The sequence below is a fragment of the Bacillus sp. CGMCC 1.16607 genome (assembly GCF_042683745.1).
GTDB lineage: Bacteria > Bacillota > Bacilli > Bacillales > Cytobacillaceae > Pseudoneobacillus.
The window spans coordinates 1-57671 of the sequence record NZ_JBHUJX010000012.1; the positions used below are offsets into that span (position 1 = coordinate 1).

Here is a 57671-nt window from a genome sequence, read left to right on the forward strand (position 1 = left end):
CCTTTAATATCTTCAATTTTTCCTCTACAGGATAAGCCCTTTTAGACAAAATAAATACTCCCCTTGAGTAAACAGATTTTTATTTTTTAATCTGTCTACTTAAAGGGGAGCATATCATCGGAGCGGAGGGTGTTTTTTAATGCATTGCCACTTTTTAAGATATCATAGGTATTTTTGTACCTTACTCTTAATACAAATAGTATGAATAAATGAATAACAGGGGAGGCTTTGGCATGAATGGGAATGAACACATACACCCTGATACTGGAGTTACATCTGGTTTGTTTATAACTCGCTCATTAAATGAAATTCGTTTCTGGTCAAGGATCATGAAAGAACATTCTTTATTTCTTCGTTTAGGCTTTAGGGCGGAGGATACGAAATTAATCGAAGAAGCTAATCAATTTTATCGGTTATTTGAACACATCGAACAGCGTGCTCATGCATTTAATGATCAAACAGATCCTGAAGTGATAAGAAGATTTAATTCTGAAGTACAGCAAGCTGCTACGAATATCTTTGCATTTAAACGTAAAGTGTTAGGTTTAATCCTCACTTGTAAATTGCCAGGTGCCAATAATTTTCCGTTGCTAGTAGATCATACGAGTAGGGAAGCTAATTACTTTAGAAAACGCTTAATCGAATTAAATGAAGGGAAATTGAAACCACTTCCAGATGCAATTATTAAAGAAAATGTCTTTTTCTTAAGGATTATGGCTGACCACGCGAAATTTATTGGCCATCTTTTAGATCCTTCGGAAAGAAAGTTAGTAGATATGGCGCAAAATTTTAGTCATGATTTTGATCAATTAATGTACCAAGCAATCGATTTAGAATCAATGAAGCCACAATCTCAAACTGTTCCATTATTAGACCAATTCCTTGATCAAAATCGTGTGTCGGTCGTTTCCTTAAGGGACTTTAAGAAAACAGCACGCGATTTAATCGAACAATGTAAAATTAAGAGCATTATTCATCCTTTATTGGCGGACCATGTTTTCCGTGAAGCTGATCGTTTTCTTGAAATCATTGATATGTTTGATGCTCATCTCACAAGCGTTACCCCTCAAACAAGAATGTAAATAGTAAAAGAATGCCATCTGATTGGAAATAATTTTTCCGGAAGGTGGTATTTTTTTATTTGTAAAGGCTGATTTCGTATACTTTGTTGCTCTTGAACAGGTAGAGTGGTTGATTTCCACTCCAGGATGCTCGCTTTCCGCGGGGCGGGCGGTGAGCCTCCTCGGCGCTTTTCGCGCCTGTGGGGTCTCACCTGTCCCGCTGCTCCCGCAGGAGTCTCGCACCTTCCGTTCCAATCAACCTCTTTATTATTTGTTTGCTTTTTCCAAAAACAACATCCTTTTAGAAAGCTTTTTTTTATTAAGTAAGTTGCATTTAAAGTATTATATATTTTTAATAATCTGAGTTGATTGTAGCGGAGGGCACTTGACTCCTGCGGGAAAAAGAGGGAAGTGGGAGACCCCACAGGCGGTACGCCGAGGAGGCTCCCATCCCTGCCCGCAGCGGAAATTAACGGACTAACTTTTTCGTCTATAAACAACAATCTATGCGAAAAGAGCCTTTGTAAATGAAATGGATGACAAACTTTCATAAGAAAATAGCAGGATTTATTGTTATCGAGAGAGAAATAACAAGATAATCGTAAGTAGAGCGGAACTCTGATATATTTTCAGATAGAAAAGGAGATAGAATGTTAAATCTACGATATAAATGGAAACCGTTTTTGAAGTATGGTCAAATTTTTGATGTAGAAAAAAACAAAGTCATATATCGCCAAGGAGAAACAGGTCGTGGAATTTACTATTTAAGTAAAGGGGAGATAAAGATTAATCTTCTTTCAGATAAAGGAGATGAAAGAATTATCAATGTTGTGCCACCAGGCATGCTATTTGGCGAGCATGGAATCGGGCAGGAACCTTATTTGACTGGAGCAGTCAGTACTCGCCCTTCTGTCATTTATCGCTTCTCTGATGAAGATATCTCACAAATATGCAAAGAACATCCAGAAGCAGCTACGATTTATACTAATTCTCTTATTTATAAATTTAGAACGCTTGCTGAAATTATCTCTTTAATCGATAGTCCTGTTGAGCAACAAATGGCGTATTATTTACTTAAACTTTATCATGAAAATGGGAATGTTCCAATGAATCAAACATCTCTCGCTAAATACATTGGAACATCACGAATAACGGTGAATAAAGTGATTCAAAAGTGGAAGCAGGAGTCCTTTATCGAGCTAAGTAATCGGCAAATTATCATTAAAGACATGGAGAAGATCAAGACACTTGCAAATTATTTATAAGAATTATAAATTAGTTCACGTCCAGCTCCAGCGCCTAGCCCCGACGTACAGGAAGTAATAGTGTCGACAATGCGACAGGACGTCGCGCTTTTGTCGACCTCGAGGTCAAATGGCGCCCCAAAGATGAGGTTAAAAAGCAAACCTCCTCTTCGGGTCGGCATTTGCTTGTCGGGGCTGAACAAGGCACTTCCGCTTTTGTTCATCCAATCAGATTTCTTAAGAAATCTGGTTTTTTTATGTAATATTTTCGATTATCAATTTCAATAATACCAAAATCTTGCCACTTCTTTAATATTTTGTAGATGGTAATTCTTGTCAGACCAGTACAGCTTGCCAAGTCTTGTTGATTTAGAGGGACTTCGTAATTTTTAAATTCATTACAAACATTGTGTAGGAGTAAAGCGATTTTTTGCTCAGATGTAAGCGTATCCAAATTGATCCGATCTAAAAGAATCCGCATTTTGTGTATAACGGTTCGTGAAAATAATCTGAATAGTTCTGGATGAAGGGTAATGAGCTGGTTAAATTCCTCACAGGAGAAGTGGTAAAGGACGGAATCCTTTACAGCAATAGCGGTAGTAAAATGTGTATTTTGATCCAATGCTTGTACGCCTAGAAGTTGGTTTGGTACGACAATATTTAAAATTCTTTCTTTTCCAATAGCAGTAGAAGTAACAATTCTAACTAAACCTTTATGAAGAAAATAAAACTCATTTCCTTTCATACCTTGCGAGTAGATCGTTTCCTTTCCTTTGAAAAATTTCCTCTTTCCATATTTTAAATAATTCTCCCAATTGTAAGCACTTTCATACACAGTAACCAAACGAGTACCTCCTAATGAATTAATTGGATGTATTTGCTTAGGTTGTAAATGTTTGAATATGTATTACCACTATTAGCATAGTTTAAACCTAATTAAAATACCACTACATAATTTGATTATTTAGACTTTTGTGAATTTTATTGTAATTTACGTTAATTACCTTACAGTTTTGTAAAGAATTCAGTATTACAATTCAGTTAGAATTTTCAAATACTTATTCTGTGGGAGGGATTGTATGGGAATCCGAACAGGAGCTCAATACATGGAAGCAGTTAAATTACGTAAGCCTGAGGTATGGTTGTCTGGTAGAAAAGTGACTAATTTATACGACGAGATGGTATTTCAGCAGCCTATACATGAAATAGCAAAGCTATATGATATGCAGCATGATCCAAAATACCAAGAGAAGATTACTCATGTTTGTGAAGAAACAGGAGAAAGAGTAAACAATGCGTTCTTAGTTCCTCGCAGTTATGATGATTTACAACGACGAAGAGCTGTGTTTGAAGCATTTGCTGAGGCGACATTTGGATTAATGGGTCGAACACCTGATTTTTTAAATGTTGTTGTCACCTCTATGTACTATAATTCATGGTTTTTTGAAAAATACAATAAGGATTGGGCAGTAAATATCCGAAATTATTATAAGTATCTCCGTGACAATGATTTATTTTTAACTCATGCCATTATTAATCCCCAAAATGACCGTAGCAAGACGTCACATGAGCAGAATGATACTTATACGCATTTAGGGGCAGTGAAAGAGACACCAGAAGGATTAGTGGTAAGAGGAGCTAAAATGCTAGCAACCTTGGCTCCAATTACTGATGAGGTCATTATTTATTCCTTCCCGGGGTTTGCTCCTGGTGATGAAAAGTATGCATTAGCCTTTGCGATTCCAATTGAAACGCCAGGTCTTCGTATTATTTGTCGCGAACCGATGCAGGATGGTACCCGTTCTTTATTTGATCATCCACTTGCTTCAAGGTTTGAAGAAATGGATGCTTTGTTAGTTTTTGACGATGTGGTTGTTCCTTGGGATCGGATTTTCTTATACAACAACGTAGAGGCGGCAAATAAGCTATACCCAATGACTGGAGCAGGGCAGCAACCAGCCCATCAGTCAGGTGTAAGAGGATTAGTAAAGCTACAGTTTGCGACTGAAGTGGCGATGAAACTCGCTGATACGATTGGAGTAGATGGGTTTTTAAATGTTCAAAATGATTTAGGTGAATTAATACAGTCAGTTGAATCAATAAGAGCGTTGCTACGTGTAGCGGAATATGAGCATACGATGACGGAATACGGTGAGGCAATGCCAGATTATGTCGCACTTGAAACGATTCGAGGATTACTTCCGAAAATGTATCCGAGGGCAATCGAAGTGATGCAAATTGTTGGAGCAGGTGGTTTATTAATGTCACCAACAGGTGCAGATTTCAGGCATGAAGAATTAAGAGAAGAAATAGATAAGTATTATGTAGGTAGAGCTGGGGTTACATCTTTAGAACGAGTGAGTATTTTTAAGCTTGCATGGGATTTATGTGGTGAAGCTTTTGGACAAAGATTATTACAATATGAGCGCTATTATACTGGGGATCCAATCCGGAAGAGGGCTATCTTCTTCAATAACTATAAACGTGAACGATCACTAGACTTAGTAAATGATGCTTTAAAAGTAAGTGTTTTAGATAATGCAGTAATGAATAAATAGGTTGCTATTTTGGAAGATGTAAAAATATTTAAGGTTAGGAGGAAGTTGAAATGAAACTTTTAGGGATATCAGGTACGATTATTGGCTATAAAACTGGAATCGTCGTAAAAAAAGTACTAGATGAAGTGAAGAGAAAGAACCCAGATATCGAGGTAGAGTATTTAGATATGATGGATTACGACGTTCAATTTTGTGATGGCCGTGACCCTTTAACGTATTCAGATGACACAAGGAAGGTAATCGAAATCGTTTCATCGGCTGATTTCTATATTATTGGGACACCGATTTTTCAAGGGTCAATAACGGGGGTCTTGAAAAATTTATTTGATTTAATTCACCCAAATAATTTCAGAAATAAAGTGATGGGATTTGTCGCAAACGGCGGTACATTCCAACATTATTTAGTTATTGAAAACCAATTAAAACCGATTGCAGGCTTTTTCAGAGCGTATGTTGCACCTGGTTATGTATACGCACAAACGAGTCATTTTAATCAAGAAAATGAATTGGTAGATCCAGAAGTGCTTGATCGAATTACGAATCTAGCAGATGAAGTGGTTCATATGCAAAAAGCATTAAAAAAAAATCATGTTAATGTTTTAGATTAAAAGATTTTCAAAATTGAAGGGAGTTATTGAAGCGATGAAAACACAATTCTTACCTATCAATCTAATGAAATTTATTGAAGAGAACAAGGATCAGTTAAAACCACCTGTAAATAACAAACTTGTTTGGAAGGATGCAGAATTAATGGTGATGCTCCTAGGTGGTCCAAATAAAAGACGTGATTTCCATGTAGACCCATCAGAAGAAATATTTTATCAAGTGAAGGGAAGCTGTTATGTTGAAGTGATTAATAGCGAAGGAAAACGTGAAGTAGTGGAAGTAAAAGAGGGAGAGATGTTCTTACTTCCAGCTAATGTACCCCATTCCCCACACAGGGTAGCAGATACGATTGGCTTAGTGATTGAACGTAATCGGGCGGAGGGAGAATTGGAGGACTTCGTTTGGTTTTGCGATGCTTGTGATCATGAAATGCACAAAGTTACCATTCAATTAACGAATATTGAAGTTCAGGTTAAGGAAGCAATTGCTGGATTTAATGGTAGTTTAGAACTTAGAACGTGTAAACATTGTGGAAATGTTATGCCTGAAGAAGCGAGTGAATGGCAATGCGAGTAGATTTTCACACTCATATTATTCCCGAAGATTTTACAGAACTGACGAAGCACTTAAAAGGGGAAAGATGGCCTACCCTCGAGAGAACTTGCGCCTGCGGGGCTAATATTATGGTCGCTGGTAAGGTGTTTCGAGAGGTGACTGATCAGGTGTGGAGCCCAGAAAAGCGGATTCATGATATGGAAAGGGAACGTGTCGATATTCAAGTTTTGTCGCCTATTCCTGTTACGTTCTCTTATTGGGCGCCTGCTGAAGAAGCAGAAATACTAGCAAGGATACAAAATGATTTTATTGCTGAGACAGTTATGCATGATCCTACAAAATTCATTGGATTAGGTACAGTACCCTTACAAAATGTAAATGTTGCTATTCGGGAAATGGACCGTTGTATCAATGAATTAGGGTTAAAAGGTATCGAAATCGGAACAAATGTAAACGGTGTCAATTTGGATGACCCAACCTTTATCGAATTTTTTGAGATGGCCGTGAAATGGGATGTTCCTCTTTTTATCCACCCATGGGAAACATTAGGGAAAGAACGAATGCCAAGACATAATTTAATGTATACAGTCGGCATGCCTAGTGAAACGGCTTTGGCGGGTGCAAGCTTAATTCTAGGTGGGGTAATGGATAAATTCCCTAATTTAAAAATATGTTTTGCACATGGTGGAGGGGCTTTACCTTACTTACTTCCCCGACTTGATCAAGGGTGGAAGGTTTGGCCACATTTACGATTATTAGAACAGCCACCGAGTTATTATGCAAAGAAATTTTATTATGATTCTTTAGTCAATGAGCCTATTAATCTTCAATATTTAATTCAAAATTTTGGACATGAGAAAATTATCATGGGTTCAGACTATCCATTCTTGTTAAGAGAAGTTCCACCAGGAAAAGTAATTGATGACACACTTGGACTTTCAATTCAGCAAACAGAAGCGATGCTTGGATTAAATGCGCTACGTTTCTTAAACATACCGATCAAAGAAGGGGTGAAAGGATGAGGAATGATACTCTTACTCCTGAAGAAAGGTTAGTAGAACTGGGTTTAAATTTACCATCTCTACGAACAGCAGCCGGCAATTATGTCAGTTGTGTTCGGACGGGTAACCTCATTTTTACTGCAGGTCAAGGAACGGATGAATACCGAGGAAGATTAGGTGAAGATGTAACAATTGAAGTGGGTTATGAAGCCGCCAAACAATGCACGTTAAATTTATTAACTGTTGTAAAACAAGAAATTGGGGAACTAAGTAAAGTCAAACGAATTGTTAAAATACTTGGCTTTGTCAATAGTACAGCTGATTTCACCGACCAGCCTAAAGTAATGAATGGTGCTTCCGATTTACTCGTACAAGTTTTTGGAGAAAGAGGCAAGCATGGAAGATCCGCGGTTGGAATGGCTCAGCTACCAAATAATAATGCGGTTGAGGTGGAAATGGTTCTAGAGGTAGAGGAGTAGGAGGGAAACCAGTGTATGAGTCAGATGCAACAACAAATGATTAAGGATTCAAAGCTTTTTATTAATGGTGAATATAAAGATTCCGTTACTGGAGAAACTTTTGACACAATAGATCCCTCGACGAATCGTAAGCTTGCTTCTGTAGCAAAAGCAAATGAAGAGGACACGAAACTTGCGATTGAGGTTGCCCATCGTACATTCGAAAGCGGAATATGGAGCGAAATGCCCGTTGCTGAGAGGTCCCGAATCCTTTGCAAAATGTCAGATCTCGTTTTGGAACGAGTGGATAAACTTTCATTAGTAGAGACATTGGATGTGGGTAAACCGATAAAAGAAAGTCGGGGATTTGATATCCCAAGAGCTGCTGCAAATTTAAGATTCTTTGCAGAAATGGCTAATTATATCCATCATGAACATTATGATCATTCGAAATATATGTCATATTCGAAATATTCACCAGCAGGTGTAACAAGCTTAATCATCCCATGGAATCTGCCTTTTATGCAAATGACTTGGAAGGTTTCAGCCGCATTGGCTGCCGGAAATACGGTAGTTGTAAAGCCAGCATCCTATACTCCACTTAGTGCTGTGATGCTTGGAGAAATTGCAAATGAAGCAGGACTTCCACCAGGTGCTTTAAATATAATTTCTGGACCTGGGGGAACGGTCGGTACAACGATGTGTACGGACTCTCGTGTGCGCAGAATCTCATTTGTTGGAGATAGTTCAACAGGAAAAACGGTGATGAGGAATGCTGCTTCACAATTAATCCCGGTTTCACTTGAATTAGGAGGTAAATCAGCCAATATTGTCTTTGAAGATGCTGATTTAGATGAAGCAGTTGCTGGTTCCATTGAAGCCATTTTTCGAAATCAAGGAGAAATTTGTTTAGCAGGCTCCCGATTATTGGTGCAATCGAGTATCTATGATGCATTCCTTGAAAAATTTGTTACAGCAGTGAAAAAAATCAAGGTTGGAGATCCATTAAATGAAGAAACAGATATGGGTGCACTTGTTACTAAAGATCATTTAGAAACGGTGGATCAGTATGTTCAAATTGGGTTGTCAGAAGGGGCGAAGCTTGCTGTCGGTGGGAAGAAAGTGCAGGAGCTTAGCGGAGGAAACTTCTATGAGCCAACTGTTTTATATGATGTAGACAATAAATGGAGAGTCGCACAGGAAGAAATCTTTGGTCCAGTATTGGTCGTTATTCCATTTAAAACGGAAGAAGAAGCGATTAAATTAGCGAATGATTCCATGTATGGACTTGCCGGAGTTGTCTGGACGAATGATCTCCGTCGTGCCCATCGAGTCGCTTCACGGATTAACTCTGGACTATTTTGGATTAATTGCTGGTACTTCAGGGATTTAAGAACTCCATTTGGAGGTTCAAAAGATAGTGGAATTGGGCGTGAAGGTGGTCGTCATAGCTTTGAATTTTATACAGAATCGAAGACGATCACTATGAAGTTATAAAGAGTGCTTAGTCACTCTTTATTTGCTTAAAACGAGTGCAAAGGAGCGGAGGCTATGAGTCTATTAAAGGAAATTGCGGACGAACTTTTAGAAGCGGAAATAAGCAAAAAAGCAATTGCGCCACTAACTCAGAAATATTCTGAATTAAATGTGTCAGATGCTTATCAGATTCAGCTAGAAGTGACGAAAAAAAAGCTCGATGATGGACGGTCGATTATAGGAAAAAAAGTCGGATTAACGAGCATGGCGATGCAACAAATGTTGGGAGTTAATGAACCTGATTATGGTCATCTCCTAGATGATATGCAGGTTCCAGATGGGGGAAGTGTAAAAATTAGTGATATGTTAAGCCCGAAAATCGAAGCGGAAATCGGCTTTATTCTTGGAAAGGATTTAAAAGGCCCAAATGTGACCTTTTTAGATGTATTAATGGCTACACAGTACATTGTTCCTGCGCTTGAAATTATTGATAGTCGTATTGAAGATTGGAAAATTAAATTAGTAGATACGGTAGCTGACAATGGTTCATCAGCAAAAGTAGTAGTAGGGAATAAATTATGTACGATTGATGGAGTGGATTTGCGTAGTATCGGGATGGTTCTATACAACAATGGTGAAATGGTCTCTACAGGATCTGGCGCCGCTGCATTAGGACATCCTGCACATGCAATTGCTTGGTTAGCCAATAAATTGCACGAGTTTGACATCACTCTTAAAGCAGGAGAGCTCATACTTCCTGGTTCCCTTTCAGCAGCCTTTACCGTGAAGGAAGGCGATTGCATTTCTGCTCACTTCGGCCAATTAGGCTCTGTTTCAGTATCTTTTGAGTAAAGAGGTGTATTCATATGAGTAAAATAAAAGCTGCTATTATAGGTTCGGGAAATATTGGCACTGATTTGATGTATAAGCTTGAACGAAGTGAATTAATAGAGTTAACAGCAATGATAGGTATCGATCCCAAATCAGATGGATTAAAAAGAGCCTATGAAATGGGCTATTTATCATTTTCGAATGGGATCAAAGCATTGATTGATCATCCGGAAATGGCAGACATTGTTTTTGATGCCACTTCAGCAAATACGCATGTAAAACATGCTGAAATTCTTGAAGGATTAGGGAAAACAATTATAGATTTAACACCGGCTGCAATCGGGCCATTTGTATGCCCAGCCGTTTCCTTAACGTCCCATTTAATACATTCAAATGTGAATTTAATTACATGTGGCGGTCAAGCAACAATCCCGATTGTTCATGCTGTCAATAAAGTAGCAGACGTTACATACGCCGAGATCGTCGCAACGATTTCTAGTAAAAGTGCTGGACCAGGGACAAGGGCGAATATTGATGAATTTACAATAACAACAAAAAGAGGGATTGAAGAAGTTGGCGGTGCTGATGAAGGTAAAGCGATCATCATTCTTAATCCAGCAGAACCACCGATACTTATGCGCGACACGATATATTGTGAAGTGAAGAATTTGAATAAAGAAGCGATTGTGAAGTCGATTGAGGAAATGGTTAATACTGTAAAGCAATATGTTCCTGGTTATCGACTAAAACAAGAGCCTTTATTCGAAGAAAATCGTGTGACGGTCTTTTTAGAGGTAGAAGGTGCAGGTGATTATTTTCCTGTTTACGCTGGGAATTTAGACATCATGACCGCAGCAGCACTTCGTGTGGCTGAGGATTTTGCTCGGGCAATGCTTGTTAAGAAAAATGTTAATCCTGTTAGTTAGAAGGGCAAGGTGTATACAAATGGATCGTAAGAATGACAAGTCAATAAAAATAACGGAAGTTTGTTTGCGTGATGGGAGTCATGTCCTTGCTCATCAATATACAGAAGCTCAAATTCGTGAAATTGTACGGGCATTAGATGACGCAGGAATGCATTATATTGAAGTAAGTCATGGGGATGGACTAGGAGGCTCAACTCTTCAATATGGAAAATCATTAGTTAATGAAATGAAGCTTATCGAAGCAGCTGTAAATGAAAGTAAACAATCAAAAATTGCTGTTTTACTTCTTCCCGGAATTGGGACGGTTCATGAATTAAAACAAGCTCATCAGCTAGGTGCAAAATTAGTGCGGGTAGCAACCCATGTGACGGAAGCAGATGTATCCGCGCAACATATAAACAAAGCACGTGAATTAGGAATGGAAACAATTGGCTTTCTCATGATGGCCCATATGGTTCCAACAGAAAAATTAGTAGAACAAGCTAAACTAATGGAAAGCTATGGTGCTGAAGCGGTATATGTAACAGATTCTGCTGGTGCACTATTACCATATCAAGTTCGTGAAAGAATTTCTGCACTAAGAAATTCTTTACAAATTGAAGTTGGCTTCCATGCACATAATAATTTATCACTTGCCGTTGCGAATACACTAATCGCAATTGAAGAAGGGGCAACTAGAATAGATGGGAGTGTAAGATGTCTTGGCGCAGGAGCAGGAAATGCGCAGACAGAGGTTCTACTTTCTGTATTGGATCGAATGGGAATAAATTTAGGTATTGATATTTATCAAATGATGGATCTTGCCGAAAATATCGTTGGCCCACTCCTTCCACGCCCACAGGAAATAAATAAAGGAAGTCTTGTTCTTGGTTATGCTGGTGTTTATTCTAGCTTTCTTCTTCATGCAGAACGGGCAAGTAAGCGCTTTGGAGTAGACCCAAGAGATATATTAATAGAATTAGGGAAAATGAGGGTCATCGGTGGACAAGAAGATATGATTCTTGATGTAGCAGCTAAATTGGCGAAAACTCACGATGTGGGGGTGTAAAGAATGACGTTAACACAGGGTAGGGACTTAGAAATAGTCGATTACTTGTATTTCGCAGAAAAAGAACAACGTGAAGTTGTAAAGGTCACGGATCAATATCCAGATTTAAGCTTTCACGAAGCCTATTTGATTCAAGAAAAACTGATTCAACGAAGGGAAAAAGATGGAGCAAGACGCATCGGTTTGAAGCTTGGTCTAACAAGTAAGGCAAAGCAGCAAATGATGGGTGTCCATGAAGCGATTTATGGATACTTAACAGATGATATGCTTGCCCTCGAATGGGAACCGATTAAATTTAGTCAGCTTATCCATCCAAAGGCTGAACCAGAAATTGCCTTTTTTATGAAAGAAGATTTACAAGGGACAAATATTACCGCTCAGGATGTGATTCAAGCAACTCATTACGTTGCCCCAGCTATTGAAATCATCGATAGCCGCTATTTAAATTTTAAATTCACTTTGGCAGATGTTATTGCCGATAATTGTTCTTCTGCCAAGTTTGTGATTGGTAGTAAATGGATATCGCCAGATGATTTAGATTTAGCTCAACTCGGTATGGTGATGTCGAAAAATGGAACGGTATCCCAAGTTGGAGCCAGTGCAGCCGTTTTAGGACACCCTGCAACGTCAGTAGCCTGGGCAGTGAATAAGTTAGGTGAGATTGGTAAAGGGATTAAAAAAGGGGATCTCATCTTAAGTGGAGCGATCTCAGAAGCAATTAGCTTCGAGCCAAATGATACGATTCAAGTGCAATTCCAAGAATTAGGTAGTGTTTCTTTTACATGTAAATAAAAAGTGAAGTGTTTCAATCTGAAATGAAGATGATTTTTGTCGTGTAGACACTAAATTGATAGTTTTTGAATATTCAAAATAGAGTGATAAAAGTCACGATAAATGTTAACTGCTTAACACATATTGTCCAATATAGGGATTATAATCCGAGTAAGAGATAACAAAAAGGAGGTATGGCTTTATTTATTGGTAACGCTTTCATAGTAAAAAGGATTTCTAAACTAGTGAATAAGGGGTGTTAAAAAATTGAAAAAGATTAAAAAATGGGGTATTGCCTTTTTAACAACGGCTCTTCTTCTTGCAACTGCTGCTTGTAATCAAAACACTTCCTCAGAATCCTCTGACTCGAAAGATCCAAAAGTAGAAGCGGGAAAGTCGTATCAATTTAAGTTAGCTCATATTACACCTACGGACCATATGTGGCATAAAGCTGCTGAAAAGTTTAAAGAGGAATTAAATACTCGTTCTGATGGACGGATGAAATTAGAAATTTATCCTGCTAGTCAACTAGGTACGGAAGCTGATATGGTTCAACAAATCTCGGCGGGATCTGTTGACTTTGGTTTTATTACAGCAGCCTATTTAAGTTCAAGAGCACCAGCATTCACTGCATGGTTTGCACCATATGCTTTTCCTGATTTAGAAAGCGCTAATGCCGCGCGTGATACAGAAGTTGCTAAAAAAATTCTAGGTACTTTAGATGATCAAGGGATTCATGGGTTAGATTACCTTTTCGCTGGAAATCGTGTCATGTTATTTAAAGATCGTGAGGTATTGAAACCAGAAGATATGAAGGGTTTAAGATTCCGTGTAACACCGAGCCCTCCATTACAAGATTTCTATAAGTCACTTGGAGCTTCACCTGAATCACTTCCGCTTCCAGAGGTGTATGCAGCAATACAAACCGGTGTCATCGATGGAATGGATATGGATTTAGATGCAACGATTACAAATAAATATTCCGAAGTAGCTAAATACGGTGCGGTAACTAATCATATGGTTTGGCCAGCTGTTGCAATGATGAACAAGGACGCTTATGAAAAAATGTCCGAGGAAGATCAGCAAATCATTGATGAATCGATTAAAGCAGCTGCAGAGTTTGCTGTAACAACACGTTCCGCACAAGAAGAAGAATTTAAGAAGACACTTAGTGATGAAGGTATGAAAATATATGAAATTGATAAATCGTTATTTGATCCTTACATTAAACAATTTGATGAAAAATATGGGCCAACAGACCCGTTAATCCAGGAGTTTATGGATACATTCCGTAAATAATCTGTTTGGGGGTTAAATATGAAGTATGTTAGTGATATCATAGCCAGTTTCGAAAAGAAACTGGTTATGGTCCTCATGTTTGCAATGGCAATTGTCGTCGCGTTGGGAGTTTTTTTTCGCTATGTATTAAATAACCCATTATTTTGGGCAGGAGAAGTTTCTATTTTTCTATTAATTTATATCACATTTCTAGGAGGTAGCTTAGGACTTAAGTATAAGATGCAAGCTTCGGTCACGATTTTTACAGATTACTTACCTGGAAATTGGAAAAAAATAATTGATGTTGTTGGACATCTATTCATGTTAGTGTTTATGGCTATTATTCTTTTCTATTGTTTTAAATGGATTAGTTCACCAAATGTTGCCTTTCAAAAGTCCAGTGCACTTCTTTTACCTATGTGGATTCCATATTCGATTATTCCAATTGGATTTTCATTTGCGACGATTCATATTACAAATAATCTCCTAAACATTTTTTGGGGAGGAGAGACAAAATGATGATTTTAGTAGTACTAGCTTTTATCGTGTTTTTACTATTGGGGATTCCCATTTCATTAGTTCTCGGTATGACGACAATTGTATATTTCTTAACAACAGGAAATACAATATTACTTGATTCAACACCACAAAGACTTTACTCAGGGATGGAGAATTACGGTTTACTAGCTATTCCTTTGTTTATGTTAACAGGTGAATTAATGAATAGTGGTGGGATTACGAATCGTTTAGTTAAATTTACTAGAGTACTAGTTGGGCATGTTCGTGGTGGTCTTGCCTATGTAACGGTCATTGCCAATATGTTCCTAGCTTCGATATTAGGATCTGCCAATGCGCAAGCAGCGATGATGAGTAAAGTAATGGTTCCGGAAATGGAGAAGGAAGGGTATACGAGAGATTTTGCTTCGGCGTTAACACTCGCTTCGTCTATCGTCGCACCCATCATACCTCCAAGTATGATCTTTATCATTTATGGTACTCTGTCGGGGACATCTATTGGTGCGATGTTCATGGCTGGTATTATCCCAGGGATTATTTTCGGAATGGGTTTCATTGGTTTAATTGCTTATATGGGTTATAAAAATAATTTTCCGAAAAGTGAGAAATCGAATTTAGACCAAATCTGGAAATCGTTTATTGGGGTACTGCCAGCTCTATTAGTACCAGTTATTATTACGGTTGGGATTTTAAGTGGTGCTTTTACAGCAACTGAGTCAGCAGGAATTGCAAGCGTAGTTGCTTTTGTAGTAGGGATGTTTTTTTATAAAGAATTAAAGTGGAAAAAGCTGCCGTCTATTTTAGTAAACACAGTAACTGGAACAGCAACGGTAACTTTTTTAATAGCTATGGCGAATCTGTTTGGTTGGATGATTGCTTTTGAACAAATTCCGCAGTTGATTGCCAATTCAATGCTTTCTATTTCAGATAATCCATTTGTTTTCTTATTGCTTGTCAATCTTTTCTTACTTTTAATTGGGACGCTTATTGATGGAATCGCAGCACTTATTATTTTAGTCCCCGTGTTCATGCCGTTAGTAACAGCTTTTCAAATTGATCCGATCCATTTCGGAGTCATCATTTGTATTAATCTAACCATTGGCTTGTTAACGCCACCAGTTGGAACGGGGTTATTCATTGTATCTTCAATTGCCGAAATTAGATTTGAACGACTAGTAAAGGCGATTTTGCCAATGCTTCTACTTGGAATTGCCATCTTGTTCATTATTACTTATTGGGAAAAATCTACTTTATTTATTCCTAATTTGTTAGGGTACTAAAATTGGGTTTGGAGGAGTTAGATGCCGATTATACAAGTTCAAATCCTCGAAGGTAGAACGGATGAGCAAGTTCAAGAGCTGATTAGAAATTTGACAGAGTCGACGGTAAAGAGTTTGCAGGTCAGCAAAGAACAGGTACGGGTCATCGTGACTGTCGTTCCCAAAAAGTATTGGGGTGTAGGTGGTATTACGAAAGGATGATATCGCTAGCTTTTAAGTTATAAAAGTAGAGGAGGATGGAAATGAAGCAAAATGGGGGCTTTCAACAAATTGTGGACCGTGAACAGGGTCTTAACAAAGGGTTAAGCACAGGGCAAATTTCGATGATTGCCATAGGTGGAGCCATTGGAACAGGTTTATTTTTAGGAAGTGGATTTGCCATTGGTCAGGCTGGGCCAAGTGTCATTATCAGTTATGCTATTGGTGCATTTATTGCTTTATTACTAATGGGATGTCTAGCTGAAATGACGATTGCTCATCCTACCTCTGGATCCTTTGGTGCTTTTGCTGAACATTATATAAATCCATGGGCAGGTTATGTTGTTCGCTATTCTTATTGGGCATGTATTGTTGCGGCAGTCGGGGTAGAGGTAACTGCGGTTGCTGTGTATATGTCCTATTGGTTCCCGGCTGTACCAGGTACGATTTGGATTCTCGTATTTTCTGCGATTTTAATATACGTAAATGCAACGAGTGTCAATTTATTTGGTTCCGTTGAATATTGGTTTTCGATGATAAAAATCGTGGCCATCGTTGGGTTTATTTTACTAGGGAGCTATGTGGTCTTTGGTGGAAGCAATTCTGAAATTGGCTTCCAAAACTATACGAACAATGGCGGATTTTTACCAAATGGTTGGTCAGGGATGTGGGTTGCGGTCGTTATCGCCTTATTCAGTTATTTAAGCATCGAAATGATCGCTGTTACAGCTGGAGAAGCAAAAGACCCGCAAACTGCCGTACCGAAAGCATTGAAATCAACTGTATTTCGTTTAATTATTTTCTACCTTCTAACCTTAACTCTTATGCTTGCCATCGTCCCTTGGGCAGGTGCTGGTGTTGAAAAAAGCCCATTCGTTAAAGTAATTGAATTAATCAACATCCCAGGTGCAGCTGGAATTATGAATTTCGTCGTCCTAGTTGCCGCATTATCAGCGATGAATAGTCAGTTGTATATAACGACACGAATGATGTTCTCTTTATCAAGGGCTGGTTATGCTCCGGCACGCTTCGGTAAACTGAATAAGAAAAATGTTCCTGTGTACTCATTAATTCTTTCGACCATTGGTATTGCCATTGCAGCTGTTATTCATGCGATTGTACCCGATCAGGCTTACTTATTAATGATGGGAATATCCATGTTCGGTGCAATGTTTACTTGGTTCATGATTTTTGTCACTCATTACTTCTTCCGTAATAAATACAGTGGTGAGCCAATTCCAATAAAGATGTGGGGCTATCCATATTTAACATTACTTGGGGCACTGCTCATGCTTAGCTTGCTATTTACGACATGGTTTGTTTCATTCTTTAAAATGACACTACTTGTAGGAATCCCGTGGTTGATTTTACTATCACTCGCTTATTACCTACATCAAAAGAAAAATAAACCAGTGGAAAGTGGGATAAATACGAAGTCGGTTTAGAGTGGGAAATCTGGAATACTCTCGTGTAGGAGTAAAGCACTATTTGATAAGTGCGAAATATTCCCGTAAGAAGCAGTTTACTTGCGGATAAGTGCGAAATACTTGCGCAAGAGAGTAGTTTACTTGCGGATAGGTGCGAAATACTTGCGCAAGAGAGCAGTTTACTTGCGGATAAGTGCGAAATACTTGCGCAAGAGAGTAGTTTACTTGCGGATAGGTGCGAAATACTTGCGCAAGAGAGCAGTATACTTGCGGATAGGTGCGAAATACTTGCGTAAGAAGCAGTTTACTTGCAGATAAGTGCGAAATACTTGCGCAAGAGAGTAGTTTACTTGCGGATAGGTGCGAAATACTTGCGCAAGAATGAAGTTTACTTGCGGATATTTACAGAATACTTGCAGTTTGGCCCTACTTACTTGCAAATATCATTTCTATAGAATGTAGAGTTGAAGATTAAACAGTAAAATACACCTTCTCACTGGGCTTTCTTTTTCCAGTCAGAAGGTGTATTTAGTTGTATATAAAAATATTATGTAAACTAATCAATTGTTTCAAACTAAATCACTTCCTATTGACACATAATCAAGTTTTTGATATTTAAATTATATCAAATATTAGCACTCGAACTAAGAGAGTGCTAATATATAAGCATAAGTTCTAATAAGTAAGGAGAGATTAAATTGACAAAACAACAGTTTAAAGCGGAATCAAAAAGGCTACTAGAGATGATGATTAACTCGATTTATTCGAAGCATGAGGTATTTTTAAGAGAGTTAATTTCGAATGCTAGTGATGCAATTGATAAAATTTATTATAAAGCCTTAACCGACGATTCGTTAAACTTTAACAGTGACAATTACTTTATTCGAGTGGAAGCTGACAAGGAAAGCAGAACGCTCAGAATCATCGATACTGGGATTGGAATGACAAAGGAAGAGCTAGAAACAAACCTAGGTACTATTGCAAAGAGTGGTTCTTTAGCATTTAAAAAAGAAAATGAATTGAAAGATGGCTACGATATCATCGGTCAGTTTGGAGTTGGATTCTATGCAGCATTTATGGTTGCGGACGTAGTTACTGTTATTAGTAAAGCATTAGGTAGTGATCAGGCATATAAATGGGAATCCGAAGGTGCTGATGGATATACAATCGAAACAATTGATAAAGATTCAGTTGGCACAGAAATTATTTTAAAAATAAAAGAAAACACAGAAGAAGAAAATTACGATGAATATTTGGAAGAATACCAATTAAAATCCATTATTAAAAAATACTCTGATTTCATTCGCTACCCAATTAAAATGAATGTGACTAACAGAAGGCTGAAAGAGGGCAGTGAAAGTGAATGGGAAGATTATCAAGCAGAACAAATTATTAATAGCATGGTTCCAATCTGGAGAAAGAACAAAAATGAATTAACAACAGAAGACTATGAAAAATTTTATGCAGAAAAGCGCTATGGATTTGATAAGCCACTCAAACATGTTCATATTAGTGTCGATGGAACTGTAAGATATAATTCGATTTTATATATTCCAGAAAAAATGCCTTTTGACTACTATTCTAAGGAATTCGAAAAGGGATTAGAACTTTATTCAAATGGCGTCTTAATTATGAATAAATGTGCCGACTTACTTCCTGACCATTTTAGCTTTGTTAAAGGGATGGTTGATTCGGAGGATTTATCACTAAATATTTCACGTGAGATCTTACAGCATGATCGTCAATTGAAGCTAATTGCCAAAAACATTGGCAAGAAAATTAAGAGTGAATTACTAAGCTTAATGAAAAATGAAAGAGAAAAGTATGAAGAGTTTTACAACTCTTTTGGTAGACAGTTGAAGTATGGAGTATATAGTGATTTTGGAACACATAAAGAAGAATTACAGGACTTATTAATGTTCTATTCTTCAAAAGAGAAGAAAATGGTAACATTAGATGAGTATGTTTCAAGAATGCCAGAGAATCAAAAGTATATATATTATGCTTCAGGAGAGTCGAATGAAAGAATCGAAAGACTGCCACAAACAGAGTTAGTATCTGAAAAAGGCTTTGAGATATTGTATTTCACTGATGATATCGATGAATTTGCGATTCGAATGTTAATGACCTATAAAGAAAAAGAATTTAAATCAGTATCTAGTGGCGACTTAGGTATTGAATCAGAGGAAAATCAATCAGAAACAGATTCTGTTGAAAATGAATATAAAGATCTTTTCGATCAAATGAAGGATATATTATCTGGGAAAGTAAAGGATGTACGTGTTTCCAAACGTTTAAAAACTCACCCAGTCTGCCTAAGCTCAGATGGAGACTTAACGATTGAAATGGAAAAGATCTTAAGTCAAATGCCTGATAACCAGAATATTAAAGCTGACAAAGTATTAGAAATCAATCCAAACCACGAAGTGTTTAAATCTTTAACAAAAGCATTTGAAAATGACAAAGAAAAAGTAAATCTTTACACTCAATTATTATACAACCAAGCTCTACTAATCGAAGGACTACCAATCCAAGATCCAGTCGAATTCACAAATAATATCTGTAAAATAATGGTATAACAAAATAAAGCTTTAACACATTAACGCACTGGGGGTCTGACCCCCAGTGCGTTAATGTGTTAAAGAGTTAGTAATTAGGGAATTCGATTTGTTCAACAAGTTTAGGAAGGTCGATGAATGGGTTCCTATTTCCTTGTATTTGGTATATGGCTTGATTTCGATGCTTTTCACTGAGTGAGACTGGGAACTCTTGGTGCCAGCGAATGAGTAATGGGATATCTATTTGAATTCGAAAGGATTTTTTTATTGATCTTGGATAGCGAATTAGGAAATACAACATCGCTCTAGCGACTATTCCTTTACCGTATTCAGGCTCAAATCTACCTCCAACAGCAATTCCGCAATGATTTTGAATTGGCTCATCAGGTGACTCTGGTTTATAAAAAGTAAAATCAGTATATGGAAAATTGGAACGGGAAATATTACATTTTGGGTTACAAGTAAAAAGATGATGTAAATCACCTTTCATCGGTTCTAATCCCCCAAACCAAGATTGCGGGACAATGTGTTCCGTATTAAGCTTTAATTTCACCTCAAAATCCTTAAGTTGTCTAAATGTCTCAAATTCTTTTTTCTTTATTTTTTGTAGAAACAGTTGGAAGTCATCGTATTTTTGACTTATGATCTCAAAATCGTTCATGATCAAAGATTGTGGATTCCTTTCCTCACCTGAATAAATACTCTTTATCGTACCATCAGGCTGCAAGTCCACCCATGTGTATAAATATAGATCCTTGCTAATAAAATAGGGAATACGGTTTTTATGAGTTTTATTTAGCAGTTCTTTAAATTTGTAAAATAGTTGAATTCTGCTAAGATCAAGGTCAGCGATAGGCTGGTAGTACTGTTTAATATCGAGTTGATTTTGATAATCATTATAATAAAGCTCCTCGTCTTTATGTATTTTTCGTTTGTTTTGTTTTAATAAAGTTATTTGTTTATTTATATTAATGATATTCGAGGACTTTTCCCAAAGATTGTTTTTGTTTTTCAGCTTCTTTGACATATTCATTCTCCTCAGTTATTTCATAAATATGAATCTATTATATCAGTAATCTTTTAAAGGAAAAATAATCTTGAAATATGGAGAGCCAATATAAGGTTTGTACTTTTACGCACTTTATTTTGTAAGGTAAACTTATTCAGTAAGTTCGAAAGTTAAATTAAAAATCATTTTGAAAGTAGGTAGCGAGAATGCAAAGGGAAGCCTATGTTTTATCCGCTTTTACGAAAGATGGAGCTGGGGGAAACCCGGCTGGAGTGGTGCTTGATACGAATGGACTCACAGAAGTAGATATGAGAAATATCGCACGGCAATTAGGGTATTCAGAGACTGCCTTTGTGCTCCCATCCACTCTGGTAGATTATCGAGTCAGATATTTTACCCCTAACGAAGAAGTGGATATTTGTGGACATGCAACGATTGCGACTTTTTCATTATTGCTGCAAAGAAACCTCATTAGTAAATCTACTTATTTGATTGAGACGAGAGCTGGCATCATGAAAGTGATGATCAACGAAAATCAAACTGTTTCTTTACAGCAAAATCGCCCCGAATTTGGACCAGTACTACCTTCAGAAGAAATATTGAATACGTTAGGAATCAACGAAGAGCAGTTGTTGCCATATTTGCCTATTCAATGCGTCTCAACAGGATTGCGAGATATAATTGTTCCAGTAAAAAGTCTATCAATATTAAACGAATTAAAACCGAAATATAAAGCAATTAAAGAAATTTCTAAAAAGTATGATGCAGTTGGATACCATGTTTTTACACTTGAAACAATCAACAGTTCCTCAGCCCATTGTCGAAATTTTGCTCCACTTTATGATATTGACGAGGAAAGTGCAACAGGAACAGCTAGTGCAGCATTAGCTTGTTATTTAGCCAAAAATTTGAAACCACAGACGTATTATCGTTTTGAGCAAGGATATTTGATGGGGCGACCATCAGAAATATTCGTAAATCTATCTTTTTACCAAGAGGAAATCAAGGATATTCAAATAGGTGGTAAGTCTTCTCAATATGAAAAATTTTTGTTTAAAGATGGGTTACTGACTAATCAAAATGAAACTTTCACATTCCCAAAACGTACTAATATATAAAACAGATGATGGGTGATGACATGAAAAATTTGGGAGTTTTATTAATGTTAGCTGGTATTGGTGGCATAGGGTTTGCCATGTTTGATTTTTTCACATTAGATACATGGGAACAACCAAAATATTTTTGGATGTTCTTTGTCGGTGCTCCACTCATTTTTATTGGATTTGTTTTAAATATGGGACGTATTCAAAGAGTTATGCTAGATCAGCAGAAAGATACACTTAAAGAAACAATGAAAGTGATGGGGGAAGGATTTCAAGAAGGATTAAATTCGGTCGAAAAAATAGATGGAAAGTTTTGTTCAAATTGTGGAAAGGGTGTCCGAAAAGGTGATAAATTCTGTTCACATTGTGGGACATCTTTAAATGATTAGAACAAGTGTGTTATATATTACCAACTTTTCCTACAATATGTTATAATAAATGCATTATATATGATAGGGGGGTAAAGTATGTTGGATGTATTAAAAATAAAAGAATTGATAAAACATCGCTACCCATTTCTATTGGTAGATCGAATACTAGAGTTAGAGGAAGGAAAAAGAGCGGTAGGGATAAAAAATGTATCAGTCAATGAACCGTTCTTTAATGGACACTTTCCAGATTATCCAGTTATGCCAGGGGTTCTTATTGTCGAGGCTTTAGCTCAAGTAAGTGCAGTAGTGATGTTATCGATAGAAGGAAATGAAGGGCGATTAGGAGTTTTAGCGGGGATTGATGAATGTCGCTTTAAACACCAAGTAAAACCAGGGGACCAACTACGTTTGGAAGTTGAAATCACAAGATTAAAAGGACCAATCGGTAAAAGTAAGTGTATGGCTTCGGTTGATGGGAAATTAGTTTGCGAGGCAGAAATCATTTTTGCCTTTGGAGATTAAGAACTTTTTGAAAAATCACTTTATGAAGTACTTATATTGGAGGATTCCAAATGAATATAATTGAAAAAATTGCATTAAGTCAAAGCAAGAAAGATTTTTCAGGTACCGCCTTTGTAAAGTCGGAAGATGAGATTTTGGCAGAAGTAAGTTATGGGTATGCAAATCGATCTGAACAAATAAAAAATCAAGTGAACACTCGGTTTGGAATTGCTTCAGGATGTAAACTATTTACTTCCATAGCCATTTGTCAGCTAGTTGAGGAGGGAAAACTTTCATTTGAGTCAACATTAAAAGAAAGCCTTCCTATTACGTTCCCTCATTTTGACGATAAAGTTACCATTCATCATTTGTTAACCCACACTGCTGGTATACCAGATTATTTTGATGAAGATGTGATGGATGACTTTGAGGACTTATGGATCAAAAATCCAATGTATCACATTAGAAATTTAAAAGATTTCTTGCCATTATTTCAGAACGAGCAAATGAAATCACCTGTAGGAGATCGTTTTCACTATAATAACGCCGGTTTTATCTTACTTGGTTTGATTGTTGAACATGTTAGTGGTTTAGTTTTCACTGACTATGTTGAAGAGTATATTTTTAAAAAAGCTGGGATGTTCGATTCGGGATATTTTGCACTTGATGCGCTTCCAGAAAGAACCGCTCTAGGTTATATAGATCATTCAGACGGTACATGGAAAACGAATATTTATTCCATACCAGCAAAAGGTGGTTCAGACGGGGGAGCATTTGTAACTGCTCCAGATATGGTAAGGCTTTGGGAGGCTTTAATGAACAATCAGTTATTAAGCGAAGATCTTACCAATCAGTTACTTACAGCTCATACAAAAGTCAAAGAGGGTAGCTTCTACGGGTATGGTATTTGGATTAAAAAGGATGACAATAGTGTTATCAAATATCATATTATGGGCTATGATCCCGGAGTAAGCTTTCATTCTGCTTTTTTCCCTCATTCATCGTATAAAGTAGTTGTATGTTCAAACAAGTCTACGGGAGCGTTTGATATCATGAGTGGAATTGAAGAAGAGCTAACAAAAGTCCAAACAATTTAAGAGGCAAATCATGATAAAAGCCATTTTTTTCGATTTGGATGATACGCTCATTTGGGATCAAAAGAGTGTAAAAGAAGCAATGGAAGCTACTTGCAAAATAGCTGAAGCCCGTTATGGAATAGATGCTGTCAGGTTGGAGGATGCTGTCCGTGTTGTGGCAAGAAATCTTTATACCTCCTATGAAACGTTTGAGTTCACGCGAATGATTGGAATTAATCCTTTTGAAGGGTTATGGGGCAATTTTTTAGAAGAAACGGTAAACTTTAGGAAACTGAAAAATATTATTCCAACCTATCGAAAAGATGTCTGGAGTTTGGCATTAATGGAAATGGGTGTAGATGATCCCGAATTTGGACTCAAGTTAGGAGAACAATTTCCCGATGAGCGCAAAAAAAGACCTTATGTGTTTGAAGATACATATAAGACGTTAGACAAACTAAAAGACGATTATCAGTTACTTTTAATGACAAACGGTTCACCAGACTTACAACATACGAAACTAGAATTGTCGCCGGAGCTGGCGCCATTTTTTGAGCATATTGTGATATCAGGTGATTATGGAAAAGGAAAACCTGATCCATCAATTTTCGAACATGCGATGTCACTATTGTCGCTTAGAAAGGATGAGGTCTTGATGGTAGGGGATAATTTATTGACCGATATTCTAGGTGCGAACCGGTCGGGGATAAAATCAGTATGGATTAACCGCAGCAATAAAGTTCGAAATGAGATCATTCCAACATATGAAATCCATCATTTAGATGAACTTATTCCAATTTTATATCGTTAGACATTAAGAGAGTTCCCAGAGGGTATGGGGCTCTTTTTTTATAGATTAGTATAACATTTTCGGACTTCGAAAATTGTCTAGCGCAAGCGTCCTAGCCCCGAAGTACAGGATGTACTAGTGTCGACAATGCGACAGGACGTCGCGTTTTTGTCGACCTCGAGGTCAAATGTTCGACATCCAAAAAGTCAAAGAACGACTTTCCGGATGTCGAAGCATTTGCTTGTCGGGGCTGATCAAGGCGCTTGTGCTTTTCTTATGTACGCTCTGCGATTGTAAATTTACTCATTTATTTGTGTTTCCCACTCTGAATAAAGTCCACTCCCATTGCAACCAACACAATCAAATGTATTAGCATTATAAGTAAAATCAGTCGTTGGATAAATAAAGTAGCCTTGGCCTGAACAGTCAGGACATTTGTTCTCTTCCTTCATTTGAGTTACATGATTTTCGTATCTTGAAGCTCTCCAATCATTAAACGCGCTAAGTAGTCCCATCATCCATCACCTTTATTTTTTTCATAGTTTTAATTAAATGTGGATAAATTATTCATGTTTACCAATTATTCATGTGAGAGGTATGATATTTTATCCTACCAATACCTCATACAAAATTAGGTTATGGGCAATATAGGGACTACGAGGTGATTATGCATCTGTGAATATTAAATATCAGTTCGCGATCGCATTTTTCATAAGTGTGATTGCTTTATTAGCATTTAGTTTGTTAGCTTTTATGATTAAGGCAAATACAATTGTGAGTTTTGACAGTACGATTATTACATTCATACAATCATTTGAATCCACAACATTAACGTCAATCATGAAGGTATTCACATATATAGGTAGTACGAGATTTACAATTGGATTAGCAATAGCTGTTCTGTTATTTTTATATTTTGTATTAAAGCATCGCATAGAACTTATTCTTTTTATCGTAGGAATAATTGGTTCGGCTATACTAAATAAAGGGTTGAAATATTTATTTCACCGAGCTCGACCAGACTTACATCGGTTAATCGAGATTTCGGGTTTTAGTTTCCCTAGTGGACATTCAATGAACGCATTCACAGTCTATACACTTATTTCATTTCTTCTTTGGAGGCATATCTCATCGAAGTTAGGACGGGTTCTGTTAATTCTAATCAGCACGATGATGGTCCTATTAATAGGTATCAGCAGAATATATCTTGGAGTCCATTTTCCAAGTGATGTCATTGGCGGTTATTTAGCAAGTGGATGTTGGCTTGCTATAGCAATTTGGTTTTTCCAAAGATATCAAGATAGAAGAGGTAGAAGAGAAAAGGAGCGGGTGAGATCTATTTAATTGACTAATAGTAATTATAGGTGTAAAAAAGGAGAGAATAATGGATAAACGAGGAGGAATCGAAATGGGAAGTAGTTTACAGGATACAACTACATTACATAATGGTGTGAAAATGCCTTGGTTTGGACTAGGTGTATTTAAGGTGCAAGAAGGTTCTGAGGTTATTGAATCTGTAAAAGCAGCGATAAGAAATGGTTACAAAAGCATTGATACAGCTGCGATTTATAAAAATGAAGAAGGGGTTGGGCAAGCGCTTAAAGAGTCAGATGTTCCAAGGGAAGAGCTGTTCATTACAACGAAGGTATGGAATGCTGATCAAGGATATGAGTCCACTTTGCAAGCATTTGAAACGAGCTTGACTAAGCTTGGACTAGATTATTTGGACTTGTATTTAATACACTGGCCAGGAAAAAACAAATATAAAGAATCGTGGAAGGCACTTGAGAAACTGTACAAAGACGGGCGAGTTCGTGCCATTGGTGTAAGTAACTTTAAAGTACATCATTTAGAAGATTTAATTAAAGATGCAGAAATTAAGCCTATGGTGAACCAGGTAGAATATCATCCTCATTTAACTCAGAAAGATTTACTCACTTACTGTCAGAATGAAGGAATTCAACTTGAAGCATGGTCACCACTTAAACAAGGTCAACTGTTAAGTGATCCAACGATTAATGGTATAGCTGAAAAATATCAAAAATCACCAGCTCAGATTATTTTACGTTGGGATTTACAAAATAAAGTTGTTACGATTCCAAAATCTATAAAGGAACAACGTATTATTGAAAATGCTAATATATTTGATTTTGAATTATCATCAGATGATATGGCGAAAATCGATGGATTAAATAGAGATGAACGAGTAGGTCCAGACCCTGATCAAATGGTAAATGGGTTTTAACATTCAATTTATATACATAAAGAGGACAGAGGTATTAAATACTCTGTCCTGTTGTGATGCTTTAGATCTTAACTATTCTCTTCAAACTGATATTCCGGAGGTTTTACTTTAAATCCTTTAGTCATCCAAAGTAGATAGATAAATCCGATAATTAACCATGTAATACCAAATATTAAAGCTAATTGATCAAGACTTACCCATAGATAGAGTAAGAAAGCTAGTCCGATAAAAGGAAATACAACAAATCCTATGATGTTCGAACTTCTCATGAGATGTCTATTTTTAAAATAATACATTATTACAGATAGGTTAACAAATGAAAATGCGGTAAATGCACCAAAATTAATAAGTGATGTGGCAATAACTAGATCCAAATACAAAGCACTTAGCGCTAATAATCCTACAAAAATAATATTGAAAATAGGAGTTTGCAAGTTTTTGTGAAGATAGCCAAACCATTTCTGTGGAAGTACTCCATCTCTCCCCATCACATAAAGAAGTCTAGACGCACTTGTTTGGGAAGCTAAGCCTGATGCTAAAACGGATACAATTGCCCCGCTTGTGAAAATCGATTGAAAAAGGATTCCACCAATATTTGCCGCCATTTCCGCGGAGGCACCTTCAATGTCTTTGAAAACAGAAACATCTGGATAAAGACTTTGCATGAAATAAGTAACCGTGATAAAAAAGATTCCACCGATTAATGCAATAAAGAAAATGCCTTTTGAAATATTTTTCTCAGGTTCAATTGTTTCTTCTGCAAGAGTCGTGACGGCATCAAAACCGAGAAAGGCCAGTGCTAGAATCGAAGCACCGGAAAATAAAAGACTAAGCTTAATATCCTCTGAAAAGAATGGGTTCATTTCGAAGCCCACACTGCCATCTCCTGTCATTACAGCACGAGCGGTTAACATTACAAAAATAATGGCGATCAGTAATTGAAAAAGAACAAATAACGTATTAGCTGACACAGCGATTTTAATCCCAGCAATATTCAAAATGGTTACAATAACAATTAATCCAATAATCCAAACCCATGCAGGGACATTTGGAAAACTAGCAGATAAATAGATTCCTGCTAACAAAGCATTGATCATCGGTAAAAACAAGTAATCTAGAAGGGCGGACCAACCTACCAAAAACCCAATCTGTGGATTAAACGTTCTCTTTGTATATGTATAGGCTGATCCTGAGTCTGGAAATATTTTTACCATTTTTCCATAACTTAATGCGGTAAATATAATAGCAATGGTAATAAAAATGTAAGCAGCGGGAACATGTCCTTTCGTTTCTTCTGAAACCACTCCAAATGTATCGAATACCGCAAACGGTGACATATACGCTAATCCTAAAAAAACAATCGGTGCCAATCCGAGCGATCGTTTTAAAGTTGTCTGTGAAGTTTTCAACTATCATTCCTCCTGTTATCTAGCATAAACATCATTTTAAATAAATTATTATTCATTGTGAAGATTTTTTAAAAAATTTTTTGATGATTAAGATAACATAGAAAAATGAATTTAGAATTGGACTAAGTAACGGTTTAAAAGAAACAGACGATATTTTCCTTTACAAAGGAATATCGTCTGTTAGCTTCAAGTAAACTTTTTATTCTGATGGATTGATTTTCTCCTTATGAGGTATATACTTCTCGTAAAAAAATTGAAACCCATACATGACAATAGATTTCACCATAAATAGAAGTGAAAGTTGAAATTTATTGAGTCTAACGAGAGAAACATATCCTATTTTTTTAAGTAAACCAACAATAATATAAGTAAAAATGGTATCAATTATTAAGTTTATTATTATATAGTTTTTAAACTTGCCGTATGTAAATTTTAGTATCCAAAATGAGCCTACAAAAAAAGCCCCAACTATTAAAGGCAATTCACCTAATACATTTGGCTTTATATGGAAAGGGAACCACCACCATTTTTTCTTTTCGGCTACCATCCCCTCAATAAAAACATATACAGCCATAAACAAAACACCGGGAAGAAATCTTTTAAACGTCTTCATACCGATAAAGGGGGCACTGAGCCAGGGGAGAATAGTGAGTAATAAAACATATTTATTTACCTTTCTCATCTATCAAACATCCTTTACATATTCTTAAAGCGATAAAGTAAATTTTCCCTTTTTACCATTAAATTATGTCTTTCTGTTCAAACTATTTTGATCGATGATTCATTTCTTTCTTAAACATATCGTAAATATAAATAAGTATGGGAAGGAGGAGGAATTTTTTGAGCAAAAATATAATATCAGTTTGGGAAGAACATTTATTTTGGTTAGAAATATTACAAGATCATGCATATTTTGTTAGAGATCATCTTTCTGTTAGTGAAATCGAATATGTTGGACATGCACAGCAGTATATTCATTTATTTGGTGACCTAATTACCGTGTTAAAAAGTATTCCCCACACGGTAGACCAGACAAATGAAGGAATGATACAGTTTGCAAGAAAAGCTTGGCCAATAGTGAAGGGGTACTTTGAATTTGAAGGGACATTGCAATCATTAAGAATAGATAATAAGGTGAATTTAAATTTATCACCCACGTATTTAAACGGAACATTAGCAGAGAATCAAGAATACTTACGACTTTTAAGTGAGTGGATGCAAGGGAGGGAGCCTGAACCACTTCCTTTAGTTGATCTAATGGATCTTTGGCTAGAGGACCAACTAGGACATGCTGTTTTATTTAAAAATATACTCGATCCGATTGAAGTTTTTGAAAATAAACAAACTGATACCTATATAAGCAAATATCAAGTATTTATTGTACAAAATCATCATTTGAAAGGATATTTAAGATTCAAAAAGCCTGGATTTGCACGTCAAAGAGAATTTGCTCATGATGTGGGTAAAACAACGATTGAGATGAACAAATTTATAACTAATATGGTGAATAAATATAAGGAAAATAAATTATTAAACAAGACGACATTAAGATTTTTAGAACATCATTTTCCAGAAACCTGTTATTTTATTAAAAAGCTCAGTTATTACGATCCAACCTTAAGAGATGAAGCTATTAAATGTTCATTGAGGAGAACTAATTATTAAAGGATTACTTTTTTGTAAAAGGCGGTCATCGAAGAAAGGAATTCATACAGTAAATATAGAATTTCTATGAACAAACATGTAAAGAGGAGAATTATTGAAATGAATATGGACGCAATATTCAATACATTTCCAGTACTGGCTTCGGACCTTCTTGTTTTAAAAAAAATAGAAGACCATCATATCGAAGAAGTATTCAACATTTATAGTAATGTTCGAGTATTTGAGCACTGTGGGATCATACCTAAACAAAATAAGGATACAGTCAAAAAAATGATTGGACATTTTGAACGAGATTATGTAAAAAATTCGCGAGTAAAGTGGGGAATTTTTACTCAAAGTGGACAATTGGTAGGAATCATAGAAGCATTTGATTTTAATCAGAAGGTGAATATGGTGACTATTGGCTACTTTCTGGCAGAAGAATATTGGGGAAAAGGAATAGCATTAGAGGCTGTTAGAATGTTAGTAAAATTCTTATTTATCGAAGGAAATGTAAATCGAATACAAGCGGAGGTTATGCCACTAAATGATCCTTCTAAGAAGGTATTGTTGAAAAATGGTTTTATAAAAGAAGGTACATTAAGACAGGCGACTTTATGGTCTGGCAAAGGAATTGTTGATTTAGAGATTTACAGTATCCTCAAAGATGAATATCAAAACGTTTAAATGAAAACCCGATTTCAATCATAAAGATTGGGATCGGGTTTTCAAATATATTAGTGATTATTTTAAATACCTTTTTAATTCTTCAGTTAATCTTAGGAATTCTTCTTTGTTACTTTCTTTTAAAGATTGGTCGATTTCCTTTAGTAAATTGTCTTTTTGGAAATCAAGAAGCGCTTTCTCTAATATCATTTCAGCAAATAGAGAATCCATATAATTGACTTCAGGCTGAGAAGGGGGATTAAGATAATAGTTTTTCAATAGAAAGCACCTCCTTATATTTACTTCATTATACTCCGAATATTCTAATAATTCAAATAGTAATAATTGACAAAGGTTATAATTATTAATAAAAAGTTTTATGAAAAGTATAGAGGATTTGTAAAAAGGGTGTATAGATATCGTCAACTTTATGGTAGTTACAATAAACCTTACAAATATCAAAGGAGAAAACAAGGTTGTTATCGAATCATATGTAATAGACCTTTAATATAAGGAGTGAGAGTTGTGGAAAAAGAAAAACAAAGTGGGTATTACGCGACAGATTCAGAAAAAAATATTCATATGGATTTTAAGAATAATATGACTTATGGGGAATATTTAAATTTAGACAATATTTTGTCAGGTCAGACAAGATTATCCGATCACCATGACGAAATGCTATTTATCATCATCCATCAAGTAAGTGAGCTTTGGATGAAATTGATTCTTCATGAAATGAGCTCGGCGATCGATTCCATTCAAAAAGATGATTTATCTACTGCTTTTAAAGGATTGGCAAGAGTTTCAAAAATTCAATCACAAATCATTCAATCTTGGGATGTGCTTTCTACATTAACACCATCTGAATATATCGAATTCAGGGATTCATTAGGTCAAGCTTCAGGATTTCAATCATACCAGTACCGAATGATTGAATTTGCACTCGGATATAAAACAAGTCATATCTTAAAAATTTATGAGAAAGATCAAGTTCTCTATCAAAAATTAAAGAAATCATTTGAGGCACCTAGTATCTATGATGTCTCGATCAAGGCATTGTCCAAGGCTGGATTTGAAATTAATCCCGACATTTTAAAAAGAGATTATTCTACACTATACAAGGCGGATGACACAGTTCTTAAGGCTTGGATTGAAGTATATAAGAATGTTGATCAATACTGGGATTTATATGAGCTTGCTGAGAAACTAGTCGATATTGAAGACTGCTTACAGCAATGGCGCTTTCGCCACATGAAAACCGTTGAACGAATTATCGGTTTTAAAACAGGAACAGGTGGTTCATCAGGAGTACAATATTTAAAAAAGGTCCTTGATCATCGATTCTTCCCAGAACTTTGGGATGTTCGGACGCAGTTATAAAGTGAAATCTGCCTAGTAACGCAGTGGAGTAAAACATTTCATACATAAGGTGAAAAACATGAATATAAATAATATTTTAATCGTCAGCCCCATGTTCAAGGAACTTCAAACATTAATAGAAAAAGAACACATTAAAAAGAATTTTCGTTTTTTAGCTGAAGAAAGTCTTACAACGAATCAATTAGAATGGGCCGATGCGTTAGTCTGTTTTAATTTAAAGTCGAATGTAGACTACAGTCAGGTGAAATGGGTTCATTCTCTTGGAGCTGGAGTAGACCGTTTCTTATATGGAAAGTCATGGAATCCCCATGTTTTATTAACAAGAACGGTTTGTTCGTTTGGTCAAAGAATTGCTGAATATTGCTTAAGCTATATATTAAAAGATTTGCAGTATCATGACAATTTCCAAGAGGCAAAATCAATTAAAAATTGGCAGCCGATGACTCCCAAACTATTAAGTAATCAAAAAGTGATGATTTACGGTACAGGTGAAATTGGGCAAACGACTGCAAGGCTATTTTCAGCATTAGGTTTGGAAGTATATGGTGTTTCTAATAGTGGGAAAAATAAAGACAATTTTAAAGAAGTAATGACTGTCGATCAGCATTTTTCCAAACTAAATAATATGGATTTCCTCATAAATACGTTACCGTTAACGGATCAAACTGCCAACTTGTTTACAAATGATATTTTTGGACAGCTTTCAAATGTCGGTTTCATCAATGTTGGCAGAGGAGCAACGGTAGATGAAAAAGCTCTACTACATGCATTAGAACAAAAACATGTCCGTTTTGCCGTTCTAGATGTTTTTTCACAGGAGCCACTTCCTGAACAAAATCCTTTATGGGATCACCCAAACGTATTCATCACCCCGCATATATCAGCTGTTACGACAGCCGATGAAGGTGTTGCCTGTTTTATTGAAACACTGAAAAACCTGGAAGAAAATAAGCCATTACAAAATAGGGTGGATATAGTGAAAGGGTACTAATGTTTGTCATTTTGTTTTATATCAAATAACCGATAGTTGAATGGGCCTGCCAATTGTGTTCTCTATATGAACAGCAGGTCCATTTTTATGCTTTAAACAAGGATCATCAATTAATTTTTAAATACATGTTGACCTATAACTATTGTAGTCGGTCTTGTATCTAACCAACGGCTGGTAGCAATAGTTGGATTGTAGAAAAACAATGATTTTTCTGCTAAATGTCGCTGTTCAGTTATAGCTGCCTTTACAGCCTCAATTGAATCATTATCTGCTGGCTTATTAATCTCACCATTGCTAACAGGTTGAAATTGGCCAGGCTCATAAATAACTTCGTGAATCGTGTCTGGGAATTGTGAGTTGTCTACTCTATTTAGTACGACACAGGCAACTGCCACTTTACCTTCAAATGGTTCAATTTGCGCTTCAGCTCGAACTAAACGGGCGAGAAGGTCTATTTCTTCATCGGTATAGCGGGATAATGGGGACTGGCTCTCATTTTCGATTGAACTCTCCGGTATCATTGGCACATCAGATTGTAATAATGCTTGTCCATCATAAATATCAACATCAGAATAAGTTGCCTTTTTATAAGAATAAACTGTCGGACTTGGTTTCTCTGTGTTAATCGTATCACCGACATAGATAAAATTTAAGTTTTGAATATGAGGATTCAATTCTGCTAATTCTTGTAAAGTAAGGTTATGGTCAAAGGCAATTTTCGTCATAGTATCTCGTTCTTGCACTGTATACGCAAGAGTTGGAGCGGCAAATAAGAAAGACATCATAAGTATAATAGTTACAACCATTAGTTTTTTCAAAGTGAGATTCCTCCTAAAGTTGAAAGTCTGTTGATTCTCTTATTTATTCTATGAATATGAACAAATGAAATAGATTAGTATTACAGTTTGATTACAGAATTAAAAATAGTCTCTCATTCGTTATGAAAGGTTGGCTTTTGAAAATTAATTCGCATCATTCTATCTTCAAAACAAAAAAATAATCCAGCCTTGAGCTCGGAGCCCAGTGCTGGATTATTTTTGTCAATCTTTCAATTTTTCTACATCTACACGACCTGAAAAGAAAGTGGCTCCATTACCCATGTCTGCGACTCGGTCGGGAGTTAAGGAGTTCAGCAATTGATTCGTTTCAGGGGTATCCATCCAGAGACCTTGAGTAACAACGACACCTGGTAGTACATTTTCACCAATGGAAGCTTTCAAAATACATTCTCCACGATAATTCCACACCCTTACTTGATCAGCCTCTTGAATTCCTTTCGATAAAGCGTCGCTATGATTCATATGCAAGAGAGGCGCTTTTTCCATCGAGATATGTTTTTCATTATTTGAAAAAGTAGAGTTTAAAAAGTTGTGATTTGGTCCAGGTACAAACAGAAAAGGGAAGTCGTCATCATGGATAAGTGGAATATAAGTTGGAAGAGGGGGATACCCATCTGCTTCCATTTGTTCTGAATAAAGTTCTATTTTTCCGCTTGGTGTGAATAATTTTTCGGATAAAAGTGGCTTGATCTGGGCTTTCATATATTTGTTTTCAACTAGTTTCTCGTAATCAATGCCTTCTAAGTAGGGATTATTTGGATGATCCAACGCTTGGGAGATCATATCTGATTCTGATTCATAAAGTATTGGATCCTGAAAGCCCATTTCCTTACTAAGTAATTGAAAAACTTCGACATTTGATTTCGATTCACCGTACTTTTCAATGACAGGTTCTTGAATTTGAATATAGTGATGCCAATACGATGTATAAAAATCTGTATTTTCAAAAGCAGAAGTTGCTGGAAGAACGATATCAGCATATTTGGCGGTTTCTGTTAAAAATAAATCATGGACGACAACAAAGAGATCTTCTCTTTCTAAGCCTTTTTTCACTAGATTTGTATTAGGAGCAACAACAGCTGGGTTTGTTCCGTATACAAATAAAGATTTTATAGGTGGATTTAACTCAAATAATGCTTGGCCAAGTAAATTCATATTGATTGTACGTGTGTTATTTTTCTTCAAAAGATCAGGTCGTTGAAGTTTTTTAGAATTAATAGCTAAGTAGCCACCATTTCCCTTAATGGCTCCACCGCCTTTAACAAGCCATTGACCTGTCAAAGCAGGAAGACAAGCAATGGTTCGAATACACATGCCACCATTGTCGTGATGTTGTGGCCCATTTCCAATTCGTATAAAAGCAGGGGAAATCGATCCGTACATTCTAGCAAGTTTATAAATATCGTCCGTTGGGACATTTGTTATTTTGGAAACAGTTTCCGGATCGTATTGAATTACATGTTTTCTTAACTCTTCATAACCAACTGTATATTGGTTTAAAAATTTATGATCTACCATATTTTCGTTAATTAATATATGCATGATGCCTAACGCAAGAGCTGCATCTGTCCCCGGTAGGATAGGAATAAACCAATCAGCAAATTTACCAGTTTGATTTTTATGTACATCAATAACTACAATTTTTGCACCATTTTTACGAGCTTTTTGGGCAAGGGCAATTTGATGCATATTGGTGCTAACTGCATTAATTCCCCAGAAGATGATTAATTTAGAATCGACAGTGTCTTCTGGGTCGATTCCAAAGCTGCCACCCATCGTATATCGATAACCCTGTGAACCAGCTGCAGAACAAATCGATCGATCCAATTGGGAAGCCCCTAATCTATGAAAGAAACGTCTATCCATTCCTTCTGCACTTAGATAACCCATGTTTCCATAGAAGCTAAAAGGAAGAATACTTTCTGAACCATAGGAATCTATCAATTCTTTCCATTTTGTTGAAATTATATGTAATGCTTCATCCCAACTGATTCGCTCAAAAGAACCATCGCCCTTAGAGCCAGTTCTTTTCATAGGATAAGACAGTCGGTTTGGATCATAAATTCGTTCAGACATATGCCGAACTTTATTACATATATTACCCCTTGTCACCGGATGATTTGGATCACCTTGAATATTAATGATTTTTCCATCTTGTTTATGTACAAGTAATCCGCATTGATCAGGGCAATCTAACGAACAAACAGATGGGAAAATTCCTGTAGGTTGGCTAAGAAAAGATTGCATTTAATAAACACCTCTCAATAACATTTCTTCTATTATAATACTATTTTTATTTATTACACTTAAGTTCTATTTGAATGAACATATTTTCCGATTAAGCCATTATAATGAGGTGTTTCATTTAAACAAAGCACACTATCTTTGAACAAAAAATAAATGAAACAGAATTATTGATGACAGACTCCACATGAATGATACACTAGTGTTAATATTTGAGGTATTTGCAATAATAAAGGGGAATCCAAATTTTTTGGAAATCCCCTGTCAAACCACGTATCTCTTACCGTTTTTTCTTTTTAGAATTATCTATAACTAGTTTATTTTTATTAACCTTTTCTAAAGTTACTTGTATATGAACGAGTTTTTCATCTACACTTTTAACACTTATAACTTTTCCTTTTCGACCTTTAATTGTTAAATCATCATCAACTGACGGAACATTTTTACGTAACTGACTTAATAAAAGATTTTTGTTTTCAAAAAATTGAACAGTAAACATGAATTTTCACCTTTTTCGTTTAGATTAAAGATATTTTTTTACTTAATATAAAATATTTAATTTTCGTTCAATTTAGACCTGTGACCATATGATAATTTAAAGAATCAAGAGGTGTGTTTTGTTGTATAACGTTGAGATAAGAAGACCTCGAAAAGAGGATATGGAAGAGTTGAGTCAATTTTTTCAAACCGTCGTTGAGGATACTTTTACTAGAGAAGGTTTGGCGGAATTGCAGGATGATATAAGGAATGAAATTGAAAGTAAGAAACAATATATAAAAATTGATATTAATAGCAATGGAGTCAATCGATATTTTTTAATCGCTATTGACAAAATTAGTAATAAAGTTGTAGGTACGATTGAGTATGGTACTGCTAGTGAGCTGATGAATGATTGTACTAATCAAGCATTGAAGGGGATAAATGAGGTAGGAAAAGTATTGGTTCATCCTGACTTTCAAGGAAAGGAATCGGTACTATATTGTTAAATGCCATATTTCTTACATTGCATAGTAAGGGAATTAAAGAATTTTGTTTAGATAGTGGATATAAGAATGCACAGATAATATGGAAGAAAATATTTGGAGAGCCTGATTATGTGCTTGCAAATTATTGGGGAAAGGGTTGCGATCATATGATATGGAGGAGATGCACCAATGAAATATCCATTCAATATCGTAGATGATTTATATTCAAGACTCTTGGAAAGTGTACAATTAGCTTTAACAGGCAATCAAAAAAGAAAAGGACCAATTAATAGCTCTTAATAAAATGAGTAGGGTTATTTTACTACATAAAGGAGAAACCAATGAAAAACATCACATTTAGAAATATATATATAAATGGTCAACTAATTTTGGAAAATGATCAATATAGACATGTCCATAATTCAGAAATGCTTTTACAATATAACAGCAATTTTATCACCTTTAAAGAAATGCCATCGATAGACCAGTTTAAGGCTGCACAAAATTATTTAAGAGATTTTCATGAAAAAAGTGGCCAAAGGCATGTTAGATTTTACTTCCCTGAAGGAGAGACAATTCCTTCCGAATTGACGACATACTTATTGGATAATGACTATACGATTGGTGTTCTAGAGCTGTACGCAATCCAGCCAGAGCTCTTTCCAACTGTAAATAATCATCCTGATATTAACATTCAAAAAGTTTCCAATGAAACGTTAGAATTATTTTTAAAATGGCAATTTGAACAAGATTCAGTATATGGTAATGCTTTTGCCGAGCAAAAGCAAGGCCAGCATGTAAGGAATTATAACGATGATAAAATCATTCAAATCATTGCTTTTTATCAAAACAAACTTGTGGGTTCAATAGATGTAATTATTGCGGACAAAACAGCAGAAATGGATGGCTTCATCGTTCATGAGGATTATCAGAAAAGAGGAATCGGAAGCCAGATGCAAAAATTTGTTATGGAGCTGTTTCAAGACAAAACGATCATCCTGGTTGCTGACGGTGAAGATACAGCAAGAGAAATGTATCGTAAACAAAACTATCAATATCTTGGACTGCAATATGAATCTTTGAGAGTATATGATTAAATTGGAAATAATAATAAGTGAAAACAGTGGTTTAAATTGTATGGATAGTATCACTTTTATCAGATAGCAGAGGAGATAAAAACTTCTTTGCTTTTTTATTTTTCATAAAAAGTGAACTTATTTTTTTGAAAATTGTAATCTATTAAAAAAAATATAGTATAATACTTCGTGTTTCTAATTAAATTTTCAATTTATCAGCTAATTTGAAAAAGGGTGTGAGTTGTATTTTGCTTCAATCAAGAAAATCTCTACTTAGACAGCCATCTTACAGGAATTTTTGGTTCTCACGGATTTTAGCCTCTTCATCCTTCCAAATGCTTTCTGTCGCAATTGGTTGGCAAATGTACGATTTGACTCATGATGCTTTTAGTTTAGGATTAGTTGGGCTTGCTCAATTTCTCCCGATGGTTTTTCTAACATTTGTTGTAGGACATGTTGCTGACCGTTTTGACCGACGCAAGATCGTACTTATAGCTCAGCTCATCGAAAGTGTCATAGCAGGTCTTTTGCTTTTTGGAAATATTACTGGCTGGCTCGATCGGGAACAAATTCTGCTGGCAGCTGCGATTCTTGGAGCTTGCCGAGCTTTCGAAGGACCGACATCCGCTGCGCTTTTACCACAGTTGGTGCCGAAGTCCATTTTACCGCAAGCTATCTCCTTAAGCACAACAGCTGGGCAAACGTCACAAATTTTAGGTCCTTCTTTAGGTGGAGTTCTTTTTTCAATTGGGCCTACATTTGTATACAGTACGTCAATGATAGCATTATTAGTAGCATCCATACTTACTCTTTTGATCCAAGCAGAACAAGTGGTCCGAAAATCAGAACCGGTTTCAATAAGATCCATTTTTCTAGGCTTGGAATTTATTTTTCGAAAACCCGTCATCTTAGGAACCATTTCGCTCGACCTATTCGCTGTTTTACTTGGTGGGGCAACAGCACTATTACCTATATTTGCGCAGGACATACTTTTAACAGGTCCATGGGGATTAGGATTATTACGGACCGCACCAGCCGTTGGGGCATTATTGGTGTCGATTATTTTAGCCTATTATCCGCTTAAGAGAGCTCTTGGACCAACACTTTTTGGGGCACTCGCGATTTTTGGACTTGCCACGATGTTATTTGCTGTTTCGACGAATCTCATCATTTCATTAGTTGCTTTACTGCTCATTGGGGGTTCAGATGTGATTAGTGTTGTAATAAGATCCTCTCTTGTACAGTTACAAACACCAGATGAAATGCGCGGTAGAGTGAATGCTGTGAACTCGCTTTTTATTGGAACTTCCAATCAACTTGGAGAATTTGAGTCTGGAATGGTAGCTGGATTTATGGGTGCTGCACCAGCTGCATTCATTGGAGGACTTGGAACAATCGTAGTCGCGGGACTGTGGATGTATTTATTTCCTTCTTTAAGAAGGCTTCGGTCTTTGACAGAAAGCTAGTGGTGATGGAAATAATATGAATAAAAGAGGTTGTAACAATGACTCATAATCATCCAAAGCTAATTTTACTAGAAGGTTTACCAGGTTCAGGAAAATCAACGAACTCTAGAATCATCATGTCAAGTATTGATCAATTGGGTAAAAGGGTTAAGTGGTTTCATGAAGTAGCCCGTCCTCATCCAACATTGTTTTTTAATGAAGCTAATTTAACGAAAAGAGAATATCAAAGAATTGTAATAGATTTCCCAGAAGATAGAGAGATACTTGAAAAAATAAAAATAGAGATGTTTGATACCATTAGTATTGATTTATTAGAGCTTGAGTGGCACGATTCGAATCATCTTAATATAGAGGTTTTGCGTGCTTTGGAAAATTATAATGTATGGACTTTTCCTTTACAACAATATATTGCTGTTGCTCTTGAAAAGTGGCAGTACTTTGTTGAAAAGGTAAAAAGAGAAAAAGACTTAGTTGTTATTCTGGACAGTAGTATTTTTCAATTCCAAATTTATACGTTCCTACTTGAAAATAGTCCATACCAAATGATTGAAAGTTTTGTAAAAAAATTATTCAGCATCATTTCTGAACTTGATCCCACATTAATCCTTTTAACTAGAGAGAATGTGGAGGATGCACTTTTGAATATAGAAAGGTCAAGGGGTATTGATTTTATGGAGACTATCTGGAAAAGAGATAGCCGGAGTCCATATTATCACAACCGACCTCCTGGTGCTGAAGGCTATCGTGAATTTTTACGAGACTATCATGTTATTGTTCAGAGATTATTCGATATCACTGCTTTTAAAAAGTTAAATTTAGATATCTCTGAAGGTGACTGGAAACAGTATGTGTCTGAGATGTTATTATTTTTAGAAATTAGAGAGTCTGACGTTAAGTATCAAATGAATTTCCCAATAGGAATTTATGAAAATAATAAACTTGATCTTAAACTGGAGATTCTAGAAGGTTATCTTGTTGACCCAACAGGAAAGAAGAAACGATTAATTCCAAGAAATGAATGTGAGCTTTACATAGATGATTTACCTGTCATTCTACGATTGGAAGAGTCTAACAAAATTACCGTAAAGGGAGGGCAGCTTATCGATCGTTGGACCACGTTAAATACGGAGTTTTTAAAAGTAGAGTAGTATTTTTTAACAATTTGACATAGGTCCCTTTATTGATATGAGTTGCTTGTTTTTTAAGGGAATAAGGGATCTTAAATCCACCTGACTTTTACCAATTAAGTGTAACGAAAAAAATCAAACGCTCTCTCTTTGAGCGTTTTTGTTTCGTTTTGGATTACTATTTTTGACGTAAAGTCACATTATAAAATAAGATGAATGAAAATAAACCCATTGTTAGGATGTTTCATATGAGAATTTTACTGGTAGAGGATGATAAAACGATCGCTTCGGGACTAGAGTATTCCTTACAGCAGGAGAATTATGAGACGATTCTCTGTCATAATTTGGATGCAGCGAAGAGCGTATTAGCTGAAAAAATAAATGAGATTGATCTTTGTTTGTTTGATTTATCATTACCCGATGGAAGTGGGTATGATTTATGTTCGTATGTGAAGGAACGTTCTGATAAGCCAGTGGTTTTTCTTACAGCATTTGATGATGAGGTCAATGTTGTAATGGGGCTAGATATGGGGGCGGATGATTATATTACGAAGCCGTTTCGGATTCGCGAGCTTATGTCTAGAATTAATTCTGTATTACGTCGTTATCATAAGCAAAGCCAGACGAGAACGATCATTGAAATTGAAAATGTTAAAATCAATACGTTAGAAGGAAAGATATATAAGAATGGTGGGGAAGTGTTCGTAACAGCTTTGGAATATCGATTATTTCTCATCTTTGCAAATCATATTGGACAAGTGTTAACTAGAAGCCAGTTATTAGAACGTATTTGGGATATAGCGGGAGACTTTGTCAATGATAACACATTGACCGTTTATATAAAGAGACTAAGAGAAAAACTTGAGGACAACCCACAAAACCCAACGATTATCAAAACTGTTCGCGGTATCGGTTATAAGGTTGGTGATTCCATTGTTCCGTAATCCGGAAATCCAAGTCTTTACACTAGTCCTTGGTTTGATCTGTCTAGTCGTCTCGGGATTAGCTGTATTTGTCTTTTCATTTCAAGTTGCTATTTATATCTTTTTCATAACGATTTCACTCAGTAGCAGTAGCCTTATTTTCACTGCGTGGCGATATCGCGAAATCAAAAAACTATCGAGTTATTTACGGCGTATTAGTAATGGCGAGTATTCATTAGATGTACGTGATAATGATGAAGGTGAGCTTAGTATTTTGAAAAATGATATTTTCAAAGTTACGTTAATGCTTTCAGAGCATAGCACCCTTCTACAACAGGATAAAATGAAGCTGACCCATGCGATTTCGGATATCTCACATCAGCTCAAAACCCCACTTACTTCCATGATGATGATGGCTGATTTATTAAGTAATCCTAAGCTAAATGAAGTGAAAAGAATGGAATTTACTCGCAATATTCGTGTGCAACTAGAAAGAATCGAGTGGCTAGTATCCTCTTTGTTAAAGCTTTCAAAAATAGACGCTGGAACGATAAATTTTAAAAAAGATCAAGTCATCGTTCATCGACTTATTCAAAAAGCTGTCGAGGCGGTTTTAATCCCATTGGATATAAAACAACTATCATTGAAAATAGTGGGGGGAGAAAACGTCTCCTTTTTAGGTGATTACAACTGGTCAGCCGAAGCCTTCATTAATCTATTAAAAAATTGTGTCGAATACACTAAGGTAGGTGGAGAGATCATCATCTCTTTTTCGGAAAATCCTTTATTTACTGAAATAACGATAGCAGACAATGGAAAAGGAATACAAAAAAAAGACTTACCTTATATTTTTAAACGATTTTATAAAGGGGAAAATGCTGGAGAAGATAGTGTTGGAATTGGATTAGCGATTGTCTATAGCATTATTAAATCTCAACACGGAGATATCGAAGTTAGAAGCGAAGAGGGAAAAGGGACAAGCTTTCATATTAAATTTTACAAATTGGAGATTTAATAAATTTCTCCCCTTATGTGACTAAACTGTCACTTTTCAGTCACTTGTTAGTCATTTTAGACAGATATACTGAATTCAACATTAATTTTTGGAGGTTATCTTATGAATATTTTAGAAATCAATAATCTGTCTAAAATGTATGGAAAAGGGGAGACAGCTGTAAAGGCTCTCGATGATGTATCATTTACCGTTAAAAAAGGAGAGTTTGTTGTCATCATCGGTCCTTCTGGTTCTGGTAAATCAACACTACTACACTTACTTGGTGGGGTAGATCGTCCGACAAGTGGGAAGGTTCATGTCAATAACACAGATATGTACGAGTTAAATGAAACGCAACTAGCAATCTTTAGACGTCGACAAATCGGTCTAATCTATCAGTTTTATAACTTAATTCCAATATTAACGGTGGAAGAAAATATCACTTTACCGATGTTACTTGATGAGCAAAAGGTGGATAAAAAACATTTAGATCATATTGTAGCGACTTTAGGATTGGAACGTCGTTTAAACCATTTACCGAACCAATTGTCTGGTGGACAGCAGCAACGGGTATCCATCGGTAGGGCACTAATTAGCAATCCTGCGATTATGCTTGCGGATGAGCCGACTGGTAATTTAGATAGTAAAAATAGTAGCGAAATTATGGAACTACTGAAAATGTTTAATAAAATGTACAAGCAAACTTTGATTGTGATTACTCACGATGAACGAATTGCTTTACAAGCTGACCGCATTATCGCTATTGAAGATGGAAAGCTTGTTAAGGACGAGGTGATTCGTCCATGAACATCGTAAATAAACTAACGGTTCGACATTTGAAAGAGAATAAAAGAAGGACACTTGTGACCATCATTGGCGTTATAATTTCAGTTGCGATGGTAACAGCTGTTGCAACCCTTGGAGTTTCATTCTTAGATTTAATGAAACGGCAAACGATTGCGGATGAAGGTGAATGGCATATTCAATTCAAAAATGTCAATCGCGATCAGATCGATGAAATTAAAAGGGACAATGCAACGAAAGAATTAATCATTGCACATGATCGTGGCTACGCTAAATTAAAGGAATCTGAAAATGAAAACAAGCCATATTTATTTATTAAGGCATACAATGAAGAAGGTCTCAAAAATTTTCCTATAACTTTAATCAAAGGAAGACTTCCTAAAGCGAAAAATGAAATTGCCTTATCTGAGGAAATAGCTATGAATGCCAAAGTGAACTACGCGATCGGTGATCACATCATTTTGAATATTGGGCAACGGCTATTAGCTGGTGAAAATCATGCTTTAACCCAAAATGAGTCGTTGCAACGAATTGAAGGGAAAATAACTGAATCATTAATGAAGGAGGCAACCGAAACCTTTACTATTGTAGGTGTTATCGGTCGTCCGACATGGGAGCCGACTTGGTCTCCAGGATATACGGTTATAAGCTATGCGGATAAAAGTTTGCTTGATAATGAAGACAAGGTTGATGCTTTAGTTATTTTGAAAAAGGTGAATGGTTCGCTGTTTCAACACGCAAAAGATTTGGCTAAGCGTGAAAAAATAGAGAAAGTGAATTTTAATAATAATTTGCTTCGATATTATGGCGTAACTGATAATGATAAACTTCGAACGACACTTTATTCATTAGCAGGCATTATTATGGGCGTGATCATCATTGGTTCTGTTGCTTTAATCTATAATGCATTTGCTATTAGTGTTTCAGAACGATCAAGGCACTTAGGAATGCTTTCTAGTGTAGGAGCTACTAAGAAACAGAAAAGGAACTCTGTCTTTTTTGAGGGAATGATTATCGGATCGATTAGTATTCCAATTGGTATTATCGCAGGACTAATTGGAATCGGAGTAACCTTTTGGTTTATAAACTCTTACATTGAAGGAGCACTCGGTATCGCCGAAAACTTAATGGTTGTTGTCACGCCTAGTTCGATTTTTATTTCATGCATCGTTTCTATCGCCACGATTTTCATATCAACCTATGCACCTGCAAGAAAAGCATCGAAGGTTTCCGCTATCGATGCGATTCGGCAAACACAAGATGTCAAACTATCAAGAAGAGCAGTTAAAACCTCAAAGTTGATTCGACGAATTTTTGGAATTGAAGCAGAAATCGGTTTGAAGAATCTAAAAAGAAACAAAAAGCGATATCGAGCAACTGTCTTTTCTCTAGTCATAAGCATTGTCTTATTTTTATCAGTTTCTTTCTTTACAAACAATTTGAAAAAATCATTAGAGCTATCACAAGAAAATATCAATTATGGTATTAATATATTTACTACTAGTGCTGCGAAAGCAGATGAATTTAAAGAGTTAGCGAGAGTAAAATATGTGACAAATAGTTCGTTTGTTAAAAGATTGCAACTAAATTCTTGGATTGATGAGTCAATGATTTCTGAAGATTTGAAGGAAACTGTGAAAAAGGATCGAGATCTCCTGAAAAATGGCAAGTATCCTTATTACACGGTATTACACGGATTGGATGATCATAGCTTCGAAGAATATACGAAACTAGTTGGAGTTGATTTAAAAAAAATTAAAAATCCAAGCAGTAAATTAGCAATTGTCATTAATCGAATTTCCTATCAAGATCCCGAAACAGGAAAATATATTGAAACAAAAGCAATCAACAGCAAACCCGGTCAAGTCCTCGATCTATATTCACTCAATAAGGACAACGGTGAAGAGGAATTTTTTAATAAAGTTGAAATTAGTACTTTAACTGATCAGATTCCTTTGGGAGATTATACGGCAAGACTAGGTGGACTTGATATCGTAGTCTCCGAATCAACGATGAATGAATGGATGACGGAGCAGGTGGAAAAAGAAGTGTATTTTAATATGTATTTGAATAGCTCTGATCCAATGGGAACTCAAAAAGAGATTGAGGACCTGAAGATTACAAATATGCATGTATATAATATTTACCAAGCAAAACAACAGGATGAACAGGTGATCTTATTAATGTCTGTTTTTACTTATGGGTTTATTGTCTTGATTACATTAATTTCGGTGGCTAATATATTTAACACGATCTCTACGAGCATATCGCTTCGTAAGCGCGAATTTGCCATGCTTAAATCTGTTGGTATGACACCAAAAGGCTTTCGTAAGATGATTAATTATGAGAGTATTTTTTATGGAGTTAAAGCCTTGTTATACGGGTTACCATTAAGTTTCTCCGTGATGTATTTGATCCATCTTTCATTAATGAACTCATTTGAATATGGATTCATTTTTCCATGGATGAGTGTTCTTTATGTCATCTTTGCAATCTTTAGCATTGTAAGTGTAGCGATGATCTATTCGATTAACAAAGTGAAAAAAGAAAACATAATTGATGCTTTAAAGCAGGAGAATATTTAGTCAATAAAGCGATGAGTGCCACTAGTTGGTGCTAGTTTCTTTTTAATTTTTATTAGTATGAATTTTTCAAAATATAGTATAGTTATTCTAGGAAATGAAAATATATAGAAAAGAGGAATGAGAATGGATAAAGATTTTTATAAAAATAATCGAAATCGGTTATATGAGAAGCTTGAAGATCGTTCTTTACTAGTTATGTTTGCTGGTAAAGCGCCACAAAAAACGGCCGACGAGGCATATATGTTTGTGCCAAATCGAAACTTCTATTACTTAACGGGTATCAATGAACCTAATATTATTTATGTAGCTAGTAAAACGAATAATAAAGTAGAAGAGTATCTTTTTATCGAAAAATCAGATCCTGTATTAGAAAAATGGATTGGAAAATCAATTTCAAAGGAAGAAGCTACTGAAGTCTCATATATAAAGAATATCCAATTTATCGACCAATTTGAATCCTTCTTGTCTCGAACTCTATTTACTAGTGTAGTAAATAATGTATATTTGGATTTAGAGATTAGGGAGTTTAATCAAGTAGCCTCGAATGGACAACAATTTGCTGGGAAGCTATCGGCGAATTATCCTTACCTACAAATAAAAAATGTGTATCCCGAGATTTGTGAGCTTCGTGTGTTCAAAACACCTGAAGAAATCGCTGAGATAAAAACGGCAATTGAAATCACTAATAAAGGTATAAAAAATGTCATGAGCCATGCGAAAGAAGCAACGAGGGAATACCAACTTGAAGCTCATTTTGACTATATCCTTAAGTCAGAGGGTGTAAAAGATTTTGCTTTTAAATCTATTTTTGCAAGTGGCAAAAATGGTACAGTTCTTCATTATGAAAAAAATGATGCTACTATCGAAGAAGGAAGTCTTGTTCTCCTTGATTTAGGGGCTCAATATCATTATTACAATGCAGATATAAGCTTTACGTTCCCTGTAAATGGTAAGTTTACCGAGAAACAAAAAATGTATTACAATATTGTTTTAAAAGCTTTAAGGGAAACGACAGCACTGATCAAACCAGGTATTCCATTTGCGAAACTGAATGAGCATACAAAGAAAGTGCTTGCTGAAGAATGTATCAAAGTCGGATTGATTAAGGAAGAAAGTGAAATCGGAAAATACTATTATCATAGTGTCAGCCACTTCCTAGGCTTAGATACTCACGATGTCGGCAATTATAAAGATTTAATTCTACAACCAGGAATGGTGTTAACGGTTGAGCCTGGATTATATATTGAAGAAGAAGGAACTGGAATTCGAATTGAAGATAACGTATTAGTCACTGTAGAAGGTCATGAAGTTCTTTCAAAGGATATTATGCGTTCTGTCGAAGAGATTGAAGCGTTTATGAATAAATAGAATTACAGAAAAGCATGGAATTATCCTTGTTTCAAAAAAAATTGATCTCCATTATTTTGCTTCATACAAAAACAACTCTCTTTGTTCCAATAAAGAGAGTTGTTTTTTAGATAGGATGATTAGAAAATACTCAAACTATACGTTTTTGACAATTCCTCTAATAATCGGATTCCTGCGATACTATTACCTTTTTCATCTAAGGAAGGTCCAAAAATTCCAATCCCAAATTTTCCAGGAGCAGCTCCCATGATTCCTCCAGAAACACCACTTTTTGCAGGGATGCCAATTTTTATAGCAAATTCTCCTGATGCATTATACATACCACAGGTCACCATAAAGGTTTTACAAATACGGGCTACATCAACCGGTATTAATTGATCACCACTAATAGGATCAACACCGTCCTTCGCAAAAACTAATCCAACTCTAGCCAAATCGAAACAGTTCATTTCAATCGCACACTGTCTAGTATACAGCTCCATTAATTGCTCAACATCCTCATTTATAATCTGGTGCTGTTTTAAAAAGTAGCATAAAGAGCGGTTTAAATGAGCAGTTTCATATTCAGAATGAGCAACTTCCTCACAAAAGCTTAGAGATGTATTATTGGCCAATTTACATGTGAAGTCTAATAGATGCTGGAATCTCTCATCTACTGAATTTCCTTTTAGCATATGAGTAACGACAAGTGCACCTGCATTAATCATTGGATTGAGCGGTTTGGACGGTGCAGTTGTCTCTAATTTCGCTATCGAATTAAAGGGATCTCCTGTTGGCTCCATTCCCACACGTTTAAACACATAGGATGCACCATGGTCCATTAACACGAGAGCAAGAGTAATAACTTTTGATATACTTTGGAGCGTGAACTTTTTCCTTATGTCACCAGCAGAGATACATTCTCCATTCGGATAATAAATAGCAACAGCTAGATCATTTGGATTGGCCTTTCCAAGAGCAGGAATATAATTTGCAACTTTCCCGTTCTTTGTACTTTTCTTTGCTTCTTTCACAAAAGCATTTAATTCATCACTTGAACGACATAGCACGATCATCACCTTCTTTATTATTAATTATATTTCATGATATAGTTGATTTTGGATAAAATCTACTTATAATGACTTCAAAATTTTATATCTAGCATTTTTTTTTTCAGTTGAAGTAAACTTAAAGGGATAGAAAGATAAGTCTTACAACGAATGGAAAAAAAAGCAGAATAATGAAAGAAAAATAAGTGAAACGAGGAATTACATGAGTAAAATCGAAAAGCATAAGCCGATTAAACTAAAAATGACTTTTAGAATGTTAATGGTAATTATTGGGGGATTTATTGCTGCATATGGACTAGAAACAGTATTAATCCCAAATAACGTATCTGATGGAGGGGTGACGGGTCTTAGTATCGTTGGTTCAAAACTATTCGATCTACCACTAGGGGTTCTCATAGCTATAATAAACATTCCTTTTATTTGGCTAGGATATAAGCAAATAGGGAAAAGCTTCGCGATATTATCGATTATCGGTATTGCAGCACTGGCTGTTGGAACAAGTTTAATGCATCATACTCCAGCTATAATTAAAGGGGATACTTTATTAATTACTGTTGTTGGTGGGATTATCCTCGGTTTTGGAATGGGGTTAGCTTTGCGCAATGGTGGTGCATTAGATGGAATTGATATGCTCGCTGTACTTCTATCACGGAAATTACCATTTGGGACAAGTGATCTGATTCTTTTTTTAAACATTTTTGTATTTATTTTTGTATCAACCGTATTTGGTTTACAAGGAGCTATTCTTTCGGCAATAGCTTACTTTATTGCTTCTAAAGTCATACACATCGTTGAAGAGGGCTTAAGCGGCTCTAAAACTTTTCAAATTATCACAAGCCAACCTGAATTAATGGTAGAGACCATACGTGATCGTTTAGGTCGAAGTGCAACATATAAAGAGGTTTACGGTGGTTTTTCCAATGAGAAATTTAAACAAATCTCATGTGTTATTAATCGATTAGAAGAAACCAAACTAAAGGAGATTATTAATGAAATTGACGAAACTGCTTTTGTTACCGTATATGACGTAGCGGAAGTGAAGGGCGGTAATTTCAGAAAGCATAATATTCATTAAGTTAAACCGCAAAAAGGATCTAAAACATTATTTGAAAAAGTCAGAACAATACATATATTAGAGTTGCATGTAATGTAAGTTTTATCCTATAATAAAAAAATCAGTTTATAAGATTAGCTTCACTATGACTAATATTTTCAAGTACATGCTGAGGATTTTCGATTAATTGTCTAATAAGAAGTAATTCGCTTCATCTTAGTAAGAGGAAGGCGGTTACTTCTTTTTGCCATTTTTCCTACCAATGTAAGCCAGAAAGATAACATTATGAGAGGTGACTGTTTAAAGAATGAGCTCCCAGAAACAAAAGTCAGTACACGAACATAAAGATTATCAATCAGAGGTCGAACGATTAGAATTTACAAAGGAATACATCAAAAGTATTTTGGAAATATCGAAAGGGAATAAGGAACAGTTTGTTGAAAATATGAAAGAGGCTTTTGCAGAACTTGATTCATCAGAAAGTAGTTTAGGGTACTTGAACATTCTGACCAATGCTCAGTATTTAGAACTGGCCGAAAGTGAGTTACAACGATTAGAAAGCGTCATCAGTAAACCGTATTTTTCAAGAATAAATTTTACAAACCATAGTGAAAACAAAGAAGAGATTTTGTATATTGGAAAAACCTCATTGTTTGACAGAGTGAATCAAATGCCGATAATTGTAGACTGGAGATCTCCAATTGCCAATGTCTATTATGATGGTCGTTTAGGCGAGGTTACTTATGATGCATACGGAGAAACGCAAAGCGGCTATTTATCTTTAAAGAGACAATACGAAATTGAAAATGGATTGTTAAAAGAAATCAGGGATATTGATTTAACGACACATGATGAACTATTGCAGAAATCTTTATCTGGAAAAGCTGACAATCGACTTACTGAAATTGTAGCAACGATTCAAAATGAGCAAAATGAAGTTATCAGAGCATCTTTACAACATCCTATAATCGTTCAAGGAGCAGCTGGAAGTGGAAAAACGACCATTGCTCTACACAGAATCTCCTATTTTCTCTATTCTTTTGGCTATCGCTTTCCACCAGAAAAATTAATGATCCTTGCACCAAATCGCTTGTTTATTGACTATATTTCAGCTGTTCTTCCTGAATTAGGGGTGAACAAAATTAAACAAACGACCTTTATTGATTTTATGAAAAATTGTTTAGGTAAGGAGATCAAATTATTTTCTCCTAATTCTAAACTAATGAGAATGTTAGAAGAAAACGGAAAAACAAAGTCAATACAATGGATATCAACTTTTAAAGGTTCTCTTGAATTTAAAGCATTAATCGATGGCTACATAAAAGAAATAGAATTGAAATTAGCACCATCACAGGATTTTATCGTCGAAAAGTCCCTATTATTGAGGGGGCAGAAAATCAAAAGATTATTTTTAAAAGAATATCTATATTTACCTATTTATAAAAGAATTGATAAAGTTAAAAACTTATTAACGAATGATTTAAGAATAAAAAAGTCGATTATGCTTTCAAAAATTAATACGAAATATGATGAAGCTTTAGAAAAGGCATTATATACAACTAAGATGGAAGAAGAAAAAAGAAAGCAAAAAGTAATAAAAATCATGGACTTGAAAGAACAAAGATTAAAGAATATTGAACAAGAATCAAAAGTAGCTGTGAAAAATTATATGAGTTCTTTTGTGAAAAAAGATATTTTTACATTATATAAGAATTTAATGACTTCTGAGGAGCTTTTACGAAAATATTCCGATTCACTTTCAGAGAAAGAATGCAAGGCTCTAAGTAAATATTGTCATAAGATTGTTGAAAAGAAAGCATTTGAATTGGAGGATTTAGCTCCGTTATTTTATTTAAAAGCTAAGCTAGAAGGCATCGATGAACCATATAAAATGAAAAGTATTTTCATTGATGAAGCCCAGGACTATAGCTATTTTCAATTTGCTGCATTAAGAGAAGGTTTTGAAACAGAATTGTTCACGATTGTAGGTGATTTAGCTCAAGGAATTCACTCCTACCGTGGGTTACATAGTTGGGAGCCTTTATTAAAGGATATTTTTCCTAATGCCAATTATCAATCACTACAGAAGAGTTATCGAACAACCGTCGAGATTATGCATTTGGCCAATGATATTCTTTCGATAATGGATAAAGACTTACCAAAGGTAGAACCAGTTATTAGGCATGGGGAAAAACCGCGTTTTACAAAAATTGACCCAACAAATTTACAGCAAGTAAGAGAGATACTTGAATACGATATTCAATTAGTGAAGAAAGAAGAGCTTCATTCGATTGCCATTATTGGGCGAACTGACAAAGAGTGTGAAAGAATACATAAAATGTTTGAAAATAGTAACCTTCCAATCCAACTATTAGAAGAAAAAGAAGATATGAAAAAAGGAAGTATTGTAATATTGCCTTCATATCTCTCTAAAGGATTGGAATTTGATGCTGTATTGATCGTAACCCTAGAGGAATCTTATTATGAAGAAGAGTTAGATATTAAATTGCTCTACGTCGCGATGACTAGACCGATGCATAAATTATATCTATATGGAAGTGATCCATCGGACTTATTATTGAATTGGGTGGATTCTAGTAAATTTGATCATTAAGAAATAGTACAGGGACAATTTTTTTTATAACCTAAAAGCAAAAGAACCGTCCCTGTGCTTCACCTGTGCTTCAAGAAAGGAAGATTAGATGAAAATTATTACAATTGGTGATAATGTAGTAGATTGTTATGTAGACCAAGGTAAATATTATCCTGGTGGGAATTGTGTAAATGTCGCTGTCAATTGTAAACGTTCAGGAGCAGAAGAAGTGGGTTATATTGGGGTTTTTGCTACTGATGATAAGGCACATCATTTAAAAAATGTACTAGAACTTGAAGGGGTTTCTTTCCATCGTTCAAGGACTGTTGAAGGAATAAGTGGACAGCCTAGAGTCAATCTTACAGAGGACGGTGACCGAGTTTTTGCGGGTGGTCCTAGAGACACGGTTCAGCATAATGTGAAGCTAAGACTTGTAGCAGAAGACTATGATTATATTAAGAGATTTGATATTTGTCACACAAGTTGCTACTCGTTTCTTGAGGAGGAGCTTTCTAGTTTGTCCGAAAGTATTAAAATTTCCTTTGACTTTTCGGACGAGTACAATGCTGCCTATTTGGAAAAAGTTTGTCCTTATATCTCTAATGGCTTTTTCTCAGGATCTCACTTAAATGATGAAGAAATCGATCGATTAACCGAAGAATTAAAAAAGTACAATTTAGATATCGTTGGAATCACCCGAGGGTCTAAGCCAGCCCTTTTCATTCTTCAAGGAAAAAAATACTATCAAGAATGTTTTGAGGCAGAGATTATTGATACGATGGGTGCTGGCGATAGTTTTATAAGTGGATTTTTAACAGCATATTATAATCATCATAATGTGAAGGATGCTTTGAATATTGCAGCTAGAAATGCAAGTAAGACATGTGAATTTTATGGAGCCATTGGATATCCAAAAGATTGGAAAGAGTCAAAGTAGATCAATAGTTGAAATAAAAAGACATGTTATCAAATAAACATGGCTTTTTATTTTGCTTATTTTATTATATTTAATTATAATACAAGACATAACAAATAAATGGAGGTAAAGCTTAATGTTAAAATTTGATGAGGAATTGTTTCTTAGACTTCTTGAAAACGAAGGACTTGCATTTCGGGAACAGATTGAAAACATAGTAGATGAAATTTCAAAACGGGGCTATAAAAATATATTTATGATCGGTGCTGGTGGCACCATTGCCATGATGTATCCATTTGAATACATATTAAAATCGAATTCAACCATTCCTGTTTATGCTGAAATTGCGGCTGAGTTCATGGTGATGAATCACAGGCATTTTAGTAAAGATTCTGTTTGTATTTTTACTTCAGTGTCAGGAACAACGAAGGAAACAATTGCTGCAGCAGAGTATTGTAGAGATAGAGGGGCAACAACTATTGCTTTAGTAGCAGAACCAAATACACCATTAACAAAACTCGTTGATCACTGTATAACAACAGGGTCCGAAAAACATTCTTTTGACACTTTCTTTATGCTTTTGTACATAGTCGTTTTCCGTTTTATGTATAACAATCATGAATTTCCTAAATATGAGCAATTCACGAAGGAGGTTAATTTACTTCCAAGAGCTATTCTTCATGCTGCTAAATCATTTGATGAAATTGCAGAGGAATTTGCGATAAAACATAAGGATACCGAATACCATATGTTAGTTGGGTCAGGAAACTTATGGGGTAACACTTATTCATATGCCATGTGTATTTTAGAAGAAATGCAATGGATTCATGCGAAATCAATACATGCTGCAGAGTTTTTTCACGGCACTCTAGAATTAGTAGTAGAAGATACTAGTGTTATTTTATTAAAGGGTGAAGATGAGACAAGACCACTGATCGATCGTGTGGAGATGTTTGCCGAAAAGATAACAAAAAACTTAACAATTATTGATACTAAAGATTTTGAAATGCCAGGAATCAGTGAAGAGTTTAGAAAGCACTTTGCTGTCAGTATTAACTGGGCAGTACTTAGCAGAATTAGTGTTCATCTTGAGAATGAAAGAAATCATCCGCTTACCTTAAGAAGATATTACCGACAAATGGAATATTGAAATTTACAAATTCTAGATAATTTAATCAAAGTTTGATAGGAGTGCAAGATAATTGAATTTAAACCCTTCAACTCCCCAGTCATTATATATGCAAATAAGGCAAATGTTGAAGAATGAGATCCAACAAGGAAAATACAAACCAGATGAACAGATTCCAACTGAAGCGGAGCTTTGTGAAATCTATCTGGTAAGTCGAATCACGATCAGAAAAGCAATTGAAGAACTGGTTAAAGAAGGAACGCTTACTCGCGTTCCTAGAAGGGGAACCTTTGTCACTTCAAAAAAAATTCATAATGAATTATTATCTGTTAGCGGATTCTCAGAGTTCAGTTATCAACTTGGCATGATCCCTAATTCGAGGATAATAAGAAGTGAGGTGATACCTGCTCCCGAAGATGTTTCAGTTCATTTAAAGATCGAAGAAGGTAGTCCTGTACTTGAACTAGTGAGACTAATGTATGTAAATGAACGACCTCTTTTCTATGATACCGCCCATTATTCGTTAATACATTTTCCTGGATTAGAAAGGAAAATTACTAGCAATGAGTCCACTTTTAAAATCCTTATGGAAGATTACCATACAGAGATCTTAAGTAACGATAAAATCATTACAGTTATCGGAGCAACACCAGAGTATGCAAAATTACTTGAATGTGATATTGGTGCAAATCTCTTCAAAATACTTAAAATTTCATATGATAAAAACGACGAACCTGTACACCTATCGACTTATATGTGTGAAACGAATAAAGTTAATCTAACAGTTCATCGGGCAAAATAGCAAGGGTTATTATAAGTAGGGGACGTGTCTTTTGCTTATTTAGCCGTTTGAAGAGAAGGAACTGTCTCTTGCTAACTGTTATTATCGATCCATTAATCGTTAGCTATAAAATTGTGTATATCAATAAAAAAGTAATTTGTCATCGATTTAACTTTTTATTAAAAAATAATGAACATATTTTAACTTCGAGCATATATTAACTTCTGTGTGAGATTTCGGAATGGAAGGAAGTTAGAATAATGAACAACAACAACCAAGTAACGATCGTGAGGAAGAGCGAGAACAAAGATGGGGGAAGCGGAAAGAAGATCATTGAATGGAACGTATCCGATCCAACTGAAAATATTTATGCAGTAGTGACACCTGTTAAAATGAATTAAGAGATAAAGATACTATCTTTTGTACGGAAGCATACATATAAAAGATGGATCCTCAGTAAATCGAGAAGAAGCAATTGCCAAATCTTTATTAGGAGGAGGCGGTTGCTTCTTTTTTATTGATTGTTTTTTCTAGTGAAAAGCTTAAAGCTGTTCTGAAACGAGCCTAAAATTAATATAAAAGAGTGTGTTTTTTATGATATTGGATACTTTAAAAGAGAGTCATAATCAAGTTTGAGGTGAAAATATTTAATGATAACAAAGAGGCATTTAGTATTTAATCTTTTTGTAATAATTATACCGTGGTTGTCATTGTTATTTATAGGAAAGCGTAGTTTATAACGTTATTCCTTAACGGGCGTTATTATTGTTATTTTTGAAATTATCAATCATCTGTATGAACACAAGCGGAAGTGGAAGTTTTATGATAAGTGAAAATCATTTATAAGGGATGAACTACCTTTTAGTGTTGGACCTTATATGCCACTTTCAATGTGGTTGCTTAAAATTTCGTTCGGTAACTTTAAGAAGTTTGTGATATTAAATGCTATTTCTGATGGACTATTTGTTTTTATATTCATAGATGTTCTAAAAAAATTCAAAATCATACGTCTAAATCGATTAAATCATTTTCAGTTTTTTATTTACTTACACTATAAAGCATATTTATTATATAGAATACAATATTTATTTGAGAAAAAAGATCTGGTCTTATAGTGGTTTGGTATCATTTTTTCATATTTCATAATAAAAGAAGCATCAAGAAGAAAGGTGTGTTTTCCTTTTAATCTTGATGCTTTTCGTTTGACAATGATTCAATCTGTTCATTTACATCGAATGGAAGGGTTTCTTTTCTAACATAACGAATTAATATAAATCAAATACAGAATTACGATTGGGGGAAAAAATGAAAAAAATAGTTTGGTTTGGAATGATTATTCTCACCGTTTTGCTAATTTTATTCGGTGCATATAAACTAATGAATGCGAGAACTTTTCAATTATTTGGTGGATTAACTTATAAAGTGGAGACAAATCAAAAGGTTGTTGCCTTAACCTTTGATGATGGTCCAACTAAAAAAGTGGATGAAATTTTACCATTATTAGCTCAATATAATGCGAAGGCAACCTTTTTTCTAATTGGAAATGACATGGAGAAGTATCCAAAGGAAGCGTATAAAATAGTTAAAGCAGGGCATCAAATTGGCAACCATACATATTCACATGATCGTATGGTATTAAAATCACCTTCTTTTATTAAGAAAGAAATCGAAAAAACCGACGAATTAATTCGAAATGCTGGTTATGAAGGTGAAATCGATTTCCGACCTCCGTATGGAAAAAAACTTTTCGGATTACCCTATTACCTATATCGACATAACAAAGAAACAATCACTTGGAATTTAGAGCCTGACACATTTCACAGCTCTTCTTCTGATAAAGTAAATTATGTGATGGGAAATATTCAACCAGGGTCAATTATTTTAATGCATCCTATGTATGTGGACAATGGGGAAGAACTTAAAGTAATCGAAGAAATATTAAATGAACTTACGATCAAAGGATATCAGTTCGTAACTGTAAATGAACTACAGAAATTTTAAGTCGTAAATATAATTATTTACGGCTATACCACATTTTCCCCTCAACGAATAGGAATAATGAAATATAAAACAATAGTGATGGAATAGTTAAAAGTTATCAATTAATAAATTGACACAACACCAAAAGGTGTTATAATCATATTTATGACACCTTTTGGTGTTATAACTAAATGGAGGTATTATTATGCAAACTCAAGAAACACTACCAGAAATTCGTAAAACAATTATACTTAATGCACCGATTGAAAAGGTTTGGAAAGCAATTGCAACATCAGAAGGCATTGCTGCATGGTGGATGCCTAACACTTTTGAACCTGTTTTAGGAAAAGAATTCATTCTTCATGCTGGGGCTTACGGTGATTCACCGTGTAAAGTGACAGAAATCGATCCACCGAACCGAGTTGGTTTTAACTGGGGGAAGGACTGGCATCTGGCCTTTGAATTAAAACAAGTTGATGGAAAAACAGAATTCACATTGATCCATTCTGGATGGGATCCAGCAAAAGCTACTGAATTTGGACAACCACACTCGGTGGTTCGCGGTTTTATGGAAAATGGTTGGGAGAAAATCGTCAACGAAAGTCTCCCAAAATATGTAGAGGCATAAAATGTTCTTAATGGAGCCAAAGCACGATGTATTTCAGGCAATAGCAGATCCAACTAGACGTAAAATTTTAACATTACTTGCCGACGAGGAAATGCCGATTGCTGCGATTACTGAATGCTTTCCAATTAGCCGAACTGCCATTAACAAGCATCTAGGCGTTTTATTCGATGCAG

The 57671-nt window shown here is 35.5% G+C and carries 57 protein-coding genes and 1 pseudogene (1 of these 58 running past the window's edge); 48 read left to right on the top strand and 10 right to left on the bottom strand.

Annotation, left to right across the window (positions count from 1 at the left end; translation table 11 throughout):
* Positions 1-233 precede the first annotated feature (233 nt).
* From ACFSO7_RS07190 to ACFSO7_RS07200, 3 genes are all read left to right on the top strand, one after another.
* On the top strand, positions 234-1082 hold the full coding sequence (locus tag ACFSO7_RS07190) for a DUF2935 domain-containing protein (protein ID WP_377876625.1): 849 nt from the start codon (positions 234-236) through the stop codon (positions 1080-1082).
* A gap of 22 nt (positions 1083-1104) precedes the next feature.
* Entirely contained in the window at positions 1105-1425 is a 321-nt protein-coding gene (locus tag ACFSO7_RS07195) for a hypothetical protein (RefSeq protein ID WP_377876626.1), read from the top strand.
* Between the two features lie 286 nt (positions 1426-1711).
* Positions 1712-2326: a Crp/Fnr family transcriptional regulator gene (locus tag ACFSO7_RS07200; RefSeq protein ID WP_377876627.1), complete on the top strand. Its 615-nt coding sequence runs from the start codon at positions 1712-1714 to the stop codon at positions 2324-2326.
* Between the two features lie 199 nt (positions 2327-2525).
* Here ACFSO7_RS07200 and ACFSO7_RS07205 read toward each other — a convergent pair whose 3' ends face one another.
* Positions 2526-3140 carry a Crp/Fnr family transcriptional regulator gene (locus ACFSO7_RS07205; RefSeq protein ID WP_377876959.1) on the bottom strand — a complete coding sequence of 205 codons (615 nt, stop codon included), beginning with the start codon at positions 3138-3140 and terminating at the stop codon, positions 2526-2528.
* 244 nt (positions 3141-3384) lie between these two features.
* On the opposite strand from ACFSO7_RS07205, the gene ACFSO7_RS07210 reads away from it, so the two are divergent.
* The 16 genes from ACFSO7_RS07210 to htpG all read left to right on the top strand — a co-directional run bounded on the left by ACFSO7_RS07210 (position 3385) and on the right by htpG (position 19813).
* On the top strand, positions 3385-4863 hold the full coding sequence (locus ACFSO7_RS07210) for a 4-hydroxyphenylacetate 3-hydroxylase family protein (protein WP_377876628.1): 1479 nt from the start codon (positions 3385-3387) through the stop codon (positions 4861-4863).
* Positions 4864-4913: 50 nt separating this feature from the next.
* Positions 4914-5471, top strand: coding sequence for an NADPH-dependent FMN reductase (locus ACFSO7_RS07215; RefSeq protein ID WP_377876629.1), 558 nt, complete (start codon positions 4914-4916; stop codon positions 5469-5471).
* A gap of 34 nt (positions 5472-5505) precedes the next feature.
* On the top strand, positions 5506-6045 hold the full coding sequence (locus ACFSO7_RS07220; protein ID WP_377876630.1) for a 3-hydroxyanthranilate 3,4-dioxygenase: 540 nt from the start codon (positions 5506-5508) through the stop codon (positions 6043-6045).
* Positions 6030-7046, top strand: coding sequence for an amidohydrolase family protein (locus ACFSO7_RS07225; RefSeq protein WP_377876631.1), 1017 nt, complete (start codon positions 6030-6032; stop codon positions 7044-7046). Before ACFSO7_RS07220 ends, ACFSO7_RS07225 begins: the two co-directional genes overlap by 16 nt.
* Positions 7043-7504, top strand: coding sequence for a RidA family protein (locus ACFSO7_RS07230; RefSeq protein ID WP_377876632.1), 462 nt, complete (start codon positions 7043-7045; stop codon positions 7502-7504). Before ACFSO7_RS07225 ends, ACFSO7_RS07230 begins: the two co-directional genes overlap by 4 nt.
* A 15-nt stretch (positions 7505-7519) precedes the next feature.
* A complete protein-coding gene (locus tag ACFSO7_RS07235; RefSeq protein WP_377876633.1) occupies positions 7520-8980 on the top strand; it encodes an aldehyde dehydrogenase in 1461 nt (486 codons plus the stop codon).
* A 54-nt stretch (positions 8981-9034) separates the two neighbouring features.
* Positions 9035-9811, top strand: a complete 777-nt coding sequence (locus ACFSO7_RS07240; RefSeq protein ID WP_377876634.1) for a 2-keto-4-pentenoate hydratase — start codon at positions 9035-9037, stop codon at positions 9809-9811.
* A gap of 14 nt (positions 9812-9825) precedes the next feature.
* Positions 9826-10716, top strand: a complete 891-nt coding sequence (locus ACFSO7_RS07245) for an acetaldehyde dehydrogenase (acetylating) (protein WP_377876635.1) — start codon at positions 9826-9828, stop codon at positions 10714-10716.
* A gap of 19 nt (positions 10717-10735) precedes the next feature.
* The gene (gene dmpG / locus ACFSO7_RS07250; RefSeq protein WP_377876636.1) at positions 10736-11764 is read left to right on the top strand and encodes a 4-hydroxy-2-oxovalerate aldolase; all 1029 of its coding nucleotides are present in this window, start codon (positions 10736-10738) and stop codon (positions 11762-11764) included.
* 3 nt (positions 11765-11767) lie between these two features.
* Positions 11768-12556, top strand: coding sequence for a 2-keto-4-pentenoate hydratase (locus tag ACFSO7_RS07255; protein ID WP_377876637.1), 789 nt, complete (start codon positions 11768-11770; stop codon positions 12554-12556).
* Between the two features lie 246 nt (positions 12557-12802).
* Positions 12803-13834: a TRAP transporter substrate-binding protein gene (locus ACFSO7_RS07260; RefSeq protein ID WP_377876638.1), complete on the top strand. Its 1032-nt coding sequence runs from the start codon at positions 12803-12805 to the stop codon at positions 13832-13834.
* Positions 13835-13852: 18 nt separating this feature from the next.
* Complete coding sequence (locus ACFSO7_RS07265; RefSeq protein WP_377876639.1) at positions 13853-14332, top strand: TRAP transporter small permease; 480 nt, start codon at positions 13853-13855, stop codon at positions 14330-14332.
* Positions 14329-15609: a TRAP transporter large permease gene (locus ACFSO7_RS07270; RefSeq protein ID WP_377876640.1), complete on the top strand. Its 1281-nt coding sequence runs from the start codon at positions 14329-14331 to the stop codon at positions 15607-15609. Before ACFSO7_RS07265 ends, ACFSO7_RS07270 begins: the two co-directional genes overlap by 4 nt.
* Before the next feature lie 21 nt (positions 15610-15630).
* Positions 15631-15810, top strand: a complete 180-nt coding sequence (locus tag ACFSO7_RS07275; protein ID WP_377876641.1) for a 4-oxalocrotonate tautomerase — start codon at positions 15631-15633, stop codon at positions 15808-15810.
* A gap of 41 nt (positions 15811-15851) precedes the next feature.
* Positions 15852-17252, top strand: coding sequence for an amino acid permease (locus tag ACFSO7_RS07280; RefSeq protein WP_377876643.1), 1401 nt, complete (start codon positions 15852-15854; stop codon positions 17250-17252).
* Positions 17253-17932: 680 nt separating this feature from the next.
* Positions 17933-19813 (top strand): molecular chaperone HtpG, encoded by a 1881-nt coding sequence (gene htpG / locus ACFSO7_RS07285; protein WP_377876644.1) that lies wholly within the window; start codon positions 17933-17935, stop codon positions 19811-19813.
* Between the two features lie 67 nt (positions 19814-19880).
* Here the strand turns inward: htpG and ACFSO7_RS07290 are convergent, their stop codons facing one another.
* Positions 19881-20819 (bottom strand): endonuclease I family protein, encoded by a 939-nt coding sequence (locus tag ACFSO7_RS07290; protein ID WP_377876645.1) that lies wholly within the window; start codon positions 20817-20819, stop codon positions 19881-19883.
* A 188-nt stretch (positions 20820-21007) separates the two neighbouring features.
* Between ACFSO7_RS07290 and ACFSO7_RS07295 the strand changes: the two genes are divergently transcribed.
* The 5 genes from ACFSO7_RS07295 (at position 21008) to ACFSO7_RS07315 (ending at position 24663) form a co-directional block, all read left to right on the top strand.
* A complete protein-coding gene (locus ACFSO7_RS07295) occupies positions 21008-21919 on the top strand; it encodes a PhzF family phenazine biosynthesis protein (protein WP_377876646.1) in 912 nt (303 codons plus the stop codon).
* A 44-nt stretch (positions 21920-21963) separates the two neighbouring features.
* On the top strand, positions 21964-22293 hold the full coding sequence (locus ACFSO7_RS07300; RefSeq protein ID WP_377876647.1) for a zinc-ribbon domain-containing protein: 330 nt from the start codon (positions 21964-21966) through the stop codon (positions 22291-22293).
* A 78-nt stretch (positions 22294-22371) separates the two neighbouring features.
* Positions 22372-22797 carry a 3-hydroxyacyl-ACP dehydratase FabZ gene (gene fabZ / locus ACFSO7_RS07305; RefSeq protein ID WP_377876648.1) on the top strand — a complete coding sequence of 142 codons (426 nt, stop codon included), beginning with the start codon at positions 22372-22374 and terminating at the stop codon, positions 22795-22797.
* Between the two features lie 50 nt (positions 22798-22847).
* The gene (locus ACFSO7_RS07310; protein ID WP_377876649.1) at positions 22848-23873 is read left to right on the top strand and encodes a serine hydrolase domain-containing protein; all 1026 of its coding nucleotides are present in this window, start codon (positions 22848-22850) and stop codon (positions 23871-23873) included.
* A gap of 10 nt (positions 23874-23883) precedes the next feature.
* Positions 23884-24663 carry an HAD family hydrolase gene (locus ACFSO7_RS07315; RefSeq protein WP_377876650.1) on the top strand — a complete coding sequence of 260 codons (780 nt, stop codon included), beginning with the start codon at positions 23884-23886 and terminating at the stop codon, positions 24661-24663.
* Positions 24664-24941: 278 nt separating this feature from the next.
* Here the strand turns inward: ACFSO7_RS07315 and ACFSO7_RS07320 are convergent, their stop codons facing one another.
* Entirely contained in the window at positions 24942-25157 is a 216-nt protein-coding gene (locus ACFSO7_RS07320) for a methionine aminopeptidase (protein WP_377876651.1), read from the bottom strand.
* Positions 25158-25317: 160 nt separating this feature from the next.
* Here ACFSO7_RS07320 and ACFSO7_RS07325 point away from each other — a divergent pair, with 160 nt between their 5' ends.
* Positions 25318-25986: a phosphatase PAP2 family protein gene (locus tag ACFSO7_RS07325; protein WP_377876652.1), complete on the top strand. Its 669-nt coding sequence runs from the start codon at positions 25318-25320 to the stop codon at positions 25984-25986.
* Between the two features lie 64 nt (positions 25987-26050).
* Complete coding sequence (locus ACFSO7_RS07330) at positions 26051-26887, top strand: aldo/keto reductase (protein WP_377876960.1); 837 nt, start codon at positions 26051-26053, stop codon at positions 26885-26887.
* A gap of 68 nt (positions 26888-26955) precedes the next feature.
* Here ACFSO7_RS07330 and ACFSO7_RS07335 read toward each other — a convergent pair whose 3' ends face one another.
* Positions 26956-28296, bottom strand: coding sequence for an APC family permease (locus tag ACFSO7_RS07335; protein ID WP_377876653.1), 1341 nt, complete (start codon positions 28294-28296; stop codon positions 26956-26958).
* 199 nt (positions 28297-28495) lie between these two features.
* Positions 28496-28978 (bottom strand): hypothetical protein, encoded by a 483-nt coding sequence (locus tag ACFSO7_RS07340; RefSeq protein WP_377876654.1) that lies wholly within the window; start codon positions 28976-28978, stop codon positions 28496-28498.
* Positions 28979-29136: 158 nt separating this feature from the next.
* Here ACFSO7_RS07340 and ACFSO7_RS07345 point away from each other — a divergent pair, with 158 nt between their 5' ends.
* Entirely contained in the window at positions 29137-29961 is an 825-nt protein-coding gene (locus tag ACFSO7_RS07345) for a DUF2935 domain-containing protein (protein ID WP_377876655.1), read from the top strand.
* Positions 29962-30060: 99 nt separating this feature from the next.
* Positions 30061-30627 carry a GNAT family N-acetyltransferase gene (locus ACFSO7_RS07350; RefSeq protein ID WP_377876656.1) on the top strand — a complete coding sequence of 189 codons (567 nt, stop codon included), beginning with the start codon at positions 30061-30063 and terminating at the stop codon, positions 30625-30627.
* Between the two features lie 57 nt (positions 30628-30684).
* Here ACFSO7_RS07350 and ACFSO7_RS07355 read toward each other — a convergent pair whose 3' ends face one another.
* Positions 30685-30885: an IDEAL domain-containing protein gene (locus ACFSO7_RS07355; protein WP_377876657.1), complete on the bottom strand. Its 201-nt coding sequence runs from the start codon at positions 30883-30885 to the stop codon at positions 30685-30687.
* Positions 30886-31188: 303 nt separating this feature from the next.
* Between ACFSO7_RS07355 and kynA the strand changes: the two genes are divergently transcribed.
* Both kynA and ACFSO7_RS07365 read left to right on the top strand, forming a co-directional pair.
* A complete protein-coding gene (kynA, locus tag ACFSO7_RS07360) occupies positions 31189-31986 on the top strand; it encodes a tryptophan 2,3-dioxygenase (protein WP_377876961.1) in 798 nt (265 codons plus the stop codon).
* 58 nt (positions 31987-32044) lie between these two features.
* Positions 32045-32977, top strand: coding sequence for a D-2-hydroxyacid dehydrogenase (locus ACFSO7_RS07365; RefSeq protein ID WP_377876658.1), 933 nt, complete (start codon positions 32045-32047; stop codon positions 32975-32977).
* A 110-nt stretch (positions 32978-33087) separates the two neighbouring features.
* On the opposite strand, the gene ACFSO7_RS07370 is transcribed toward ACFSO7_RS07365, so the two are convergent.
* The 3 genes from ACFSO7_RS07370 to ACFSO7_RS07380 form a co-directional block, all read right to left on the bottom strand.
* Entirely contained in the window at positions 33088-33795 is a 708-nt protein-coding gene (locus ACFSO7_RS07370; protein WP_377876659.1) for a cell wall hydrolase, read from the bottom strand.
* A gap of 222 nt (positions 33796-34017) precedes the next feature.
* On the bottom strand, positions 34018-36063 hold the full coding sequence (locus ACFSO7_RS07375) for a molybdopterin oxidoreductase family protein (protein WP_377876660.1): 2046 nt from the start codon (positions 36061-36063) through the stop codon (positions 34018-34020).
* A 277-nt stretch (positions 36064-36340) separates the two neighbouring features.
* Positions 36341-36559, bottom strand: coding sequence for a hypothetical protein (locus ACFSO7_RS07380; RefSeq protein ID WP_377876661.1), 219 nt, complete (start codon positions 36557-36559; stop codon positions 36341-36343).
* Between the two features lie 121 nt (positions 36560-36680).
* On the opposite strand from ACFSO7_RS07380, the pseudogene ACFSO7_RS07385 reads away from it, so the two are divergent.
* The 9 genes and pseudogenes from ACFSO7_RS07385 to ACFSO7_RS07425 all read left to right on the top strand — a co-directional run bounded on the left by ACFSO7_RS07385 (position 36681) and on the right by ACFSO7_RS07425 (position 47368).
* Positions 36681-37243: pseudogene (locus tag ACFSO7_RS07385) on the top strand (GNAT family N-acetyltransferase).
* A 123-nt stretch (positions 37244-37366) separates the two neighbouring features.
* Positions 37367-38122: a GNAT family N-acetyltransferase gene (locus ACFSO7_RS07390; protein ID WP_377876662.1), complete on the top strand. Its 756-nt coding sequence runs from the start codon at positions 37367-37369 to the stop codon at positions 38120-38122.
* Between the two features lie 227 nt (positions 38123-38349).
* Positions 38350-39567, top strand: a complete 1218-nt coding sequence (locus ACFSO7_RS07395; RefSeq protein ID WP_377876663.1) for an MFS transporter — start codon at positions 38350-38352, stop codon at positions 39565-39567.
* A gap of 38 nt (positions 39568-39605) precedes the next feature.
* On the top strand, positions 39606-40715 hold the full coding sequence (locus ACFSO7_RS07400) for a P-loop NTPase family protein (protein WP_377876664.1): 1110 nt from the start codon (positions 39606-39608) through the stop codon (positions 40713-40715).
* A gap of 227 nt (positions 40716-40942) precedes the next feature.
* Positions 40943-41638, top strand: coding sequence for a response regulator transcription factor (locus ACFSO7_RS07405; RefSeq protein WP_377876665.1), 696 nt, complete (start codon positions 40943-40945; stop codon positions 41636-41638).
* On the top strand, positions 41628-42632 hold the full coding sequence (locus ACFSO7_RS07410) for a sensor histidine kinase (RefSeq protein WP_377876666.1): 1005 nt from the start codon (positions 41628-41630) through the stop codon (positions 42630-42632). The genes ACFSO7_RS07405 and ACFSO7_RS07410 overlap by 11 nt, the downstream gene beginning before the upstream one ends.
* 102 nt (positions 42633-42734) lie before the next feature.
* Complete coding sequence (locus ACFSO7_RS07415; protein ID WP_377876667.1) at positions 42735-43418, top strand: ABC transporter ATP-binding protein; 684 nt, start codon at positions 42735-42737, stop codon at positions 43416-43418.
* On the top strand, positions 43415-46000 hold the full coding sequence (locus tag ACFSO7_RS07420) for an ABC transporter permease (protein ID WP_377876668.1): 2586 nt from the start codon (positions 43415-43417) through the stop codon (positions 45998-46000). Before ACFSO7_RS07415 ends, ACFSO7_RS07420 begins: the two co-directional genes overlap by 4 nt.
* Before the next feature lie 123 nt (positions 46001-46123).
* Positions 46124-47368, top strand: a complete 1245-nt coding sequence (locus ACFSO7_RS07425; protein WP_377876669.1) for an aminopeptidase P family protein — start codon at positions 46124-46126, stop codon at positions 47366-47368.
* 119 nt (positions 47369-47487) lie between these two features.
* On the opposite strand, the gene glsA is transcribed toward ACFSO7_RS07425, so the two are convergent.
* Positions 47488-48417: a glutaminase A gene (gene glsA / locus ACFSO7_RS07430; RefSeq protein WP_377876670.1), complete on the bottom strand. Its 930-nt coding sequence runs from the start codon at positions 48415-48417 to the stop codon at positions 47488-47490.
* Between the two features lie 202 nt (positions 48418-48619).
* On the opposite strand from glsA, the gene ACFSO7_RS07435 reads away from it, so the two are divergent.
* The 9 genes from ACFSO7_RS07435 to ACFSO7_RS07475 form a co-directional block, all read left to right on the top strand.
* Positions 48620-49492, top strand: a complete 873-nt coding sequence (locus ACFSO7_RS07435) for a YitT family protein (protein ID WP_377876671.1) — start codon at positions 48620-48622, stop codon at positions 49490-49492.
* Positions 49493-49778: 286 nt separating this feature from the next.
* A complete protein-coding gene (helD, locus tag ACFSO7_RS07440; protein ID WP_377876672.1) occupies positions 49779-52085 on the top strand; it encodes an RNA polymerase recycling motor HelD in 2307 nt (768 codons plus the stop codon).
* Between the two features lie 88 nt (positions 52086-52173).
* Positions 52174-53001: a PfkB family carbohydrate kinase gene (locus ACFSO7_RS07445; protein WP_377876673.1), complete on the top strand. Its 828-nt coding sequence runs from the start codon at positions 52174-52176 to the stop codon at positions 52999-53001.
* A gap of 115 nt (positions 53002-53116) precedes the next feature.
* On the top strand, positions 53117-54130 hold the full coding sequence (locus ACFSO7_RS07450) for an SIS domain-containing protein (protein WP_377876674.1): 1014 nt from the start codon (positions 53117-53119) through the stop codon (positions 54128-54130).
* A 52-nt stretch (positions 54131-54182) separates the two neighbouring features.
* Entirely contained in the window at positions 54183-54911 is a 729-nt protein-coding gene (locus ACFSO7_RS07455) for a UTRA domain-containing protein (RefSeq protein ID WP_377876675.1), read from the top strand.
* A 239-nt stretch (positions 54912-55150) separates the two neighbouring features.
* Positions 55151-55291, top strand: coding sequence for a hypothetical protein (locus tag ACFSO7_RS07460; RefSeq protein WP_377876677.1), 141 nt, complete (start codon positions 55151-55153; stop codon positions 55289-55291).
* Positions 55292-56195: 904 nt separating this feature from the next.
* Positions 56196-56891 (top strand): polysaccharide deacetylase family protein, encoded by a 696-nt coding sequence (locus tag ACFSO7_RS07465; protein WP_377876678.1) that lies wholly within the window; start codon positions 56196-56198, stop codon positions 56889-56891.
* A 184-nt stretch (positions 56892-57075) separates the two neighbouring features.
* Positions 57076-57498, top strand: coding sequence for an SRPBCC family protein (locus tag ACFSO7_RS07470; protein ID WP_377876679.1), 423 nt, complete (start codon positions 57076-57078; stop codon positions 57496-57498).
* 1 nt (position 57499) lies between these two features.
* Positions 57500-57671: the 5' portion of an ArsR/SmtB family transcription factor gene (locus tag ACFSO7_RS07475; protein ID WP_377876680.1), read on the top strand. Its footprint extends 164 nt past the window's final position; only the first 172 of its 336 coding nucleotides appear in the window; its start codon is at positions 57500-57502; its stop codon lies off the right edge, out of view.

Bases quoted from the DNA above. Each gene is read 5' to 3' on its own strand.
- ACFSO7_RS07245 (WP_377876635.1), top strand. From the start codon at position 9,826: ATGAGTAAAATAAAAGCTGCTATTATAGGTTCGGGAAATATTGGCACT.
- ACFSO7_RS07190 (WP_377876625.1), top strand. From the start codon at position 234: ATGAATGGGAATGAACACATACACCCTGATACTGGAGTTACATCTGGT.
- ACFSO7_RS07270 (WP_377876640.1), top strand. From the start codon at position 14,329: ATGATGATTTTAGTAGTACTAGCTTTTATCGTGTTTTTACTATTGGGG.
- ACFSO7_RS07435 (WP_377876671.1), top strand. From the start codon at position 48,620: ATGAGTAAAATCGAAAAGCATAAGCCGATTAAACTAAAAATGACTTTT.
- ACFSO7_RS07400 (WP_377876664.1), top strand. From the start codon at position 39,606: ATGACTCATAATCATCCAAAGCTAATTTTACTAGAAGGTTTACCAGGT.
- ACFSO7_RS07415 (WP_377876667.1), top strand. From the start codon at position 42,735: ATGAATATTTTAGAAATCAATAATCTGTCTAAAATGTATGGAAAAGGG.
- ACFSO7_RS07310 (WP_377876649.1), top strand. From the start codon at position 22,848: ATGAATATAATTGAAAAAATTGCATTAAGTCAAAGCAAGAAAGATTTT.
- ACFSO7_RS07275 (WP_377876641.1), top strand. From the start codon at position 15,631: ATGCCGATTATACAAGTTCAAATCCTCGAAGGTAGAACGGATGAGCAA.
- ACFSO7_RS07445 (WP_377876673.1), top strand. From the start codon at position 52,174: ATGAAAATTATTACAATTGGTGATAATGTAGTAGATTGTTATGTAGAC.
- ACFSO7_RS07220 (WP_377876630.1), top strand. From the start codon at position 5,506: ATGAAAACACAATTCTTACCTATCAATCTAATGAAATTTATTGAAGAG.
- dmpG (WP_377876636.1), top strand. From the start codon at position 10,736: ATGGATCGTAAGAATGACAAGTCAATAAAAATAACGGAAGTTTGTTTG.
- ACFSO7_RS07280 (WP_377876643.1), top strand. From the start codon at position 15,852: ATGAAGCAAAATGGGGGCTTTCAACAAATTGTGGACCGTGAACAGGGT.
- ACFSO7_RS07470 (WP_377876679.1), top strand. From the start codon at position 57,076: ATGCAAACTCAAGAAACACTACCAGAAATTCGTAAAACAATTATACTT.
- ACFSO7_RS07350 (WP_377876656.1), top strand. From the start codon at position 30,061: ATGAATATGGACGCAATATTCAATACATTTCCAGTACTGGCTTCGGAC.
- fabZ (WP_377876648.1), top strand. From the start codon at position 22,372: ATGTTGGATGTATTAAAAATAAAAGAATTGATAAAACATCGCTACCCA.
- ACFSO7_RS07320 (WP_377876651.1), bottom strand. From the start codon at position 25,157: ATGGGACTACTTAGCGCGTTTAATGATTGGAGAGCTTCAAGATACGAA.
- ACFSO7_RS07210 (WP_377876628.1), top strand. From the start codon at position 3,385: ATGGGAATCCGAACAGGAGCTCAATACATGGAAGCAGTTAAATTACGT.
- helD (WP_377876672.1), top strand. From the start codon at position 49,779: ATGAGCTCCCAGAAACAAAAGTCAGTACACGAACATAAAGATTATCAA.
- ACFSO7_RS07405 (WP_377876665.1), top strand. From the start codon at position 40,943: ATGAGAATTTTACTGGTAGAGGATGATAAAACGATCGCTTCGGGACTA.
- ACFSO7_RS07425 (WP_377876669.1), top strand. From the start codon at position 46,124: ATGGATAAAGATTTTTATAAAAATAATCGAAATCGGTTATATGAGAAG.
- ACFSO7_RS07295 (WP_377876646.1), top strand. From the start codon at position 21,008: ATGCAAAGGGAAGCCTATGTTTTATCCGCTTTTACGAAAGATGGAGCT.
- ACFSO7_RS07235 (WP_377876633.1), top strand. From the start codon at position 7,520: ATGAGTCAGATGCAACAACAAATGATTAAGGATTCAAAGCTTTTTATT.
- ACFSO7_RS07290 (WP_377876645.1), bottom strand. From the start codon at position 20,819: ATGTCAAAGAAGCTGAAAAACAAAAACAATCTTTGGGAAAAGTCCTCG.
- ACFSO7_RS07255 (WP_377876637.1), top strand. From the start codon at position 11,768: ATGACGTTAACACAGGGTAGGGACTTAGAAATAGTCGATTACTTGTAT.
- ACFSO7_RS07390 (WP_377876662.1), top strand. From the start codon at position 37,367: ATGAAAAACATCACATTTAGAAATATATATATAAATGGTCAACTAATT.
- ACFSO7_RS07240 (WP_377876634.1), top strand. From the start codon at position 9,035: ATGAGTCTATTAAAGGAAATTGCGGACGAACTTTTAGAAGCGGAAATA.
- ACFSO7_RS07465 (WP_377876678.1), top strand. From the start codon at position 56,196: ATGAAAAAAATAGTTTGGTTTGGAATGATTATTCTCACCGTTTTGCTA.
- ACFSO7_RS07200 (WP_377876627.1), top strand. From the start codon at position 1,712: ATGTTAAATCTACGATATAAATGGAAACCGTTTTTGAAGTATGGTCAA.
- ACFSO7_RS07460 (WP_377876677.1), top strand. From the start codon at position 55,151: ATGAACAACAACAACCAAGTAACGATCGTGAGGAAGAGCGAGAACAAA.
- ACFSO7_RS07315 (WP_377876650.1), top strand. From the start codon at position 23,884: ATGATAAAAGCCATTTTTTTCGATTTGGATGATACGCTCATTTGGGAT.
- ACFSO7_RS07375 (WP_377876660.1), bottom strand. From the start codon at position 36,063: ATGCAATCTTTTCTTAGCCAACCTACAGGAATTTTCCCATCTGTTTGT.
- ACFSO7_RS07230 (WP_377876632.1), top strand. From the start codon at position 7,043: ATGAGGAATGATACTCTTACTCCTGAAGAAAGGTTAGTAGAACTGGGT.
- ACFSO7_RS07225 (WP_377876631.1), top strand. From the start codon at position 6,030: ATGGCAATGCGAGTAGATTTTCACACTCATATTATTCCCGAAGATTTT.
- ACFSO7_RS07420 (WP_377876668.1), top strand. From the start codon at position 43,415: ATGAACATCGTAAATAAACTAACGGTTCGACATTTGAAAGAGAATAAA.
- ACFSO7_RS07330 (WP_377876960.1), top strand. From the start codon at position 26,051: ATGGGAAGTAGTTTACAGGATACAACTACATTACATAATGGTGTGAAA.
- ACFSO7_RS07215 (WP_377876629.1), top strand. From the start codon at position 4,914: ATGAAACTTTTAGGGATATCAGGTACGATTATTGGCTATAAAACTGGA.
- ACFSO7_RS07450 (WP_377876674.1), top strand. From the start codon at position 53,117: ATGTTAAAATTTGATGAGGAATTGTTTCTTAGACTTCTTGAAAACGAA.
- ACFSO7_RS07365 (WP_377876658.1), top strand. From the start codon at position 32,045: ATGAATATAAATAATATTTTAATCGTCAGCCCCATGTTCAAGGAACTT.
- ACFSO7_RS07380 (WP_377876661.1), bottom strand. From the start codon at position 36,559: ATGTTTACTGTTCAATTTTTTGAAAACAAAAATCTTTTATTAAGTCAG.
- kynA (WP_377876961.1), top strand. From the start codon at position 31,189: ATGGATTTTAAGAATAATATGACTTATGGGGAATATTTAAATTTAGAC.
- ACFSO7_RS07300 (WP_377876647.1), top strand. From the start codon at position 21,964: ATGTTAGCTGGTATTGGTGGCATAGGGTTTGCCATGTTTGATTTTTTC.
- ACFSO7_RS07265 (WP_377876639.1), top strand. From the start codon at position 13,853: ATGAAGTATGTTAGTGATATCATAGCCAGTTTCGAAAAGAAACTGGTT.
- ACFSO7_RS07340 (WP_377876654.1), bottom strand. From the start codon at position 28,978: ATGAGAAAGGTAAATAAATATGTTTTATTACTCACTATTCTCCCCTGG.